The following is a 55,353-nucleotide window of genomic DNA, read 5'->3' as shown; positions in this document are numbered from 1 at the left end:
AATCTCGGATGCCGAAGAGCGTCTGAAAGGAAAAGGCCGATTACTGATCCGTAAATCCGGCACTGAACCTCTGATCCGCGTCATGGCGGAGTGTGAAGATGATCAGCTGTTGGCCCAAGTCGTTGACAGTATCGTTGCTGAGGTCGCGGCGGTTGCAGGCTAGCGACCGGCAAGCATTCTGCGCAGGCTGAACCACTGGCTGATCGCTAGCCCGGTCAGGATCATCGCCAGAGCAAAGTAAAACCGTATCGGCAATGCCTCGGACAGAATCCACGCGCCAAATACCATCGACCATATCGGAACCTGGTAGTTGACCAGCGTCAGAAAAACAGACCCGGCGCTGCGAATAATCGAGACGCGCAACAACGTGGCAAAGGCGGTCGGAACAAGGCCCAATGCGATTATGGCGAGGCTAGGCCGTGCGCCATGCCAATTTGGCACCCCTTCGGTTACCAGCATGATGGGCAACAAGATCGCCGCGCCGACCAGCAGAGTGAGCGCAGCCAGAACAACCGGATCGACCGGAGGGCATCTGCGCGTGAATATAGAAGCGCAGGAATAGCACAGTGCAGCACCAATACAGGCCAGCTGTGCCAGTGGTTCCGCACCTTGACCAAGCTGTGCAAGGCCAGGGCCAATCAGCACCAGTGCGCCTGCAAATCCAAGTGATACGCCAACAAAACGCCGCGCGTTGAGGGGCTCATCCGAAAAGAAATGTGCCAGTGGCAACACCATCAACGGGATGGCCGCCATCGAAAGGCCCGCAAAGGCGGACGGAACATATTGCTGGCCCCAGCTGAGCAGCAAAAAAGGTAGGGCCGTCGACAGAATGCCGATCACGATGATTGAGGGCCAAAGGCCCCGCGTGGTTGTTGGCAATTTGCGACCCGTCGCCCCCATCAGCAGTATAAGGGTCAGCGCGCCCAGAGTCGTGCGCGCTGTTGCTACTGTGACGGGCCCGTACCCTTCGAGCGCGATGGCCACGACCATAAATGTGCCGCCCCAGATGAAGCCAAGTACAGCGACCATAAGCCAGTTTTTATTGGTGATTTCAGAGGGTTCTCTCATGGTATTGCCTGCTTCGTCACAATTAGCTGCGAGTGTGGTATTGTAGGGGTATTGGAAAAAGAATTTGGAGACAAATTATGGACTACAAAGAAGTGAATGCTGTTTGCCAGCCCGGAGACGATGTGGCTTCACGAGATTGGTATGCTTGGAACAACAAGATGCCTCCGGGGCCCGCTAGGTTGATTGTGACGGGCATTGTCACGGTTGGTAATCCAGGGGTCGAGCCCATGTTGGTTATCGCCAATCCGCAGGGGATCAATCCCAGCCATTTGCTGCTCAACATCTTCCTCTGTCAGAAGCCCGGGAAATGGCCCTCGGTGGTTGTCGACAAGCCGGTGCGGTTCGAGCAGCATTCGAACCCGATGTATACCCATGTGGATATTGTTGGCGGGCCGTCGATAGAAATTTTTGACGCCCATTAAATGAATGACGCCGCCCCGGGGGGCGGCGTCACGATAGGATCAGTTCTTTTCCTGATCGACCAGTTTACCGGCCGAAATCCAGGGCATCATGTCCCGCAGCTTTTTGCCGACCACTTCGATCTGGTGCTCGTCATTGGAACGGCGCGAGGCTTTGATGGTGGGTTGACCCACAGCATTTTCCAGCATGAAGTCGCGTACGAACTTGCCGCTCTGGATGTCCGACAGGGTCTCTTTCATTGCCTTCTTGGTCTGCTCATAAGGCAGGATGCGCGGACCAGTGACGTACTGACCGTATTCAGCAGTGTTCGAGATCGAGTAATCCATGTTGGCGATTCCGCCTTCATAGATCAGGTCCACGATCAGCTTGGTTTCGTGCAGACACTCGAAATAGGCCATTTCGGGTGCATAACCAGCCTCGACCAGAGTTTCAAAGCCGCAGCGGATCAGCTCGACGATACCACCACACAGAACCGCCTGTTCACCGAACAGGTCGGTTTCGCATTCTTCGCGGAAGTTGGTCTCGATGATGCCCGAACGGCCGCCACCGATGGCCGAGCAATAGGACAGACCGATTTCCAGCGCTTTGCCGGTTGCGTCAGTGTCAACAGCCACAAGGCAGGGAACGCCGCCACCTTTGGTGTATTCACCACGGACGGTGTGGCCGGGGCCTTTGGGGGCCATCATGATGACGTCTACGCCTGCTTTCGGTTCGATCAGGCCAAAGTGAACATTCAGGCCGTGGGCGAACGCAATCGCAGCACCCGGCTTGATGTTGTCATGCACGTATTTCTTGTAAGTTTCGGCCTGCAATTCATCGGGCATGGTGAACATGATGACATCACACCAGGCTGCCGCTTCTGCAATGCCCATGACCGCCAGGCCTTCGGCTTCGGCTTTCCTAGCCGAAGGCGAGCCTTCGCGCAGGGCAACGACCAGATTCTTCGCGCCCGAGTCGCGCAGGTTCAGCGCGTGTGCATGACCCTGGCTGCCATAACCCAGGATGGCCACTTTTTTGTCTTTGATCAGGTTGATGTCGCAATCGCGATCGTAATAGACGCGCATGATGCTGGTCCTTTCTGTTTCGATTGCTGTGGGTTTTAAGGCGATTTTCCAAGGATAGCGATACTGTTATCCTTGAATTATCAAGGATAACTCGAGTATCTATTCTTGAAGTGTAGTAAAAAAGAAAAAATCATGCTTGATGATGTTGACCGCAGGCTTCTGCGTCATTTCCAGGCCGACCCGACGCTGACAACCGCTGAGCTGGCCGAGCTTTGTCGCATCAGCACAAGTGTCTGCTGGCGGCGTATCGAAAAAATGCAAGAGGGCGGGATTATTCAAGCCCAAGAGGCGATCATTGACTGGGCCGCATTGGGATATGCGGTCGAGGTTTCATTGCGGGTGACGCTGGATAAGACCCAACCGCGTGCATTCGACGAGTTCATGGGTGTCGCGCGTGAGGTTCCCGAGGTGATCGAGATTCAGACCTTTTTGGGCCGTGTGGATGTGCGCTTATCTGTGCTTGCCAAGGATATGGCACATTACCAGCAGCTGTATCGTGACCGTATCCTGACTTTACCGCATATCGCAGATATCGAGGCATTGATGCATATCGCGCGGGTAAAAAGCGATGAGGTGCTGCCGCTATGACCGAATTGGATGAGCTCGACCGCAAAATTCTGCGCGCTCTGATCCAGGATGCAACGCAAAGCGCAGGTGCCTTGGGGCGTAAATTCGGCCTGTCTCAGCCCGCGATGTGGCGCCGTATCCGGAGGCTTGAAACGACGGGGATCATAAAGGGGCGCCACCTGCGTTTGAATGCAGAAGCGTTGGGGTTTGGGGTGACAGTTTTTCTGGGGGTCAAGTTGGCGCGGAAAGGTCAGGTCAGCCTTGAAGATTTCGAACGCGCCGTCAGTGCGATCCCCGAGGTTCAAACCGTTGAACATGTGTTGGGCCTCTATGATTACCGTTTGCGCGTCGTGGCACGGGATCTCTCGGACTTTGAACGTGTTCTGCGCCGCCGGATAATGACTTTGCCCGGGGCCGGAGATGTCGAAGCCAATGTATTGCTGAGCGAAGAGAGGCTACCCGGGCCTATCGGCTAGGCCCGTTTCAGTACCTAGTGCGGATGTAATATCCGGGATGATGTGTCATGCGCGCAAAGGTAATTGGCTGCCCGTCTTTCCATGTCGTGCGCTCTAATTGGATCATGGACGTCCCCGAGGTTGTCCCCATGAATTCAGCCAGCCGTCCATCTGCCGAAATCGCGCAAAAGGCGACTTCAGCATCGGTGAAGGGGGCGGCGTGCAACAGCCACTCATGCGGGCCTTTGGTGTCGAGGTCAGCATGTTCCACTTCTGGAACTGCGTCGATATTGATCCAGCGCTCTTCCAGTTGAAACGGCCGGTTGTCTGCATAGTGCATGCAGACAATATGCAAAACACGCGCTTCTTGCGAGACGCTTAACTGAGAGGCAAGCCATCCGGGGCTGGAGACGATATTACGCTCGACCAGCGCATAACGATAGGTGGAGTTCTGCCCCTCGACATCCAGTCGGGTCAGGGAAAACTCCAGTTTTGCGTGTTTGCTGGGTTCTTTTTTGACCCGCGTTCCGCTTTTACGTTTTCTTTCAACGAAGCCCTGATCTGCCAGTTCCCGCAAAGCACGATTTACCGTGGCACGGGCACAATTAAATTCTTCTGCCAACTGGGTTTCTGTCGGCAGCACCGACCCCTGTGGCCAAACTCTGGTTTCTATTCGTCGTTTTACTTCGTCACGTACAAACTGAAAACTGATCCGCTTATGCGCAGTCACGAGTGAAAATACCTTTCTTCTCCAAAGTGTATGTATCTGGTCAGAAACACGTAGGGGTGTAAAGGGTTGCTGACACTGTTTGGCGTCATTAGTTGTCGATAGGGCCTTTGAGGCGTTAAAATTTTCTTAGGAAACCGGGTTCCGTTGGGTCAATTTTCAGTAATAACTGAGAGGCAGTGAGCGAAGTTGCGAACACCCGCTCGTTTCGTGGAATTTGAAAGGAATACCAATGCCCCCGCTTTTGGACAAAATTGACCCCAATGGGTTAGAGGAGTTTTCGGTCGTCTTCACCGATCGCTCGCTTAATCACATGTCGGTTCAGTTTCAGCATGTGATGCGCGACATCTCTGAGATGCTGAAAGGCGTTTACAACGCTGACGGTGTGGCCGTTATCCCGGGCGGTGGTACCTATGCAATGGAAGCAGTCGCGCGCCAGTTTGCCCGCAATGCCAATGTTCTGGTGGTCAGGAATGGCTGGTTTTCCTATCGGTGGAGCCAGATCATCGAGTCCGGTGGGTTGACGGCGTCGGCAACAGTTCTGAAGGCGCGCCAGACCGGCAACTCGGCAACGTCCCCATTTGCGCCCGCTCCGATCGAGGAAGTCATCGAAACGATCCGCGATGGGCGCCCGGATGTTGTCTTTGCGCCGCATGTCGAAACGGCGGCCGGGGTCATTCTGCCCGACGACTATATTTCGGCGATGGCAGCCGCAGCCCACGAGGTTGGGGCGCTGATGGTTCTGGATTGCATCGCTTCGGGCTGCGCATGGGTGGACATGAAGGCGACGGGTGTGGATGTCCTGATCTCGGCCCCTCAGAAAGGGTGGAGCGCATCGCCTTGCGCGGGTCTTGTCATGCTGTCTGAACAGGCTGAGGCAAGGCTGGAGGAGACGACTTCGGACAGTTTTGCCGTCGACCTGAAGAAATGGCGTCAGATCATGCAAGCCTATGAAAATGGCGGTCACGCCTATCACGCCACGATGCCAACAGATGCGCTGAAAGCCTTCCGCGACACGATGGCTGAGACTCGAGACTATGGCTTTGACAAACTGCGTGACGCCCAGTGGGCATTGGGGGACGGTGTACGGGCAATGCTGAAGGAGAAGGGCATTGTTTCTGTCGCTGCCGATGGGTTTGGTGCGCCGGGTGTGGTGGTCAGCTATACCTCGGATCCCAATATCCAGAACGGTAGCAAATTCGCCGCCTTGGGCATGCAGATCGCTGCTGGTGTGCCCTTGCAATGTGATGAGCCAGACGGGTTCAGCACCTTCCGTCTGGGCCTGTTCGGTCTGGACAAGCTGTACGATGTTGACGGCACAATCGCGCGTCTAAAGCGCGTGCTGGACCAAGTTTTGTGACCATCGGGCTTTAACGGACGCCGAGACCCATCTGCATCAGCGTCTTGCGCACGGTCGGCAGCGAATACAGCGCGTTCAACCCCATTGCACGTATGTCCCGTAAAGGCCGCGCCTCAATCATCGAGGCGCGGTTCAGCAAGTCGATACCCTTGACCCGGGCCTCGATCTCGGTATGACGCGCTTTGTGATAGGCATCCAACATCTGCGCGTCACCCAGGCCCTCGGGACGGGCCTGTGCCAAATCCAGCAGGCATCGCAGATCACCCAAGGACATGTTCAGCCCCTGCGCACCGATAGGGGGCACGACATGGGCGGCTTCGGCCATCAGGGCCACGCGTTCGCCCGAAAGGCGCTCTGCCGATTGGCTGATGATCGGCCAGATTGTTCGGCGTGAAGCCAGTTTCAACGGACCGAACAACCCGCAGGACCGTTCGGTCATCAGCGCTTCAAAGCTTTCCGGATCGGTGTTCAACAGCTCTACCGCGCGCGGGCCACGCTCCATCCATACAATCGCGGACGAGGGCTGACCCTGCCAGTCGGGCAGGGGAACTAGCGTGAACGGGCCGCCGGACCTGTGAATCTCGGTCGAGACGTTCTGATGCGGGATCGAGTGTGTAACCGCGAAGGCCAACGCCTTTTGCCCATAGCGCGTGGTGTGCACGTTGATCCCGGCGGCCTCTCGCATGGGCGAGTTGCGACCATCTGCGGCGATCACCAGTTTACAGCGGATGCGCGTCCCGTCGCTCAGGCCAACGCGGGCTTCGGCTGTACGGGTGAACAAGCTGACCGTGCCCGTTCCGGGGCGAAAATCGACATTGGGCAGTTCAGCGAGACGGGCCACCATTTCGCGCCGCAAGAGCCAGTTTGGCAGGTTCCAACCAAAGGGCTGGTCCGAGATATCCGCGGCATTGAAGTCGCGCACCACGCGCGGCTCGGGCACATCTCCGCCTGCATCCACAATCCGCATGATCTGAAGAGGGGCGGCATGCGCGTCGAGTTTTTCCCACAGCCCGCATTGTTCCAAAAGACCGTGGGCTGGTTGCAAAAACGCGGTGGTCCGTAAATCCGATCCGTCCACGTCCCGCTGGGTCACAGGTGGGGTAGGATCAACACAGACCACATTGAATCCAGCCGCGCCAAGGGCCGCCGCTGCGGTCAAACCGGCAATTCCGCCGCCGGAAATCAGGATGTCACACTGGTCGTTCATAGCGCCCTCTTTGGTTCTGAGCCGACCCTAGAGCGGTTCCGCTGCCTGCGCCAAGTGACATCCTGTCTCGCAGGTCAGCCGCGCGAGATCAGGATGAGGATCAGGAATATCACGGGCACCATCACGACGGCGGGGATATACAAGCCCGGCAAGCCAAACAGCATCACTGAACAGCCCCACATGCTGAAGATGGCGGCAGCGGTGTAATACCAGTCGTCCCCATCTGCATCGGCCGCATCGCGCGCCATCCAACCAAACAGGGGAACAGCAAATAGCAGGCGCTGCCAGATGGGTGAGCGCGGGGGCATTTCGATTGCGGACATCTGGGTCTCCGTTCTGTTCGTCGCAGTTGGGATATAGGGGCGGTGCCCGGGTCGCAGTACGTGCAGATCGTCGCAGTGTGACAGCCTATCGCAGGCGGGCCAGAAAGGCGGTCAGGTCGTCTGTATGATGGTGGATGTGATCGGCCATGTGCGGTTCGGGCGCGACATGAACTGTGCGCATCCCCATCTCATGCGGGGCCGCCAGATTGCGCGGATCGTCTTCGAACATGGCCGCTTTTTCTGCCTCGATTCCGTCTTGCGCAAAAATGGCCTGGAATGCGGCCTTTTCGGGTTTAGGACGGTATCCCGCATGCTCGACTCCATAGATGGCATCGAACAAACCACTGAGGCCACGCGCCGCAAGGACGCGTTCGGCATAGGGCGCGCTGCCATTGGTATAAACAATGCGGCGACCGGGCAGGGCACGAATATGTGCCGCCAGATCCACGTCCGGGTCCATATGGCTCATATCCACCTGATGCACGGCATGCAGGTAAGGGTCGGGATCCAGATCATGTTCGGCCATCAGCCCGGCCAGCGTGGTGCCATATTCGCGCCAGTAATGGGATCGCAGCCGGTCGGCTTCGGCCCGGTCGACGCCGATGGCCTGAACCACATAATCCGTCATCAGCACCTCGATCTGATCGAACAGGCGCATATGCGGCGGGTACAGGGTGTTGTCCAGATCGAACACCCATTGGGAGACATGGCTGAAGGCAGGTTTGACCATGCCTGCCGTTTAAGCCGCGCAGCGCAGGTTTTCAATGCAGTACTTGATTGTGCGCACTGCAGACGGATAGACATGTCCGAACGAGGAGAAAAACAAAAGATGCCCCAATCCAAGCAGTCCAACAGCGACGCCTACAGCCTTATTCTCGAAGCGATTGATGTGGGCATCTACAAGCCCGGTGACAGGCTGGTCGAAAGCGAGCTGGCCGAAAGGTTCGGTGTTTCGCGCACGCCAATCCGCGAGGCATTGCAGCGGTTAGAGACCCAATCCTTGCTTGAACGCGACGGGCGTTCGCTGATTGTGGCCTCATTGGACCACAATCAGATGGCAGAGCTATATGTCGTTCGCCGTGAACTTGAAGGTCTCGCTGCAAGTTTGGCCGCCAAGCACGCGACCGAGGAAGAGATCAAGGTGCTGCAGGAAATGGTTGCCGAAGATGATGCGCTGGTGGACAATCCAAACGCCCTGTCTCGGGCGAACCGGCGGTTTCACGAACAGATCCATCTGGCCTCGCACAACCGCTATTTGGTGCAACAGCTGAACCTTGTGCACCGTACAATGGCCTTGATGGCAACGACATCGCTTGCGGTTTCCGGGCGCGGTGAGATCGCGCAAAGTGAACACAAAGGCATCGTCGAGGCGATTGCCGCCCGTGACGAGCAAGCCGCGGAACGTGCGTTGAAAGAGCATATCTCGGTCGCTTTCATGACGCGTCTCAAGCAGGATGCGGTTCGTCGCGAAAGCTGACGGTCACATGTCGAAGGTTTCTTCACTGGCTTGACCGTGTTGGGTTTTGTCCCAGAAGAACGGGTTGATAGCCAATTCCCAAAGGGCTTTGTAAGCTGCCAGCACACCCAAGGGGAAATACAACGGCATTGTCGGCACCCACGGCATCAGAAACCGTCTTTCACGGGCGGCGACAGCCAGTATCCCGATGGTCACATTCGTGATCTCTGCAAATACGAACAGAGCTATCAGTATGGTCATGACCTTGCCCGGAATGACGGGATCCAGCGGGCTGGCCAATCCGAATGTGGTAAGCCAGAACAGCCACAAAACCGGGGCCAGCAGGAATTGTCCGACGGTGCCCAGAAAAAACGCCTGAAGCCCAAGGAAGCGCAGCACACCCAGCTCTTTCAGCAGATGGATCGGCGAGCGCATGTGGACAAGATATGTGACCATAAAGCCCTTGAGCCATCGTGAACGCTGTTTGACCCAAGGCCAGGCCCGAAAGTTTGCTTCTTCGAAAGTGGCGGTATCAACCATCTCGGTCCGATAACCCGCGCGGCTGAGGCGGACGCCCAGATCCGCGTCTTCGGTTACATTATGGGCATCCCAACCGCCCAGTTCCAACAGCTTTTCGCGACGAAAGAAAAATGTTGTACCACCAAGTGGAACCACCAGTCCCAACCGGGCAATGCCAGGCAGAATGACCCGAAACCAACTGTTATACTCGATGGTAAAGCAGCGAGACCGCCAGTTGGTGCGCGGGTTGTAATAGTCCAGAACGCCTTGCAAGCAGACGACGTCTTCACTGGCTTGGGTGAAATGTCCGACGATGCGTTCGATTTGATCGGGAAGAGGGGCGTCCTCGGCATCCCAAACGCCTAGAATGTCACCACGACAGAAATCCAGCGCATAGTTCATCGCGCGCGGTTTTGTCGTCAGCCCGCTTAATGCCGGTACTTCGATCGTGCGGATCCAACAGGGCAGCTCGATTTTGGCCAGGGTTGCACGGGTTACCATATCCGTTTCTTCCAAAACCAGAATGACGTCCAAAAGAGCTTTGGGATATGTCAGACGTCGCAATCGGCGGATCAGAGCGCCAGCAATCTCTCGCTCTTTGTACAAAGGGACCATGATGGAAACGCGAGGCAGTCGAAGAGGAAGCGTGGTGGCGGTCTGACTGTGGCGTTTTCCTTTGTAACACAGAAACGAGAGCAATCCCGCGAGTCGCAATGTCAGGAATAATACAAGCGACGTAACGGCCAAAACGACCAGAGCCAGCAGCCCCGGAATGGGTTGCGCCAGGTACAGTGTGGCGAGGCCAAGCACTATGGCAATCGGCCCAATACGCGAGCGCCGAGTCCAGGATCGGCAACTCTGAGCTATTGCCACACGGGTTTCAGCCTTTTCAGCAAGGCTTTCCGAGAAAATTCTAGCGATCGCGTCGTCGATCCGGTCCGCATCGGCAAGCACGGGTATGATCGTTTGCTTTTCCTTTGCCAACTGCTTGCGAACTGCGTCGAACTGATCGGGATTGGCGGTAGCGACCAGCAGAATGGGACCGATGCGCATCCAGGGAATGATGTTGTGATCCAGCCAAAAGCTGGCGGGGCGGGTTTTGCAAAGGTCCGGATTTGGTGGATGCAGATCCAGGTCCGCGATCTGCAATCCTGTTTGTTCAGACAGCGCCGTCAGAACCTCGGACCGATCTACCCAGCCTTCGCCGACCAGGATTTCGCCCAGTGCAACATTTTGTCTGGATTGCAGGTGCAGGGCTTTTTGCAACTGATGGTTCGAAAGCAGCCCGCGGTCGATCAGGCAAGCCCCCAAAGGCTTGCGCACCGTTGCAGAAATCGGCGCGGCCGATGCGAAATGCTGCAGGTTCAGTTCAACCATTCAATCAACCCAGACGTGGTAATCTGCGTCAGGGTGGAGCGATTAAGGTTAACAGGCCGTTAAGGCTGTATGATTATGCCTGTGCCTTCCGGGCGGCCATCGCATGCGAGAACCGCTCGAACAGGTAGAAGCTGTCTTGTGGACCTGGAGATGCCTCTGGGTGGTACTGTACCGAATAGACCGGTCGATCCGTCATGCGAATTCCGCAGTTTGAACCATCAAACAACGAACGATGAGTCTCAACGACACCGTCGGGAAGGGTTTGAGCGTCTACCGCAAACCCATGGTTCATCGACGTTATTTCCACCTTCCCAGTCTCGAGATCTTTTACCGGGTGGTTCGCCCCGTGGTGGCCGTGATTCATCTTGACAGTCTGACCACCAAGGGCCAGCGCAAGCATCTGATGACCAAGGCAAATCCCGAATACGGGTAGGTCGGTGGTGTCCAATACCTCTTTGATCATCGGTACTGCGTATTCACCCGTAGCCGCAGGATCACCGGGGCCATTGGACAGGAATACGCCGTCGGGACTATGGGCCAGAACCTCAGCCGCGGTTGCCGTTGCGGGCAGCACAGTGACATCGCACCCGGTCGAGGCAAGGCATCTCAGGATATTGCGCTTTGCCCCGAAATCCAGTGCTACAACCTTATGTACTGGGGCCTCTTGCCGTTTATAGCCATCTGGCCAGGCCCAACGCATCTCATCCCAGCGATAGCTTTGCGCACAAGTCACTTCCTTGGCCAAATCCATACCTTCAAGCCCGGCAAAGCCACGCGCAGCCGATACCAGAGCTTCGATGTCGAAATTGCCCTCAGGATCATGGGCCAATGCCACATGAGGTGCGCCTTGCTGGCGAATTGCGCGGGTTAACCGGCGGGTATCGACACCGCCAATGGCAATACGCCCACGCTGGGCAAGCCATGATTTCAGCTCTTCAGCAGACCGCCAGCTGGACGGTTCGGTTGGGTCCCATTTGACGACCATTCCGGCCGCGACAGGATCACCGGTTTCGTCATCCTCGGGGTTCACGCCAACATTTCCGATATGAGGGAAAGTGAAGGTCACGATCTGCCCGGCATAAGAAGGATCGGTCATGATCTCTTGATAGCCGGTCATTGCGGTGTTGAAACACAGCTCGGCCACGGTCTGGCCTGTGGCGCCGAAACCGACCCCGTAGAACAGTGTTCCATCGGCCAAAGCCAGACATGCGGTGGGCTTGGACGGGGCGTTCTGGGCCATAGCGCGACTCTCCTGCAGGGTAAATCGGCGCATACCTAAGGGGGTTATGCGCTTGGGTCAAGTGTGTTCAATTTTTGGGCTATTGAGCAATATCAATGACTTAGATGTTGAGGCCCCCGGTTGTATCACGCTTTTTGTTTCGATATGGTCGGGGTTCCTTTTGTCATGGGGATGGACAAACTAAATGGATATGCGATCACGGGTGAATTCCGCCCTGAAGCAAGCAATGAAAGACAAGAACGCCGAGCGTCTGTCGACCCTACGTCTGATCAATGCAGCAATCAAGGACCGGGATATCGCGTCTCGTGCTGCGGTCAACGAGGAAGCCAAGGGTTGCGGTGATGCCGAAGTTCTTGAAATTCTAGGGAAAATGTCCAAGCAGCGTAAGGAAAGTGCGCGTGCTTACGAAGAGGGTGGACGCCTCGATCTGGCGGAGCGTGAACTGCGCGAGATAGAAGTCATAGAAGAATTCCTGCCCGAGCAACTGGACGACGATGAGGTGACGAAAGCCATCCAATCAGCGATTACGGCTACTGGTGCCGGGTCGATCCGGGATATGGGCAAGGTCATGGGCGAGCTCAAGACACGCTATACTGGCCAGATGGATTTTGGGAAAGTTGGGCCCATGGTCAAAGATCAGCTTTGTGCGGCTGCCAGCGGCTGACTGCCGTGACATGCTGAGAGTTTACTGCGCGACTGGTTCGCGCAGTTTTTCTTTGAGGTCATCGTAAAGCGCAATCCGCTCTTCCTCGGACAGGAATGCGCCGATTTCGACTTCGCGACCTTCCCCCTTGAGGGTGACGTAGTTCGGAACCGGGCCGCCGCTCTGATGGATCTCAGGGCGGGCCCAATAGCGATTACAGGCCCATTCCTGCTGCCCCCGTCGCGGGTCATGATGTATCAGATGCGCCTGTGTTCCGGTCAGCGTCAGGACTTCGAATATGCTACGGGCCCGATAGTTCGACCGTATCGCCAGCCAAAGACCCGTTACCGTCAGCAGCAGGAACGGCAGCAACCCCCAAAGCAGGGCCGAGCCGAGCACGGCCAAAAGCGGGAGCAGCCCGAATAGAAAGACCCCAAACACAACTCGCACCGCCCAATGGCGCGGCAGTGAGTTATGCGGCCACAGGTGCAATTCAAGTTCTGAAGTGGTGGTTTGATTCCATCTGTAGGGCATGGCCGGAAGATAGCCCAAAGCGCGTCCGAGTCGACGCTGAAAATTCAGATGACGTGCCCGACGCGGGCCCACGATAGGGCATCGTCCAGCCGATCATCCCCCCAAAAGACTTCGTTCCCCACAACCAGGCTTGGGGCGCCAAAAATGCCCAGCTTGATTGCGCGTAGTGTTTCAGCCTCAAGTGCGGCGACAATGTCGGGGCTGCGCGCGCGGGACAGGATCAGTCGGGGATCCTGCTGACTGCGGTGTAGCGCTTCGGACAGGGCGGTTTCGCTACCGGCCTCTACACCTTCTTCGAACCAGATCCGATATAGAATTTGCGTAAAGTTCTTGCCCCAGCCTTCTTCCATTCCCAACAGCGCTACTTGATTTGCCAAGGCAAGGTCAGAAATGGGGTAGGGCGCAGGAAGCTGGGCGTGCATATGGTACTTAGCCGCCCGACGCTCAATGTCGCGCCACATATAGGCGGATTTGACGGGTTTCCCTGCAAAGGGGATGTTCTTCTGCTGCGACATCACTGTGCGTACATTGAACGGCCGCCATGTGACGGACGCATCGTGTTCAGAACACCAATCGTCCAGGCGCATGATCGTCAGAAAGCTGTAGGTGCTTCCGATAGAGTACCAGAAATCAAGATCGGGCATATGAACCCTCGGGGTTGCCGATTGTTTTGCCTTTACCAGAGTACCCTATTTTGACCGATCTGGCGAATTTCCGGTGGCACGCCACTTAGAAATGAAAAACCCCGCCAAGTTGGCGGGGTTTTCTGTTGGTTCAGAGGGATCAGTGCGCGTGGCCCTTGTCCCAGTCTTCTTGCTTGGGCAGCTGCTCGAACGTGTGTTCGGGCGGCGGCGAGGGCAGGGTCCATTCCAGCGTATCCGCGTATTCGTTCCACGGGTTGTTTCGGGTCTCACGTGCGCCACGGAACAAGGCGTAGAACACGATACCAAAGAACAGCAGGAACGAGGCGAAGGATACAAAGGCGCCAATCGACGAGACATAGTTCCACTGCGCGAACGCTTCGGGATAATCGATGTAGCGACGTGGCATGCCCTGACGGCCCAGGAAGTGCTGCGGGAAGAAGGTCAGGTTGGCGCCGATGAAGAACAGCCAGAAGTGAACCTTGCCCCAGAACTCTGAATACTGACGGCCTGTCATCTTGGAGAAGTAGAAGTAGATTCCGGCAAAGATCGCAAACACAGCGCCCAGCGACATCACATAGTGGAAGTGTGCAACCACATAATATGTGTCGTGATAGGCGCGGTCGATACCAGCCTGCGACAGAACCACACCAGTCACACCGCCAACGGTGAACAGGAACAGGAAGCCGAAGGCAAACAGCATCGGTGTCTTGAACTCGATCGAGCCGCCCCACATGGTTGCGATCCACGAGAAGACCTTAACGCCGGTAGGAACCGCGATGACCATCGTTGCCAGCATGAAGTAGGCTTGCTGCTGGACCGACATGCCAACTGTGTACATGTGGTGTGCCCACACGACAAAGCCCAATACACCGATCGCAATAAGTGCCCAAACCATCGGCAGGTAACCGAAGACTGGCTTGCGCGAGAAGGTCGCAATGATGTGGCTGATAAGGCCAAATCCAGGTAGGATCACGATGTACACTTCTGGGTGGCCAAAGAACCACAGGATGTGCTGATACAGGATCGGATCACCACCACCGGCCGGATCAAAGAAGGTGAAACCAAAGTTGCGGTCCATTAGCAACATGGTGATCGCGCCCGCCAAAACCGGCAGCGACAGAAGAATCAGCCACGAGGTGATGAAGATCGACCAGCTGAACAGCGGCACCTTGAACAGGGTCATGCCCGGGGCACGCATGTTCAGGAAGGTGGTGATCATGTTGATCGCGCCGAGGATCGAGGAGGCGCCCGATACGTGCACGGCAAAGATCGCAAGGTCCATGGACATGCCGCCCTCGCTCGTCGACAGCGGCGGGTACAAAACCCAGCCGACGCCCGAACCAAGCTGGTCATTACCACCGGGGCTCAGCAGCGAGGCCACGCCCAGCGAAGTACCGGCGACATAGAGCCAGAAGGACAAGTTGTTCATCCGCGGGAACGCCATGTCCGGTGCGCCAATCTGCAACGGCATGAAATAGTTGCCAAATCCGCCGAATAGGGCAGGGATGACCACGAAGAACATCATCAGAACACCGTGATAGGTGATCATCACGTTCCACAAATGCCCGTTCGGAGTACAGAGCTCGGCACCGCTGCCGAACAAGCGGAACCCTTCCATGCACATGTGCTGTACCCCGGGCTCCATCAATTCGATCCGCATGATAACAGTCATCAGAACCGAGATTAGACCGGCCAGGGCCGAGACGATCAGGTACAGAATCCCGATGTCCTTGTGGTTGGTCGACATGAACCAGCGGGTAAAGAACCCGCGCTGGTCTTCATGGTCGTGACCATGAATGGCTGCGTCTGCCATTAGGTGCCTCCTGTTGCAACTACACCGCGCTGTCGGACCTCTCCAACGCGCGGGATTCCTGCTGGTTTTAGATTGCGTGGGGGCGACCTTCAATGGTCGAGTTTGATCTGGATCAAGATTAATTGTCGCGGGTGCCGGTTGCAGGGCTTCGAAAAAGAGCACAACTTTCGGCAAATGGAGGAGACCGGATGGTTCTGAACTACGTGACGACCGAAAAGGCTCAGGCGGCCACCGGGCTACGCATGATCGTTGTCGGAGGTGTGCCAAGCCCCTGGAGCGAAGCCGCAAAGAGTATTTTTCACGTAAAACGTCTGCCTTGGCTGCCAGTTTATCTGGACCATCAGGACCGGGCGCAGACCATCTGGGCGCAAACGGACAGCGCACCGGTTGTGTTCTGGAAAGATGAGGCACCGCTTTCCGAAACGGCCGATATTGTCGCCTTGGCACAACGAATCGCGCCTGAACCAGATTTGTTGCCAGCATCAATGGCGCCCGACATTCTCGCCTTCATTGACTTACTGGCGGCCCCCAATGGATTGGGCTGGCAAAGGCGGCTTCAGAAAATCCATGCTGGTATGCGAGGCCAAGAAGGTGGGTTCCATCCCAAGATTGCCGACTATCTTGGCAAGAAATACGGTTATGATACAGAAGCAGGTGAAATGGCTGCCGGTCGCGCTGATGGAATATTGAAACGCGTCAGTAGCAAGCTCGCAGAAAGTGGTGATTTTCTGTTTGGCAACACGCTCACTGCAGCAGATATCTATTGCGCTGCCTTCATGGCTTTGTTCGCACCGTTGCCGGAAGAGTTGTGTGCTATGCGGCTGAGTACCCGAAGGGTTTTCGAGCATATATCCGATCCTGTACGGGATACTCTTTCGACAGGTTTGCTGTTGCATCGGGACAGGGTATACCGCGATTTTCTGGAAACACCTTTGTCGCTCTGATCGCATGTGCATTGCGTCTTGACCGCCAAGGTGCGGCACCGCACAAACACCTCATGAAAAACGTCCAAACGGAGGCCGAGTATGTCTGCCTATGATCCCGATAACATTTTCGCCAAGATCCTGCGTGGTGAAATCCCTGCAAACCGGGTCTATGAAGACGACGACACACTGGCCTTCATGGACATCATGCCGCGCACGGACGGGCATCTGCTGGTGATCCCGAAAACGCCTTGTCGCAACGTGCTGGATGCCAGCCCAGAACAGCTTGCTTCTGTGATCTCAACGGTTCAGAAGATGGCGCAGGCGGTGAAAGCGGCGTTTGGTGCGGATGGTGTCACCATCCAACAGTTCAACGAGGCTGCAGGTGGGCAAGAAGTGTTTCATCTGCATTTCCACGTTCTGCCGCGGAACGAAGGCGTTTCGATGCGACCGCCGGGCAATATGGGTGATTTTGACCTGATCGCTAAAAACGCCGGTAAAATCAAAGACGCGCTGGCCTGATCACCCGCTACAGGATCAGTGCGATCCAAGGCATTTGCTATGGTCGCCAAACGCGTTCAGCACTTCACATACATGGTCGTGGGTGCCGTCACAGGCGGCTGTGATGCGTTCCAGTTCGGCCTCAAGGCTGCGCAGCAATGTTATCCGGTTGCGCAGTTCAGTCAGCTGACGATCCGCGATTTCATGAACATGGTCCAGATCCGCCCCCTGCGCCCCTTCCAAAGAAAGCAACGCCTCGACATCCGGCAAAGGCAGGCCCAGATCACGCGAGTGGCGGATAAATTGGAGGCGTTTCAGAGCAGTCTCGTCATATCTGCGCTGATTGCCCGCCGTCCGATACGGTTTGGCCAACAAGCCTTTTTCCTCATAGAAACGGATCGTGGGCACCTTGACCCCGGTTTGCCGCGACAAATCTCCGATTGAGTACATTTTGTGCTTTTTGCCTCTTGAACCTCTAGTGACTAGAGGAATTACATAAGATGGCAGTTCAAAACAAGGATCTGATCTGCCATGTCACATAACCACACCCACTCTCACATTGATCCGAATGCCGGTGACCAGAGGGTGGTCGGAGCGATCGGCGTCAATATGGTATTGACGCTTGCACAAATAGTGGGGGGCATTTTGTCTGGCTCACTGGCCTTGATCGCAGATGCCTTGCATAATTTTTCAGATGCCATCGCGCTGATCATCGCGTTTTTCGCTCGTAAGATTGCGCGACGCCCGGCAGATCCACGGATGAGCTTTGGTTATGGTCGGGCAGAGGTTGTGGCCGCTCTTGTTAACTACACCACTCTTGTCGTTCTTGCCGTTTATCTGATGTACGAAGGTGTCATGCGGTTTATCGAGCCCGAACCGGTGAATGGCTGGATCGTCGTCTGGATCGCAGCGCTGGCCCTGATCGTCGATCTGATCACGGCTGCCCTGACCTATTCGATGGCAAAGGACAGTATGAATATCAGGGCGGCCTTTCTGCACAATGTGGCAGATGCATTGGGCTCGTTGGCAGTGATCGTCGCCGGAACCTTGGTCATCGTGTTCAACTGGACATGGGTGGATCCCGCCGTAACTATTCTGATCTCGGTCTACATCCTTTGGCATGTGAAATCTGAAATTGGCGAAACCATTCACGTCTTGATGTTGGGTGCACCATCCGACCTTGACCCAGAAGAGGTCGCTTCGATGATCGAGGCCACCGAGGGCGTTGTTTCGGTCCATCACGTTCATCTGTGGAGTATGCAGGAGCATGAACCTGCCCTGACTGCACATGTGGTTGCGACCAGCCACGCAGACGAAGATGCCAGGTGGCTTTCCGCAACCATCAAGAATGCGCTGCAGGATCAGTTCGGGATCGGCCATGCAACGCTTGAAATTGAAAGTGGGGAAGAGGTTTGTGGCCATCCGGCCCGGTTTGGACATGACAAACACGAGCACTAAAAAAGAAATTGCCGTTCCGATTTGGGGTCGGAACGGCAGACTCGTAACCAAAACACTTACCTGTTTTCCCAGGGGATACCTGCGATCACCGGCTTAACACACCACTCACTCTAGAACGGTAAATCCATACTAGGCGTTAATGGGACCCAAGTATTCATATTTGTGAAATTTAACTAGATTCCGTCGGAAACCAGACGGACCAATCGGGAATTGTTTCCAAATTATGAAGTAGAGCGGATCTGACGGCTGGATTGTAGTCGGTGCCGGGCTGTTTTTCGATTCGTGATCCGAGTTAATCCGCCCCCGCGGGTCCAAAAACCTCAGCGAAGGTTTTTCTAAGCGCGTTGTCCACATCATCCATCGCGACCGGAAGACCCAGATCGACCAGAGAAGTCACGCCATGGTTCGAGATGCCGCAGGGTACGATCCCAGAGAAATGGCTCAAATCCGGTTCGACATTGATCGAGATGCCGTGAAAGCTGACCCATTTACGCAATCGCAGGCCGATCGCCGCGACTTTGTCCTCGGCTTTTTCGCCTGCTGGCGTCAGCGGCTTGTCATCCCGTTGCACCCAGACACCAACACGGCCGTCGCGGATTTGCCCGGTCACGTTGAACTCGGCCAAAGCTGCGATCACCCAATTCTCAAGCTGCTTTACAAACTTGCGCACATCCCTGCCGCGTTTGTTCAGGTCCAGCATGACATAAGCAATGCGCTGCCCCGGACCATGATAGGTGTATTCACCACCGCGTTTTGACGTATAGACTGGAAATCTGTCCGGGTCTTTCAGGTCTTCGACCTTGGCTGAAGTGCCCGCTGTGTACAGGGCAGGGTGCTCAAGTAGCCAGATACACTCATCCGCCTCACCCGCCGCGATATCGGCCACGCGCGCCTCCATAAAGGCGATGGCCTCATCATAGTCGGTCAATCCGTCAGTAATCTTCCATTCCATGTCGGCTCCTTAGCGGCTGGATGCATGGATGGAAAGACCTAGGCTGCTTCGGTCAAACAGCGCTGCAGGACCTGTGTATAGCTGTCCGCTCCCTGCGCCCCAGTCAGCAAGTACTTTCTGCCAAACACCATTGCGGGAACGCCGGAAATACCACGACTGGTCCAGTATTGCTGTTTCTCTCGAACCAGCGCGGCATGAGCACCTGATTCAAGCATCGTGCGCGCAGCATTCCGATCCAGACCGGCAGTTTCCGCGGCCTCAAGCAGAACTTCAATATTCGAAACGTCCTTTTGCTTGGTGAAATAAGCCTCGAACAAGGCCAGTTTCAGTGGATGCTGGCGACCCTGAGCCTCGGCCCAGTCAAGAAGCTGATGTGCAGCAAATGTGTTTACGATGCGACTTTCTTCATCAAAGGCGAAGGTAAAGCCCAAGTCAGCCCCGATTTGCGTCAATCGATCTCGCATCGCTTGGCTTTGTTCCGTCGAGGAGCCGTATTTCTCGGCAATGTGCTCACGCAGGTTCTGACCCTCGGGCGCCATGTTTGGGTTCAATTCGAACGGATGCCAGCGCAGCTTTGCCAGGATATTTTGCTGTTTGAGCGCCAGATCCAACTGCCGGAATCCAACAATGCACCAGGGGCAAACCACATCCGAGACTATGTCGATCTGAACGATGGGGCGAGGGTCGGGCGAGGTCATGGCGGGGCTCCTGACGGGGTCATTTGGACGACAACCTGTTAAAGATAAGAGCGCCGAATGGGAATTCAAACCAACGTGATTTTTGCCTCTTCACATCTTGATCATCAAGGTCTATACGCCCCACTACCAAGTCACTAACAGTGCGGTCGTGGCGGAATTGGTAGACGCGCAGCGTTGAGGTCGCTGTGGGGTAACACCCGTGGAAGTTCGAGTCTTCTCGACCGCACCAAGTGATTGGATTTCATTCTTTTTAGGCCGAAATTCGCGACGCTCTGGGTGCCTTCAATCAACGATGCGAAAGCCGCCCACAAGTAGACAGCTGACAAGGACAGGTAGCTGGATAACTGTCCGATCTTAGAATTCAGGTTGTGGAACTATTCGGCGTCGACTTACCGGGCAGGGACCTGCAATTCAATTCGCCGGAATATCAGCGTGATGAAGCCTGCAATGATCAGATAGATCAGTGCCAACAGCAGCAGCGGTTCATAGACCACGAAGGTGTCCGCCCGAATTCTGGACGACACGGCGTAGATCTCGACCACTGTGATCGTCGCCACCAGCGGGGTTGCTTTCAGCTGCAGGATCGTCTCACCGCCTAGTGTCGGCAGCACGCTGCGAATGGCCTGAGGCAGCCAGATCCGGCGGAACATGGTGAACCGAGGCATGCCAAAGGATTGCGCCGCTTCGAGCTGACCCTTCTTAACGCTGGCAAAGGCGCCGCGCATGATTTCGCCCTCGTAGCCCGCGTAAGACAGGGTCAGGGCCAGAACCGCATAGGGCCAAGCCTGTCGCAGATAGGGCCACAGCTCGCTGCCGCGTATCCATGGAATCTGAGGGAAAAGCGATCCAAGCCCATAGTACAACAGCCAGATTTGCAGAAGAATTGGGGTGCCGCGAATGACGGTGCAGAACACTTTTGCCGGTGCCGAAAGGTACCAGGGACCAATCGCCTGAGCGAGACCCAGTGGAACGGCGAGCAAGAACCCAAGCACACAGGTGACGGCCAACAGCCAAATGGTTCTCCACAGACCTTCAAGCGCCAGCGGGGCATAGGTTGGAATCCAGTCCCAGCGCAACGAGACGGCGCACCAGATAACGAAGGCGGCAAATAGCGCCATCAGTACAATCCGATGCGGCTGCATGAGTGCTCGCCAGTTCATTATCGGCTTCCTCCCTTCAACGAAGGCTGCCCACGACGGGCCCATTTCTCGATACGCGCGAACACGACACCGGAACAAAGCGTGACGATCAAGTACAAGGCACCTGCAGCAAGGAAGAAGGTGAAATAGGCGCGCGTACTGGCGGCAGCCTGACGGGTCTCCAGCGTCAATTCGCTAAAGCCGACAATGGCCAGCAGGGCCGTATCTTTAGTTGCAATGAGCCACAGATTGGCCAATCCAGGCGTGGCAAAAGACATCATCGCGGGAATTGTCACCCGCCGCATCAGCAGCAGCGAGGGCATGCCATAGGCGCGGGCGGCTTCGATCTGTCCGGTGGGAACCGCTTTGATTGCGCCCCTGAGAACCTCGGTCGCATAGGCGCCCTGAACGATGCCCAAAACCCAGATGCCGGCAACGACGCCGCTGATTTCGACGCGGTCATACCCCATTGCCTGCGCGGCCTGATTGATCAGGTCGGTCCCGACGTAATACAGGATCAAGATCAGCACCAGTTCAGGCACGGCGCGCATTACAGTCGTATATATGCCGAGCAGGTCACGTGTGACCGGCCCGCCATATAGTTTTCCATAGGCCCCGAAAAGCCCGATGATCAACCCGAACCCGAACGCTCCAAAAGCGATCTGCAACGAGTTAGCGAGGCCACGCAGAAGGTTGCCGCCCCATCCCGGAGGACTAAGGGCAAGCAACTCCATGCTTTGGGCCAAACCCAGGCTTTCGAGGATAGCTTCCACGGCGAACCTTACTCGCTATAGATGCTGGCTGTGAAATAGCGCGAGGTGATTTCGTCATGCGTGCCGTCGGCAAGAATTGCCGCGATACCCGCATTCAGCTTTTCACGCAGCGCGTCATCGCCCTTGCGGACACCCGCGCCGACGCCGCGACCCAGGATCGAGACGTCATTTTCGACCGGGCCTTTGATTTCACAGCAGGCACCGGTCTCAGATGAGACGAAATCCGCCATGGCGATACTGTCGGCCTGGGTCGCGTCGATACGACCGGCGAACAGATCCTGATTTGCCTCGTCCTGGGTCTGATACACCCGGATTTCTGCGGCATCTTTGAAATGCTCATTGGCATAGGCCTGATGGATCGTGGACGCCTGAATGCCGATGATCTTACCGGCCAGAGATTCTGGTGTCGGTTCAATGTCCATCGACTTGTCGGCGACGATAACGGCCGGAGTGTTGTAGTAAGGGTCGCTGAAATCGATCGTTTTCATGCGCTCTTCGGTGATCGACATCGACGCCATCAGGGCATCAATCTGCTGACCGGTCAGCGAGGGGATGATACCGTCCCACGCAACCGGAGTGATCACACACTCAAGCTCGGCGGCGGCACAGACCGCATCAATAACCTCGACCTCCCAGCCGACCCATTTGCCAGAGGCATCCAGCGATGCGAAAGGCGGATAAGGCTCGGCTGCGATCCCGATCTTGACTTCATCTGCGCCAGCCGTTCCAGCCGAAAGCACAGCAGCAGCCAAAGCGGCCACGATTAGCTTTTTGTTTTTCATTGATATTCTCCCTGTTTGATATTTTGTTTGTTCAGCCGACTGATTTTAGGAATTGTTGCAGCCTTGCGGATTTCGGATTGTCGAAAAGTTCGTCGGGTGGCCCCTGTTCCTCGATCTTTCCTTCGAAAAGATACACAACATGGGTCGCAACCTCGCGCGCAAACTTCATCTCATGCGTGACCAGCAACATGGTTCGGCCCTCGGCCGCCAGATCGCGAATTACGGTCAGTACTTCACCAACAAGTTCTGGATCTAACGCGCTGGTTGGCTCGTCAAACAACATTACGCTGGGATCAACGGCAAGAGCACGCGCAATCGCAGCGCGCTGTTGCTGACCGCCTGACAGAAAGGAGGGGAAGGTATCCGCCTTGTCGCCAAGCCCGACGCGCTCCAGCAACTGGTGCGCGCGCTTGATCGCCTCGTCCCGCGGCACTTTCAGCACGTGAACGGGCACCTCGATGACATTTTCCAGCAGCGTCCGGTGGGTCCAAAGGTTGAAGGCCTGAAACACCATTGCCAGTCGGGTGCGGATGCGTTCCAGCTGACGCCGGTCCTTAGGCGTGCCATCCGGGCGCATCTCAATCGGCTCGCCGTTTACGACGATTTCTCCGGAACTGGGCGTTTCAAGGAAATTGATACAGCGAAGGAACGTGGATTTCCCCGAACCACTGCCTCCGATGATGGCGACGACATCACCCTGATGGGCAGTAAGTGAAACGCCTTTGAGAACTTCGAGCGAGCCAAAAGACTTGTGCAAGTCAGTGACCCGAATGGCTTCATCCGGCGTGGTTTCTGGGTCAGCGTTCATTTTGCAGTTTCATCCCTCTCAACCGTTTTTTTACTTGCAGCTTTAGCAAATCCCTACAATTATGCAACTGTATAATTATAATTTCTGGAAAGATAGATGTCGGATCACGCAACAAAATTCAAGCGAGAACCCGCGGAGCAGCGCAAAGAGGCGTTGATCCAGGCCACGCTGTCTTTGATCGCCGAGCAAGGTTTGCAAGGTGCGACCGTTCGGGCGATTGCCGAGCGGGCCAGTGTAACTCAGGGTCTGATCCGGCACTATTTTTCTTCGAAAGAAGATTTAATTACAGCAGCTTATGACTTTCATATGCGGCGGCTGACGGATATGACGTCGGCCCCTGCAGACGGAGATTATAGCACAGCCAGATTGCGGCTGGCGACGTTTGTAACGACCGGGCTGACCCATCCGGTGGTCGATCCGGGGTCAGTGTCCCTATGGGCGGGCTTTTTGAACAAAGTTCTGGCGGACGACAAAATGCAAGCGATCCACGAACAGACATATCGGGATTTTCGTGACCGCTTGGAATCACTCATTGCAGATGCGCTGAACGAGGTAGGCATACCAGCCAGCCCGACGGAACTGCGCAGGTTGGCTATCGCATGCAACGCCGTGGTCGACGGCTTGTGGATGGAGGGCGGCGCCCTGCCATACGCCTTTGAGCCGGATGAGCTGCCCGAGATTGGGCTTGCTTCGGTTGGGGCAATTATCGGTGTTGAATTGACGGATCTTGAGCAGAGGCAGACATGAAGAAAACAGCGATTACCGAACGCCTTGCCGGCCTGGGTGGCGCCAAATGGGAAGTTTATCTCAAGGCCAAGGAACTTGTCGAGCAGGGGCAGGATATCATCGAATTGACCATTGGCGAGCCGGATGTGCCAACGCCTACCGAACTGGTGGAAAGCGCTGTGGACGCTTTGCGCGCCGGGCGTACCAACTACTCCAATGGGCGTGGTGAGGCTGGACTGCGCTCTGCACTGGCCGACCGTTATTCGGCCAGATCCGGGCGCACGATCACGGATAATCAAGTGTTGTGTTTTCCAGGCACCCAGACCTCGCTTTTTACCGTCCTGATGGGCGTGGCCGAGGCGGGTTGCGAGGTGCTGGTGGGCGATCCGATGTATGCAACCTATCAAGGTGTGGTACGCGCAAGCGGTGCGGATATTGTGCCGGTTCCATTGCGGCCGGAAAACGGTTTTCGTATTTCTGCGGATGATATCGCGGACAGGATTACCGCGAAGACCACTGCGCTTTTGTTAACCACACCGCATAATCCTACCGGGTCGATCCTGACACGCGAAGACATAGACGCAATCGGCAAGCTGGCTATCGAGCATGATCTATGGATCATTTCTGATGAGGTTTATGAAGAACTGATCTTTGACGGATCTGTGTTTACCTCACCCCTGTCGCGGTCCGAGTTGGCGGATCGGGTAATCGTCGTCTCGTCGATATCAAAATCCCATGCCGCCCCCGGATTCCGCAGCGGTTGGTGCATTGGCCCCGAGGAGTTTACCGCGCGCCTTTTGTCGCTGTCGGAAACCATGCTGTTTGGAAATCAGCCCTTCATCGCCGACATGACCGAGACGGCTATTCGCAACGGATCATCCGTGGCCGAAGGCATGGCACAACGGTACGCCCGCCGCGCCCGGATGCTGAACGACAGGCTGCCGAACGAGACACATCTGCGTGTGCATCTTCCACAGGCAGGTATGTTTGCGATGATTGATGTCTCGGCCACCGGGATGAATGGAAACGAGTACGCCTTTCATCTGCTCGAACATGGCAAAGTCGCGGTGATGCCGGGGCCGTCTTTCGGTGACACGGTTGATAACTGGGTCCGTATCGCGCTGACGGTGGACGACGCGATCTTTACCGAAGCCTGTGACCGGATCGTTGCCCACGCGACCCAACTGCAACTGGAAAACGCATGACAAGCATTGGTGAGGCGCTGGTTGATCAACTGGTCAGGCGCGATGTGGATACCGTGTTTGGCATCCCCGGCGTGCATACGGTCGAACTGTACCGCGGGCTGGCCGCATCGGGCATTCGCCATGTCACCCCACGACACGAGCAGGGGGCAGGATTCATGGCTGATGGTTATGCCAGAGTATCCGGCAAGCCCGGCGTGGCCTTTGTGATTACCGGCCCCGGTCTGACCAATACACTCACGGCGATGGGGCAGGCTCGGGCAGACAGCGTTCCGATGCTGGTTGTGTCTGGGGTCAACACGTTGTCCAGTCTTGGCAAAGGGCTTGGTCACTTGCATGAGTTACCGGATCAACGAGCGATGGCGCGAACAGTCGCTCTGTCATCGGACCGAGTTGAAAAGTCAGTTGAACTAACAGCCGCGTTGGACCGCGCCTTCGCCCTGTTTCAATCCGGTCGCCCAGGGCCAACACATATCGAAATCCCGCTAGACGTTGCGGGAGACGAGTTTGCTGGTTCGACCGATGCTGCGAAAGGTCCCGTCGATAAGTCTCTTGATCTGGCGCTTCTTGACCGTGCTGCCAAGCTACTGGGGTCGGCAAAAGCGCCGGTCATTCTGGTCGGCGGCGGTGCGCGCAGCGCGGGCAGGCCGATCCGGCAGCTGGCCGAAGCGCTGGATGCGCCGGTTGTTCAAACCGTGAATGCGCGCGGGTTGATGTACGATCACCCGTTGAGTGTACCAGCAAGCCCAAGCCTGAATTCAGTGCGTGCTTTGATCGAACAGGCCGACGTGGTTCTGGCTTTGGGGACTGAGCTGGGCCAGACGGACTACGATATGTACGCCACCGGCACGATGGCTGAAATGCCATCCCTGATCCGTGTGGACCTATGCCCCGATCAGCTGAAGCGCCACGCGGCGGACATTGCCATTGTTGGTGATGCGGCGATGGCAGCGGCCGAGCTTGTGGATCGGTTTGCCGCATCGCCCAAGTCGGCAAACGGTGCCGCGCGCGCAGCTACTTCGCGGCAGAACGCGGTCGAAGAAATCGGGCCGGAAATGCAGGCGTTACTGGCTGTGCTGAACGCCATGCGCGATGCAGTCCCTAACGCGATCATGGTGGGCGATTCTGCTTATCCGATCTATGCAGGAAACCTGTACTACGATCATGATCGGCCCGGCGGGTGGTTCAACGCCGCGACCGGGTTCGGAGCGCTTGGATATGGCATACCCGCCGCGATCGGCGCTGCATTGGCGGACCCTGACGCTCCGGTCATTTGTATCGCAGGCGACGGCGGGGCGCAGTTCAGCCTTCCTGAGCTGATGTGCGCCGTTGATGAAAAACTGCCGATCACCTTCGTGATCTGGAACAACCACGGTTATCAGGAAATCGCCACATCAATGCAGGCGGTCGGTGTGACTGTGCTGGGATGCGATCCGACCCCACCGGATTTTGAAAGCGTCGCCCGGTCGTGCGGCATGCCGTTCTGGCGCACTGGCCCCGACCCGTTGGACGTGGCCCAAGCTTTGTCGTCTGCGCAATCCCAAGATGGCCCGCGGCTTGTTGAAATCCGCGCGCCCAATCAATCACACTCTTGATGAAAAGTGAGACCGAAAATGACTGACCCGACCTATGAATTCTCGCGCGCGATCACTCGTCGCCCAGCAGCGACCATCACCGATGGTCTGCGTGCCGAAGATATCGGTGCGCCGGACCTAGACCGAATGCTTGCATCTCATGCGCATTATGTCGAAACCCTCAAGAAAACCGGAGCAGAGGTTATCGAACTGGCTCCCCTTGAGACGTATCCGGATGCCGTCTTTGTCGAAGATACCACACTGTGTCTTCCTCAGGGTGCGGTGATGATGCGCCCCGGTGCACCCAGCCGCATGGGTGAGGTGGCCGAGATGGAGCCGACAATCCGCGGCGTTTATGACGAGGTTCGGCAGATCGCTGGGCCCGGCCATATTGAAGGCGGGGACATTCTGGTAACGGGTCGCGAAATTCTGGTTGGCCGGTCAGATCGGACCGATGCGGCGGGTGTCACAGAGCTGACCGAAATCGTTTCCGACTGGGGCCACACCGTACGCGAGGTTTTTACACCACCGGGCGTGCTGCACTTCAAAACGGATTGTTCGTTGCTGGATGGGGAAACCATCCTGTCCACGAAACGGCTGGACGCATCCGGCTGCTTCGAAGGATATCGGGTTCTGCATGTGGCAGAAGGCGAAGAAGCCGCTGCAAACTCGATCCGGTTCAACCAATTTGTCCTGGCTCCGGCCGGCTTCCCGCGTACCACCGAGATGTTGCGCCAGAACGGTTATGATGTGGTCGAAATCGACAATGTGGAATGCGCCAAACTGGATGGCGGAATGTCATGTCTGTCGCTGAGATTCTGACCTGATTCACGACGATTCAGAACCGACTAACCTTGAACCAGCCAAATGCGTCCTGCTGCAGCCAAAGAAAGAGTAGGCGCATTTTGGCGTGAATAAGGTTAGCCGCCTCAACCACTTGGATATTCATTCGAAATAGTATGATCCCTACCCAGTGGGTGTAGCTTTGCACCAGTTTCGCGCAGTATTTCTTTTGCACCCAAATCCCATCTCGCCCGTGCTTGCCGGGTTGTGTATGACTTGGGCAAAGAAGTTATGGCAGGAAATACATGTCTCAGGCGCTCACCGTATTCACGACGATGAAGAACGAAGGCCCCTATATGCTGGAATGGGTCGCATTCCACAAAACACTGGGAGTCGATCACTTTGTGATCTTCACCAATAGCTGTGAAGACGGCACGGATGCCATTGCCCGCAGGCTGCAGGAATTGGGTCTTGCCACACATGTCCCGAACGAGGTCAAAGAAGGGGGAAACCCGCAGCATCAGATGCTACGGCGCGCGCGGCGTCAGCCCAAAGTGAAAGAGGCCGACTGGCTGATGTGTCTGGATGTTGATGAATTCTGGAACATCCGCTGCGGTGACAACAGCTTTGCGGCGCTGATCGCAGAAACAGAACAGCGGGCCGGAAAGCCGGTGGATGCGATCTCATTCGCGTGGAAATTGTTTGGTAGTTCAGGGAATATCAGCTTTGAAGACAAACCTGTGACCGAGTCCTTTTCGATGGGGGATCAGGAATTCCCGTATCATTCCGGCCGGGCCTATGGTCTGAAAACCCTGTTTCGTAACAACGGAAAATTTACGCGGTTCGGCCCGCACCGCCCGAAAGGGGTCGAAGAAGGGAAAGAAAGCGAAATCGCTTGGTCCGATGCAGGTGGCAGGCTGTTTCCGTCCGAGAAGGTCGGGTGGCGCGCATGGCGGAAATTTGATCATTCTCTGGGGCGGATTCATCACTATTCCGTCCGGTCTTTGGATGGGTTTCTGGTCAAAAGGGATCGGGGCCGGACCAATCATATCCGCGTAGACCAAGGGCAAGCCTATTGGCAGGACATGAATGCCAACAAAGAAACAGATCACTCGATACTGCCAGCAGCGCATCGCGCGGCCCCATTGCTGGCCGAACTGAAAGCCGATGAAGAACTCGGCCGCCTGCACGCGCAGGCATGTGACTGGCATCGCGCCAAGATATCAGAGATCAAGTTGCGGCCTGACTGGGTGGATTTCCGCCTCTGGCTTGCGGAAAATCTGGTCTGATCACCATGGCAGAAGACCTTTCAAAAGAGCAGCTCAAGCCTGATCACCCCGATCGTAAGACGGGGTATGAACGGATTCTGACAGACCCTGCGCCCCCTTGGTTTGTCGAGCTGTATCCAGGTGGGGACGGGACCGGGTTTCTGCAAAAGCTGAACAGACACTCGGTTTTGTTTCACCAAAGGTCTGCGTCCCGGCTTGTGGTCAGCTTTGACAACATTGCCAATGCCAACGACCTGTCTTTTTCCCGCGAACCCTGGGGCTGGAAGTTCTTCCGTGACGAAGGCTGGTCCCATATGGGGATATTTGCGCGGACCAAAGCCTGGTACCGCGATCCCGAGATCATCTCGTATTTTCAGACCCAAGCGGATCAGGGTTTTTTTGCACAGTTTGATCAGGTTGTGTTTGCGGGCGCTTCGATGGGCGGATTTGGAGCGCTGACATTCTCGACCCTTGTTCCCGGCGCCAATGTCATCGCTTTCAATCCGCAGACAACGCTGGATGAACGGCTGGTCCCGTGGGAGACCCGGTATCGGTTCGGGCAGGTGCAAGACTGGGATCTTCCCTTTAGCGATGCCGCGCAAACTGTTGAGAATGTGGGGAAAGCCTACGTTTTCTATGATCCCTTTTTTGATCTCGATCGCCAGCAGGTATCGCGATTGACGGGCGATAACGTTTTGCTGCTTAAGACATGGTTTTCAAACCATTTCGCGGCCCCGATGCTGCGCAAATTGGATATACTGAAGCCGGTTATGCTCGAGGCGATGGACGGCACACTGGAACCCCAGGCCTATTACCGGATGATGCGGGCACGGCGGCGACTGCCTTTGTATATGCGCGGGATCGAGGCGATTGGCGGCGAACGTCACCCACAGCTTGTTACGCAAGCAAGGCAGAGGTTCCGGCGGCTGCGGCGCGCAGCCTTGGCCGAAGCAGCCTCATGAAGCCCGAAAAGGGGGTCTTTATCGGCCAGCGCAAAGACCGGATGGGTGCCCGGTTGCTGATGATGCTGACCTGCATCCGGTTGGCCGAGGATTTTGACACCAGCTATCGGGTCAACTGGTTTCCCAAAGGTGCGGATGCGCCAGAGCTGGACCAGCCGCAAGAATTGTTCTCACAAGAGTGGATGGATGAGCATTTCCTGAGCACCGAATCCTTTGATGCTCTAGGCGAGGATGCCTTGCCGATATGGTCGTTTCAGGGCGATGCGATACCGGACCGGCTGATATCCCATCTGAATTCCGGCCGCTCTGTTGTCGTCGAGGAAGGCTTTGAGGTTCTGGCCTTTCTATGGGAAGATGTCGAGCAGATCCGCCCCCGGTACCGAGAGTTCATCCATCAGATCGGGTTCACGGATGAAATCCGGAACATTATGGAAAAGGCAGATGCCAAACTAAGTGGCAAGGGGGTGTCGGCCTATCACATTCGCCGTGGCGACATCCTGAATGGCCTGCCGTGGAAGCATACGACCTGGCCGGCAAAGATCGAACCGGAAGAACTGTATGCGGCACATCTTGAAAAAAACGCAGGGTGTGCCGCGATCATGTTTTCAGATCAGCCCGAGCTTGTGGCCCGATTCCAAGTGCAGTTTCCGCACCTTATGCAAATGTCAGATATCGCGGATCTTTCCAGTCTGACCCGCGCACAACGAGACTTTCTGGAGCTCTATACCATGTCGCGCGCGGATCAGTTGATAGCGCCGTACGTTTCCGCCTTTTCCATGGCAGCGGCGCGAATTTCAGGGCAGCAGGGAAAAGTTTTTCGCGATGTTTTGAACGAAGATGAAGTCAAACGCGCCAACGAACAAGTGATCGCACGCCTGCACCGCGGTCCAGAAGAATTTCTGAATCTCTCAGAAGCCGCTCATATCTATGCCAAGGCTTCGTTTTATCTTCATGGTTTGGGCGCGGGAGATCGGGCCGAAGAGGCATTGGAACTGGTGCAGCCGTTGATGGATGCAGGTTCGGATAATGCATTCCTTCCACTTCTTCAGGCGTTGAATTACTTTTATCTGAATCGTTGGGCCGAAGCGTTAGAGATGACTGAAGCAGCCTTCGAAAACCCGCATATCTGGCCCGAAGATTTTGCTGTCGTAACTGCACTTCAAGCCGCGATATTTGGAGGGCAGAAGAAACGCTGGAAGGCTGCGCAGGTGTTCAGCAGGGCGTTTTGGACAAAACCAATGCGCCCGGATGTCATCATATTTGGCTCTCGCCTTTTGTATCGTGAACAGATTGCGCAGCGCGCAATGCCGCCAATGGATTGGGTGATGCAGAAGGCTGTTCGGAGGCCTTGGTTCAACTACAATGCGCACGTTGCGCAGAGGAAGGTACTGGGTCGCCCGCCCTGTAATTTCGACCTGATCCTATTGGATTGGGCTAGTCTGTCCGTAGATCAAAGGGCGCGCCGTCTAACCTCCAACCGATCCCGCTTGCAGACTTTGGCTGACGGGCTAGAAAGCTCAACTCAGTTGCCCGAGGATGTTCGCATTTCCCGCGAAGACCCGCGCTTTGAAGGGGTGCAATCTTTGCTGCGTTTGCATTTGGGGGATACATCTTTGGCGCAGTCTTTGGATATTGCGCGGAAAGTGGCCAAGCGCCTTCCGGATAACCCGTTATACTTAAAGCGACTGGCCGAACTGTATGAGAAAGATGGAGATTTTGCAAACGGAAGGCTGGCCATGGCAGATGCGTTGGCCTGTGATCCGGGCAACCCATTTCTGGTCTTTGCGATGGGGCAATACCTTGAAAGGAACGGGGCCGAAGAACAGGGGCAAAACCAAATTATTCAGGCTGCGGAACTGGATGACAATACAGCGGCGATTCAAGGCGAGGCCGGCAGGATATATCTGCAACGAGGTGAAAAGCAGAATGCGCGCGTTCATCTTTCCAAGGCCCACGCGCTGTGCCCAACCCTTAAACGATATTCCAATCAGCTGAAACGTGCAGGTGGAAAATTGACGGATTTCTCTTGGTGACCGGCTTGAATACCGGTAGTTTGCGGTCAAAATCTTAAACAAATCTCCGATACCACCGGGGCAATGAAAACAAGCAGGGCAGTCAGGTATGGCCGAACAGGATCCTCGATATATCAGCGTTACCCCTATGAAGAACGAAGGACCATTCGTTCTTGAATGGATCGCCCATAATCGTGCCATTGGTGTGGACCAGATTGTGGTCATGACCAATGACTGTACCGATGGTACAGATGCCTTGCTGCAGCGATTGCATGACCTTGGCATTGTCACGCATGTCGACAACAACTCGAGACGTCAGACCAGCCCGCAAAAACGCGCCTATAACGCCTTTCTGAAAATGGAAGTGGCCCGTCCACAGGATTGGGTGATCGTTATCGACGCGGATGAACATATTAACGTCAGAACCGGCGACCATACATTGCGTGCGCTGACGGGTGCCATGCCGGATGCAAAAACGATTTCAATGACTTGGCGTCTATTCGGAAACGCCGGAATTGTTCGGTACGAGGACCGTTTCCTGTCGGATCAGTTTCGCCAAGCTGCACCTGAGCGTATTTTTCGACCGCCGCAAGCTTGGGGCTTTAAGACCATGTTCCAACGCGGCGTATGGGATGCGCTCGGTGTCCATCGACCGAAAAGGCCGACCGTTGAAACGATGGAAGAATGCCATTGGTACAACGGATCCGGGCAACCGATGCCCGAAAGGTATTTTACTGCCAGTTGGCGATCGGCGCGGGACTCCGTTGGGTACGAGCATGTTCAGATCAATCACTATGCTCTGAAATCCTGTGAAAGCTATCTGGTCAAGAAAATGCGTGGTCGGGCCCATCATCTGGGGGAAAGCCTTGGGATGGAATATTGGAACATGATGAACCAAAACGCCGAAACTGAGACCTCGATCGACTCAATCCTCGATCGGAAACGGGCTTTGTATTACGAAATGCTCTCAGACGCTGAGACGGCACGCCTGCACCATATGACCTGCGATTTGCATCGCCAGCAGGTTGCCCAGTTGCGCGAACAACCTGAGATGCAAGACCTCATGCGTCAGATGACCGCCGGGTTCTCAGCCAAGGCCGAGACCTGAGGTCGCTTGGCGAATAGGAACGTTTCATGCTTTGGCTACACATAGGAATGCCCAAGACTGGGTCGACCGCGTTACAGGGGTTTGTTCGCAAAAACGGTCAAGTGATGGCTGGGGCCGGATTACACTATATGGAAACGGGCCGCAGGCGAACCGAGGGGCAGGGGCGTCTGGCCAGCAGTCATAACCTGATTGCCTTCCACATGAACCAAACCGATCAGCCGGTCACCGCCCTGCGCGAAGCGATGGCAAGGGAATATGCTGAGCATGAGGATAAGGCATGCTTGGTATCGTCTGAGATGTTGTATTCAGTCGATCTGCACAAACTGGCCGAGATTTTCGCCGAGATCCCCGCGCGTGAGATGAGGATTGCTTTCTACTGCCGCAGATATTCTGACTTTTTCGAAGCCGACTATAAACAAAGGGCAAAGAACGGCAGGCTTGCCGGGGGCGGCTCTGAATATATTCGTACCCAGCTGGACGAGATACGTGCGCATCCTGAGCGTTTCAGCTTTGCCAGTGCTGCGGCTCGGATAAGGTCAGCTTTTCCGGGCGTCTCGTTGGTGCCTATGCTGTATGAGCGCTCTGAAATGGCTAATGGCAACATTATCGATGATTTTCTGAATCGCATCGGCGTCCAACTGCCCTTGGACAGCAAGTCCGAAACATCGTCCAATCCTTCGCATTCAAGAGCCGCGTGTGAGGCGTTTGGTGTGGTCACTAGGGCTATGGGACGCAAGAAAAGTCGCCAGTTGCGACGTCGGGCTGTCGATGATCCCGTGATGATGCGTAAGAATGATGTGCTTGAACCGGAAGAACGCACCTGGCTGGACTCGTTTATGGCAAATGAAGATGTGAGTTTTCATCAAGAGTTCTTTCCCGACCGGACGCAGCTTTTTGCCCCTGTCAGGTTGAGCATGCATGATCAGTCGTTTCGCCGGGACACAGCCGCGGAATATCAGGCGCTGCGCCAGGCATCCGAGATCGTGTTTCGCATGGCGCTAGAGGGTTAAGCCCTTATTCGACGGTAATTTCCCGGCGCTGCCGGCCAGTGGTTTTGTCAAAGATCAGGATGCGATTGTCATCAGTCACAACCGCAAACCAGTTGTTTCCAATGGTGACCGCCTGCGCTTTTGCGCCATCGGGCAACTCAACCTGATCGGGCAGGGTGGGGGTCCGGTCCGATAGCCGGATGACAATCAGTGCGAATGTCACTAGAACCCCGCCAATCATCACCGCGGTCAGCAGCATGACCATTCTCCGCAGCAGGCGAAGCTGCGGCGTTTCCTGCGGTTCTTGGGGTTCGGAAGGGACAGTCATGGGCACTCGCCAGATTGAGTTTCAAATCGCGGCCGATCCGCCGCCCCGCCTTGATAAGGCGCTTTCCCGCGATGTGCCAGCCGAGGAAAGCCTGTCGCGGACCCGATTGGGGAAGTTAATCGAAGAGGGGGCCGTGATGATCAACGGAACCACCACCCGCGACCCCAAGGCCAAGGTGGCCGAAGGCGCAGTGGTGGCGATCACCGTGGCCGAGGCCGAAGACAGCCATATCGGCCCCGAAGACATCCCGCTGGAGGTCGTGTTCGAGGATGCCGACCTGATCGTGATCAATAAACCGGCGGGTATGGTTGTGCATCCTGCGCCGGGTTCTCCGAACGGGACATTGGTTAATGCGTTGTTGCATCACTGCGGTGATGACCTGTCCGGGGTGGGCGGGGTCAAACGCCCCGGCATTGTGCACCGTATCGACAAGGAAACCAGCGGGTTGCTGGTGGTGGCCAAATCCGACGCGGCCCATCACGGGCTTGCCGCGCAGTTCGAGGCGCATAGTGTCGAACGCTATTATCGCACTATCTGTTACGGTGTCCCGGATGCCAATGATCCCCGGTTGCGCGGCGTCAAAGGTGTCAGCTTTGAGCCCGGAAACATCATGCGGGTCACGACTCAGCTGGCCCGTCACAAAACAGACCGGCAACGGCAGGCCGTGCTGTTTCACGGTGGGCGCCACGCTGTCACGCGAGCCCGTCTGGTCGAAACGTTTGGGGCCCCGCAAGGGCTGGCTCTGATCGAATGCTGGCTGGAAACAGGCCGCACGCATCAGATTCGGGTTCACATGACCCATGCCGGTCATGGTCTGGTCGGTGATCCGGTTTATGGGGGCAAGCGGAAACTCGCAGCCAAAGCCTTTAGCGCGGCTGCCGCAGAGGCCGTACGAGACTTTCCTCGTCAGGCGCTTCATGCTGCGGTTTTGGGTTTTGAGCACCCGATATCGGGTGAAAACCTTCGCTTCGAGGCTGTGTTGCCGGATGATATGGAAAATCTGATTGAACAGCTGCGCACACCGCTGACATAATAAGCAAAGTTACGTGAATAACGTTTTCTTAGGTTTCCTTTATCAAACGTTAATTTCAAACTGTTAACGGTACCTCTTGAACGGATCGGGACGACCTCCCATATCCATGTTAACGACTTAAACATTTGTCGGAGGGACAAGAAACATGGCCAATTACGCAAATCTCCCCGCGCCGACGCCGGAAGGCGGGCTGAACCGCTATATGCAGGAAATTCGGAAGTTTCCCCTGCTGGAACCAGAAGAAGAATACATGCTGGCCAAAAGCTGGGTTGAGAAGCAAGATACTGAAGCTGCACATAAAATGGTGACCTCCCATCTACGGTTGGCGGCCAAGATCGCTATGGGTTATCGCGGTTATGGGCTGCCACAGGCCGAAGTGATCTCCGAGGCCAATGTCGGTCTTATGCAGGCCGTGAAACGGTTTGACCCGGAAAAAGGGTTCCGGCTGGCGACCTATGCCATGTGGTGGATTCGCGCCTCGATTCAGGAATACATTCTGCGGTCATGGTCTTTGGTCAAACTGGGTACAACCTCGGCGCAGAAAAAGCTGTTTTTCAACTTGCGCAAAGCTAAGGCACGCATCGGTGCGCTTGAAGAGGGCGACCTGCGTCCGGAAAACGTGGCCCGGATCGCAAATGACCTTGGTGTGACCGAAGCAGAAGTGATCAGCATGAACCGCCGGATGTCCGGTGGCGACGCCTCTCTGAATGCGACCGTCGGGTCCGAGGGTGAAGGCACCATGCAATGGCAGGACTGGCTTGAGGACGAGGATGCCGATCAGGCGGGCGACTATGAGGCCCGCGATGAGCTCGACGCCCGCCGCGAGCTGTTGGTGGCTGCTCTTGAAGTTTTGAATGACCGGGAAAAAGACATTCTGACCCAACGCCGCCTGATGGATCAGGCCGTCACACTGGAAGAGCTGAGTACGCAGTACAATGTCAGTCGCGAACGCATTCGCCAGATTGAAGTCCGCGCTTTTGAGAAACTTCAGAAGAAGATGCGAGAGCTTGCCCGAGAAAAGGGGATGCTGGCCACAGCCTGACCTCTTCGTTAATTGAACGGGCCCGGTGCGACATTGGTCGTGCCGGGTTTTCTATTTGTGTTAGCGCTAATGACACTCGGACTGAGGGCGATTACAACAGACCGGATCAAAGCCATAGGGGGTGTCAATGATGCAGAATCCGGTGAATTGGGGCGTATTGGGAGCTGCGAAATTCGCGCGGCAATATATGGCCCCTGCAATCCACGCAGCTGAGGGCGCGCGTCTGGCGGGCCTTGCGACGTCCGATCCCGCCAAAGCCGAACCGTTTCAGGCCTTTTGCCCGGATTTGACGGTTTATCACAGTTATGATGCGTTGCTGAACGACCCACAGATTGAGGCCGTTTACATCCCGCTGCCCAACCATTTGCATGTCGAATGGAGCCTTAAGGCACTGGACGCCGGTAAACATGTGCTGTGTGAAAAGCCCATGGCTATGACCGTGTCCGAATTTGCCCCATTGATCAACAAACGGGATGAGACCGGATTGTTGGCGGCCGAGGCTTATATGATCGTCCAACACCCTCAATGGAAGTTTGTACGCAAGCTGATCGCCGACAAGGCGATCGGGAATTTGGCCCATGTGACAGGTGCGTTCAGCTTTGACAGCCGGGCGGATACGGCAAACATTCGCAACCGGGCTGAGACCGGCGGAGGTGGGCTGCGTGATATTGGCGTCTATGTGATTGGCAGCGCGCGCTTTGTCACCGGGCAGGAGCCGGTTCAGGTCGAATCCGCCATCCGGTGGGAGGATGGGGTCGACGCTTTTACCGAGATTCGCGCTCAGTTCCCGGATTTCACCTATTCCAGCTATGTCTCGATCCGAATGCATCCGCATCAAGAGATGGTGTTTCATGGCGAGCGCGGCATGATCCGGCTGACTGCGCCGTTCAATCCGCGTGTGTTCGGAGAGGCGCGTGTCGAATTGCACCGCCCCGGCCTGGAAATACAGGTCACACGTTTCCCCGCGGACGATCACTATAAGCTGCAGGTCGAAGCTTTTTGTCGGTCGGTCCGTGAGGGTGCCGAATATCCGTGCCCGCTTGAGTTTTCACGCGGCACGCAGGAAGTGATTGACCGTGTGCTGGAGAATGCAGTGGCGCTGCCATGACTTGCCACGCTTCTTGAACCGCTGCAAAATCGGCTAACACCTTTACAGGAGGCATCCCGATGGCAGGTGGCTGGGCGCGCGACGGCGCAGTAAGCGAACAGATCGAGGCATCCATTTCGGATGAGCTGGCCCGAATGCAGGTCCAGAAACGGCCCGTAGGCGAAAGCCTGACCCATTGTGCCGAATGCGAAGAACCAATCCCCGAAAAGCGCCGCACAGCACTGCCTGGCGTGAAACTGTGCCTCGAGTGCCAGCAAGAACGTGACGGGGCGCATAAAATGCGCGGCGGTATCAACCGGCGCGGGTCGAAGGACAGTCAGTTGAGGTGAGTTTATTATGTTTGCTTTGAGCCCAAAGTAGAGGATGCCGCACAGCGCATCAAAGTCAGCTTTCCATCGGCATTGGTCAAAGCAAGCCGTGATTTCTGACCATACTTGGGAGACAATGGCCGACGTTTGTGATCTGTGGTGAAAACCGGCGCTAGCATGGATTTTGCCCTTGCGGTAGTTCCAACAATTGTACTGTATGGCATTAGAATTTTGGAGACCCTAAATGCTCAAAAGTCGATTTGAGAAAACAAAGGGCATGGCCGGCATTTTGCTGTTGTGTACACTACTGGCCGCTTGCGGCACGCCCGAGAGCCGGGCCGAAGTATGGGCATGGATTGATCGCAGAGATGGATATAGCAGCTCTGTCAATGCAATGATGAGTGCCCTAAGCGATGCAACACTAGTAACTCAAGACCCCAATTCTTTAGTTCAACAACACGGGACGCAGATAGAATATCATGCGTCTAACGGTAAATCGTATCTATGGTACCCGGGAAATCGCACAATCGTAGTAGGCCAATGGCGAGCCCAAGACTTCAACTCTGCAGGCGTTCAGCTCTGCTACAGATACGGCTCTAACGCATTCAACCCAGTTACAAAAAAGTCTGGTGGCTCATGGGAGTGCTCTAAACGCAGTTTTAGAGATTCTGATTTTCTTGAAGGTAACCCGTTCAAATTGAAGGCTGGCCCGGTACCTTTTGTCATACCTGATCGTCGCCGGTACTACCCCGAACATTTGGTAAAATGGCTGGGTGGAGACCCCACGAAGATTGCCTATAGAGACAGGACGCCTTATGCTAACCAGTTGCTACGTCGAATCGAACTTGAGACGCAATAACCTCAGACTAAGAGATGTCAAAGCAGACGTTGGTTGAAGGAAAATCAAGGTCGGCAATGTCCCCAAAGCTGACATCACCGCCTCCAAGACAGGCCGCATTAGCCCTCCATCGCTTCCAATTCATCAATAAAGCCCGAGATCATCGACAGGCCTTTGTCCCAGAACTTGGGATCGCTGGCATCCAGACCGAACGGGGCCAGTAGCTCTTTGTGGTGTTTTGACCCACCGGCGCGCAGCATGTCGAAATACTTGTCCTCGAACCCATCCGCGCCGCTTTCGTAGACGGAATAGAGCGCGTTCACGAGGCCATCACCAAAGGCATAGGCGTAGACGTAGAAGGGCGAGTGCACGAAATGTGGGATATAGGCCCAGAACGTCTCATACCCTTCCATGAATTCAAATGCGGGGCCGAGGCTTTCGGCCTGAACGCTCATCCACAGGGCGTTGATGTCGTCCGGGGTCAACTCGCCCTCGCGGCGGGCGGCGTGCAATTTGCATTCGAAGTCATAGAACGCGATTTGGCGCACGACCGTGTTGATCATGTCCTCGACCTTGCCAGCCAGCAGAATCTTGCGCTGCTCAGGGGTTTCGGCCTTGTCCAGCATTTTGCGGAAGGTCAGCATTTCACCAAAAACCGAAGCGGTTTCGGCCAGCGTCAGCGGGGTGGAAGACAGCATCTCACCTTGATCGGCGGCCAAAACCTGATGAACGCCATGGCCCAGCTCATGCGCCAGGGTCATCACATCGCGCGGCTTGCCCAGATAGTTCAGCATCACATAGGGGTGGACGTCAGTTACGGTGGGATGCGCAAAGGCGCCCGGCGCCTTGCCCGGTTTCACCGCGGCATCAATCCAACCCTTCGAGAAGAACGGCGCGGCGATCTCACCCATACGCGGATCAAAGGCCTCATAGGCATCCATCACGGTTTTCTCGGCGTCATCCCAGCCGACAATCTGCGTGTCTTCCATCGGCAGGGGTGCGTTGCGATCCCAGACCTGCATCACGTCCAGACCCAGCCATTTGCGTTTCAGCTCGTAATAGCGGTGGCTCAGCTTGGGGTAGGCGGCCACGACCGCCTCGCGCAGGGCCTCGACGACCTCGGGTTCGACGTCATTCGACAGATGGCGACCAGTCTGCGCGGTCGGCATATTACGCCAGCGGTCGACGATTTCCTTTTCCTTGGCCTGCGTGTTGTGAACGCGCGCGAAGGTCTTGACGTTGTCCTGAAACACGCGGGCCAATTCGCGAGAAGCCGCTTCGCGTTTGCTGCGGTCCTGCTCGGTCAGTAGGTTGAGTGTGCCTTCGATGTTCAACTCTTCTCCGTCAACATCAAAGGTCAAGCCCGCGATGGTCTCGTCGAACAGGCGTTCCCAGGCATCGCCAACAACACCCAGATCGTGCAGGAATTTTTCAAGCTCGTCAGATAGCTGATAGGGTTTCATTGCGCGGATGCGGCGGAATACGGGCTCGTAACGGGCCAGATCGGTGTTGGCGTCGAAATGCGCTTTTAGCGCGTCGTCGTCGAGGCGATTGATTTCCAGCGTGAAGAACACCAGCGGCGTGGTAAAGACAGTGATCTTTTCCTGCATGTCCGAGAGGAACTTGGCGCGCTCGGCATCGGTCGTCAGCTGATAATAGCGCAGCCCGGCAAAGGACATGATGCGCCCGGCGATCGAGTTGATCTTTTCGTTCCGCAACACGCAGGTCAGCAAGCCCAGGGCATCAAGATCCGCCAAATTGCCTTCGTAATCTGCGGCAAAGGCGGCGCATTCGGTTTCCAACCAGTCCAGGTCACGCGCAAGCTCGGCAGCGTCTTCCGAAGCATAGAGATCCGTCAGATCCCATTCCGGCAGGTTGCCAAGATTATCGGCCCCGCCGACCGCGTTTGCGTCACGTAGTGGAAAAGGAAGGTCGCGCATGGATCACCTCGAAAATCTGCTTTGGCAAACATCTAGGCGCGACCGACGAGGATCACAAGCGGACAGTCAAAGGGAAAGCGCCGGTTCCAGGGGGTGATCCGTCTATGCAGCTTTGAAATGCGCGGCGATTTGGTCAAATGCAGGGTCGCGCACCTCTGGCGGTTCCATCAGGACTTCGTGTTCACCGTCTGGAATTTCGATCAACGTGCTGTTGGGCCAGTTTGCCATGCGTGCGCGGATGGCCTTGCGGTCCACAATCTGCTCGTGGGAGCCAAGATATGTCAGGCATGGCATGGCTGGGGCAGTCTGCACCATCAACCAGTCGCATTCATCTAATGCCTCGCGCAGCCAGATCGTCGACGGTGCACCAAGGGACAGTTCGGGATACTTGGCCAGATGATCCTGCATCATTTTGTACATGGCAGGATCGCGCGTCAGGCTATTGCCTTCGAAAGGCTGTGTCAGAACATAGCTGTCCAGTGAAGTGGTCGGGGGGGTCTTTTCGCCAAACCCCAGTCGTGGGGCCCAATTTGCGGTCAACCGGCTGATGGGTTTCATAAGGGGCGTAAAGAAAATCCCCCACATCGGACCGGTAAAAACACAGGTAGCAAAACAATCGTTTTCCAAAACTGCCCGCAATCCAATGGCACCGCCCATAGAGTGGCCGATAACATGCCAGGGCCTGGGCAGATCAAGCTTTGTGGCCAGCTCTAGCGACACATCTACGTCTTGCTGATAGTCAGTGAATTTATCGACATGGCCAACCCGCGGATCGTCAAGCAACCGGTCTGCCAATCCCTGACCCCGCCAGTCGATCACCAGCACGGCAAAGCCACGCTTGACGAATTCACTCGCCGCATCACCGTATTTTTCGATGTATTCAGTGCGACCGGGAAACAGCATGACAGTCCCGTTCGCTGTACCTTCGGGGCGCCAATGCGCCACGCGAATTCGGGTACCGTCGGCGGTGTTCAACCAATGAGCAACACCGCCAGCGGGGCCGCCAGCCACGTCTTCGAACAAAGGGGCCGACGGGTATTCCATCAGGCCAGGGCCGAGGCGAGTTTCATTGCCGCGCCCATGTCGCCGTCAATGCTCAGTTTTCCGGCCATGAAGGCGCTTGTCGGGTCCAGATCACCATTGAGAATTTGCTCGAACGTGTCCGCATCAGCGTTCAAAGTCACGTCCGTTTCTTCATCGCTGATGCGCGCGCCGCTTGCATCAACTACGATCGCGCCCAAATCCGCGATGGCAAATTTAGCCGATGCGTCGAAATCGCCGCCCGACAGTTTCTCATTCAGCACTGCTGCGGCTTTTTCCAATGAATCGCTCATGATCTTCCTCATTTTGTTAGTACGCCGTGAATGGACATCCTCGGTCGCAACGCTACACTGACACTTGTTATGAGCAATGCAATCAACAATCTCAAAGGTACCGTTGCGGCACTTTTTGTCCTAGTCATGTTTTCCTCCACTTGCCTTGCGCAGCAGGAGGATTCCCGCGACGAGGCCGAGTTGTTGCAGAACCTTGCACAGGCCACACCGGACCAGGCGACTGGAATCGACCGCCAGTTACGGGCGCTCTGGTCGCAATCTGGTTCGGCCTCCGCCGATCTGCTGCTGGAGCGTGGGCGCGAAGCACTGGATGATGGTGACACCTATGCCGCGATTGAGCATTTGACGGCCCTGACAGACCACGCGCCTGATTTCGCCGAAGGCTGGCACGCGCGGGCCTCTGCGTTTTTTGGGATCGAAAGGTTCGGGATGGCTGCCGCAGATCTGGAACATGCCCTGACGCTGAACCCGAACAACTATGAGGCCATCTACGGGCTTGGATTGATATTTGAGATTCTGGGTCAGCCCGAAAAGGCATTTGCGGCCTATTCCCATGCCTTGGCTATACATCCCCATTACGAAGAAGTAACCAATGCAGTGAATCGACTGAAAGCCCAGATCGAGGGCTCGGCCCTCTGAAAACCGGGGGCAGGGGGCAAAGGTGAGCGGGTCATCCCGAATCGTGGCCGTACTTGGCCCAACCAATACAGGCAAAACCCATTACGCAATCGAACGTATGCTGGGGTACCGCACGGGGGTGATCGGCCTGCCGCTGCGCCTGCTTGCGCGCGAGGTATACGACAAAATCGTCGCCATTCGCGGGCCGTCGGTGGTGGCGCTGATCACCGGGGAAGAACGTATCGTACCGCCGCGCGCGAAATATTGGGTCAGTACGGTCGAGGCGATGCCCGAAGGCATGGGTGCCGATTTTGTGGCTATCGACGAAATCCAACTCTGCGCCGACCCGGAACGCGGCCACGTCTTCACCGACAGGTTGCTGCGCGCGCGCGGCACCAATGAAACCCTGTTTCTGGGATCCGATACCATGCGCGGTCCCATCGCGGCACTTGTGCCCGAAGCACAATTCGTCCGGCGAGAGCGGATGTCGCAACTGGTCTATGCCGGTTCCAAGAAAATCAGCCGCATGCCACCGCGCAGCGCCATCGTCGGGTTTTCGGTCGACAACGTCTATGCCATCGCCGAGCTGCTACGCCGTCAAAAGGGTGGGGCAGCTGTGGTCATGGGGGCGCTTAGCCCGCGTACACGGAATGCACAGGTTGAGCTCTATCAGAATGGTGAGGTCGACTATTTGGTTGCCACCGATGCCATCGGGATGGGGTTGAACCTGGATGTGAACCATGTTGCGTTCTCGTCCCTGACCAAATTCGATGGCCGGCGGATGCGGCCCCTGGCCCCGAATGAGCTTGCCCAAATTGCTGGCCGCGCAGGGCGCGGAATGTCCGATGGAACCTTCGGCGTGACCGGTGAGGCGCCGCCTCTGGACGATGGTGTCGCGCAGGCCATTATGGACAGCCGCTTTGCGCCGATGAAAAAACTGAATTGGCGGAATGCCGCCTTGCAGTTTGGTTCGATTGACGCTCTGATCCACACGCTCGAGATTAGCCCGGATAGCGAACACCTGATCAAAGCCCGTCCGGCAGATGATCTGAATGTGCTTAAATCCTTGTCGCAAGTTGCCGAAATTACGGCCCGTGCCAGTGATCCGCAATCCGTTCGTTTGTTATGGGATGTGTGCCGAATCCCCGATTTTCGCGGCATCAGCCATGCCGAACATGCCAGCCTGCTCGAAGTGATTTTTGGCCACCTGCATGAAGGTGGTTCGATCCCGGATGACTTTATGGCGCGGCAAATCCGCCGGATCGACCGAACGGATGGCGATATAGATGCACTGTCAAAAAGGTTGGCATATATTCGCACCTGGACTTACGTTGCGCAACGAAATGGTTGGGTGCGTGACGAATCCCATTGGCGTGATGAGACGCGCATTGTAGAAGACAGGCTGTCAGACGCTCTGCATGACCGTTTGACTCAGAGATTTGTGGACCGGCGCACATCCGTTTTGTTGCGCCGGCTCAAACAGAAGGAGGCCCTTTTGGCCGAAGTAAATGACAAGGGTGAAGTGACCGTCGAAGGTGAATTCGTCGGTCGTCTGGAAGGGTTCCGGTTCAGTCCGGACAAAAGCGCGCAAGGAGCCGAGGCGAAAGCCTTGAAATCGGCGTCCTTGCAAGCCCTCGCGCCGCAATTCCATCTGCGTGCCGATCGCTTCTATAATGCACCCGATACCGAAATTGATTTTACCGATCAGGGTGGCCTGATGTGGGGTGAATATGCCGTTGGCAAGCTGGTTGCCGGGGCAGAGCCTCTCAAGCCGCTGGTCGAGGTTTTTGTGGACGAGGCCGCCGGCCCCGATGTTGAACAGAAAGTTCAGCGTCGCCTGCAGCATTTCATCGACCGCAAAGTGGCCGCACTGTTCGAGCCGTTGCTGAACCTGTCGCGCGATGAAGAACTCAATGGGCTGGCCAGGGGCTTTGCCTTCCGCATGGTTGAGGCGCTAGGCGTATTGCCGCGCGCAGGTGTCGCGCAAGACGTCAAGGATCTGGATCAGGACGCCCGTGGCGCGCTGCGCAAACACGGTATCCGCTTTGGTCAGTTCACTATTTTCATGCCGCTGCTGCTGAAACCGGCCCCAACGCGTCTGCGTCTTGTTCTGTGGGCATTGGCAAATGGCCTGCAGGAATTTCCCGACGCGCCGCCTCCGGGTCTTGTTACTGTGCCCATCGCCAAAGGCGCACCTGACGGTTATGACACTATGTGTGGTTATCGCGATGCGGGCGAACGCTCGATCCGGATCGACATGCTGGAACGTCTGGCCGACATGCTGCGCGCTGAAGACAGCCGTGGTGGGTTCGAGGCCAAGCCTGACATGCTGTCGATCACCGGTATGACGCTGGAACAATTCGCCGACCTGATGCAGGGGTTGGGCTATAAGGCTGAACGCGCCGAGCGTGAAAAGGTTAAGCCTGCACCGGCAGAGCTACCTGCCGCAGAGGCCACGGAAGCAGCTGCCTCCGAGGAAGTACCCGCACCAGAGGGAACCCCCGAAGAGGTCGCCGCACCCACCGAGGCGTCAGCCGAGGCCACCGAAAGCACCGAGGCAGCAGCCGAGGCCACCGCGCCGACAGCAGCAACAGATGAACCCGAGGTTGAGGTCTTCTATACCTTCACCTGGGGCCGTCAGCGTCAGGCCAACCAAGGCCCACGCCGTGAACAGCGGCAGGGGCAGGGCAAAGGTAAGCCGCGCGGTAAGCCTCAGGATGGCCGGGGCAAGCCGCAGGGCAAGAAAGGTGGCAAGCCGCAGGGTGCCAAGACCTTCTCGTCTCGTCCGCCCAGGAAAGAAAAGCCCATTGATCCCGATAACCCGTTCGCGGCCGCGCTTATGGGTTTGAAGGAAGGCAACTAAAGCCTGATGACCGAGGCTCGGCTTCGGATCGATAAATGGCTGTGGCAGGCGCGGTTCTTCAAGACCCGAAGCCTGTCCGCCAAGCAGGTCAGTGGCGGCAATGTCCGCGTCAACGGAAACCGGATCCTGAAACCGGCGCAGCCTGTGGCCCCCGGTGATGTTCTGACCTTCCCTCAGGCGCGCGTTGTGCGCGTTGTGCGTATCGAAAAACTGGGTGATCGGCGCGGACCAGCATCCGAGGCGCAGACATTATATACCGATTTGACCGAAAAGCAGGACACGCAGCCGCGAAATCCGGGCTTTGAGGGAAAAGGTCGTCCCACCAAGAAGGATCGGCGTCTACTTGATCTTTCTCGCAATCAAGATAGCTGAACATATCTTGAAGCTGACGCCATACTGATTTAGCTAGACGCCCAAACCGCAAACGGGAAATTCACCATGACCTATGTTGTCACTGAAAACTGCATCGCCTGCAAATACACCGACTGTGTCGAAGTGTGTCCGGTGGATTGTTTCTATGAAGGTGAGAATACACTGGTCATCCATCCCGATGAATGCATCGATTGCGGAGTATGTGAACCTGAATGTCCCGCTGATGCGATCCGTCCGGATACTGAGCCGGGCATGGATCAATGGGTCGAGTTTAATCGCAAGTTCTCCGAGCAGTGGCCGGTGATCGTGACCAAGAAAGACCCGCTGCCTGATGCAGAAGAGCGTGATGGCGAAGAGGGTAAGATGGAGAAATACTTCTCTGAGGCCCCCGGCGAAGGCGGCTAAGCGATTCGCGCTCTGAACTTGTCAGTTCAGCAGTGGGATGGCGCCTTATCTATCTGTTTCTTAACACCTTTCTTTCAAGTGGAAAGGGGCAGCCTTTCGAGTGTCTCAATTTTGTGATATACTCGGAAATTGAACGTTGATTGAGATGGGGATGACTCCGTAAGTATGCTCGCTTTGGAGTTCTGATTAGTTGAAAACACAGCAACCTGACCGGGCCGTACTGGCACGGGGTGGGTCGTTTTGTTGTCTGTCCCGCGCTCTCGTAACCAAGGAAGAACCTGTATGTCTAAGTCGAAGAAGCTTGAGTTTCGCCCCAACGACTATGTTGTTTACCCGGCCCATGGTGTCGGTCAGATCATTTCGATCGAAGAACAGGAAGTTGCGGGATACTCGCTCGAGCTGTTCGTCATTTCCTTTGAGAAAGACAAAATGACCCTGCGCGTGCCGACCAACAAGGCGACCGAGTCCGGTTTGCGCTCGCTCAGCTCGCCAGATGTCATCAGCCAGGCCATGAAGACACTGAAGGGCAAGGCCAAGGTCAAGCGTGCCATGTGGTCCCGCCGGGCACAGGAATATGAACAAAAGATCAACTCGGGTGATCTGATCTCGATTGCCGAAGTTGTCCGCGATCTGCACCGCACCGATGATCAGCGCGAACAGAGCTATTCCGAACGTCAGCTTTATGAAGCCGCGCTTGAGCGTCTGACCCGCGAAGTCGCGGCAGTATCCGGCGCAGGCGAAGTGTCTGCGGCCAGGCAGGTGGATGAGGTTCTGACCTCGCGCGCGGCAGCGGCGGCCTGAACCTGCTAAAATCAAAGTTTTAAGGCCATCCCTGCAAGGAGGTGGCCTTTTTATATTGCAGTCACCTATTGAAATCGGGGCCACTAAACCTGCGTAGCTACGGCCATAAGAAACCCTATCTCGGCCAGTTGTTGAGTGGCGCCCAGTATGTCACCGGTCTGACCCTCGATCTTGGCCTTGGCTAGCATCGTCATTGCCACCGCAGACAAAGCGGCAATCAGCGCAGGGAAAACCACCTGCAACCCGATCATTGGCAGAGTGAGCAGCAGCGCCATGGCCCCGCCGAGTATCACCGCGGTCGATCCGGGTGCGCCCACTGAATGGCTAAGGCCCGTTTGGCGGGCATTTGGAAGGACGGACATAACAACAGGCATCATAGCCCGCGAAACGATGCATGCGGCCAATATGGTGGCAAAACCCGCATTCGAAAGGATCGCAGCAATCAACGACACGCGCAGCAGTTGCGAAGAAATCAGGGCAAGGACGCCATAGGTGCCGATGTGGCTGTCCTTCATAATCTCTAGCCGCCGTTCAGGCGTGAAACCGCCCCACAGCCCGTCAGCGGTATCTGCAAGCCCATCCTCGTGTATCGCGCCGGTGGTGATGGTCAGGACAAGAACGACAAGTATGGCACACGCTATCGACGGCAGCCCCATAGCCGTCGCCATCCATCCCACGGCACCGGCCAACATGCCGACAACAAGCCCCGCCAATGGAAAGGCCCAAACGGCGCTGGCCTGACGCGAGAACACTCTGTCAGGCAGCCGCGGCACGGGCAAACGCGTCAACAGGACCAAAGCCAGCGGAATATCCCAGGCAGAAATGAGCTTGGTGTCGTTTTTTAGCACTCCTGCGCCTTTCAGGGTCTTGTCGGTTTGATCGCTTCGGTTAAACACGCAGGACCACTCTGATGCAACGAGGCTTTGGATGCTGCCCGAAATTAACAATCTGAATTCTTTCCGCGAAGCTGTCCGGCAAGCCTCCGGGCCCGATGATGCCGCTGCGCAAGGGGCGACTGACCGTAATGGGCAGCTGACCAAACCTCCGGGCGCGCTTGGTCGGTTGGAAGACCTGGCAATCTGGTATGCAGGCTGGCGCGGGGATGCCCGCCCGCAGATCACCTCGCCGCAGGTTATCGTGTTTGCCGGAAACCACGGTGTCACAGCACAGGGTGTTTCGGCCTTTCCGCCGGAAGTGACCGTGCAGATGGTGTTGAACTTTGAACATGGCGGGGCGGCCATCAACCAGCTGGCCAAGGCGGCTGGTGCTACGATGGATGTCCACGCGCTGGAGCTTGAACGACCGACCGCGGATTTCACATCAGGTCCAGCTATGTCAGAGGACGACCTATTGCAGGCGCTGCGCACCGGGTGGACTGCGGTCAGACCAGACGCCGATCTTCTTGTTGTTGGTGAAATGGGTATCGGCAACACAACCCCCGCAGCGGCGATTGCTTGCGCCTTGTTCGGAGGTCAGGCGGGCGATTGGACTGGTCGCGGAACAGGTGTCGATGATGCGGGATTAGCAAACAAAACCCGTGTGGTGGCCGAAGGTGTTACGCTACATGGCGGTTCGGGCGATGGGCTAGAGATTCTGCGCCGTCTGGGCGGACGCGAGATCGCCGCTATGGCCGGAGCCATTGCCGCCGCACGCGCGCTGCACATTCCGGTTATTCTGGATGGCTTTATCTGCTCAGCGGCCGCCGCGTGTCTGTCTGACCTTTCAGAGAGCGCGCTGGATCACTCGATCGCCGGGCACCAGAGCGCGGAAGGTGCGCATGGCGCTGTGTTGGCCAAGCTCGGTAAAGAGCCTTTGCTGAAGCTGGGGCTGCGACTGGGTGAGGGCTCTGGCGGGGCGCTGGCGATCAATATCCTCAAAAGCGCTGTTGCCTGTCATTCCGGCATGGCGACCTTTGCCGAAGCTGGCGTCTCGGACAGTTGATCCGCGCGGCCTGACCGTCAGTTGAAGGTCAGGCCGATTTTTTGTCGTTTTCTTCCGCCAATTCCAGCAGTTCGGTCTCAAGGTCTTTTTCCAGCTGCTGCGCACGCTCGATGTATTTTTTGTTCTCGGCGGTGGGCAGCCCGGGAATCCAGAGCTCTGCCAGTTCACGAACCGACATGCGATCATGGTGGTAGAAAGTCTGTTCGGCCTGCGCTGCCTCGTATTCGCTGAGACCCACATTCTCGAGCACATATCGCCCGGCCCGCAATGAGCCATCGAATGTCTCGCGCACAATGTCGTTCGCGCCGGCTTGATACAGCTCGTACACATGGGTCCGATCCCGTGCCCGCGCGACGATGTGTAGGTCTGGGCGCTGGCGGCGCGCATAGCCGACAAGACGCGTCACCTTCTTGCGATCATCCATCGCAGCCACCAGAACAGATGCTTTTTCAAGGCCGGCCGCGCGCAACAGTTCCGGACGGGTCGGATCCCCTAGGAACCCTTTTACGCCAAAGCGACGCATCAGCTGGATGGTTTCGATGTTATGGTCAAGAACGATGGTTTTGAACCCGCTTGCCTGCACCAGACGATTGACGATCTGACCAAATCGCCCGATCCCGGCGATGATGACCGGGCCTTTCTCGTCGATCTCATCCGGTTCGGGTGCCGGTGTGCCATCCCCCATCCGGCGCGAGAGAAGATCATAAATGATGAACAAAAGCGGCGTGATCAGCATGGTCAGCGCAATGATCATCAGAAGTTTTTGTGACAGATCCCCTGGAATCACATTCTGCTGGGTCGAAAACGCCAGCAGGACAAAGCCGAACTCACCCGCTTGCGCCAGCCCCAGTGTAAACAGCCAGTGATCGCGTCCGCGCAGTTTAAAGGCGCGGCCAACCAGGAACAGAATGATCCCCTTGACCAGAATGACCAATAGGGCCAGCCCGATCAGGTCGAAGGGGTCGTCGAAGAAATAGGCGACATCGATGCCCGCGCCAACGGTGATGAAAAACAGACCAAGGAAAAGGCCTTTGAACGGCTCTAGGTCGCTCTCCATTTCATGCCGGAACTCGGAACTGGCCAGCACCACACCTGCAAGAAACGCGCCCAGAGCGGGTGACAGGCCAACCAGCGTCATCAGGAAGGAAATGCCAACCACAATCATCAACGCCAGCGCCGTATACATCTCGCGGAGGCGGGTCGCATGAATAAAGCGGAACAAGGGCCTGGTCAGGTACACTCCGGCGAGAATGACGAAACCGATCGCGGCAATGGTGACAAGCGTTACCGCCCACCCTGGCAACCCCTCGACCAATGACAAGCTATGATGCGCCGCGCCGTGGTGCCCCGTGGATATGCGGTTGATAGATCCGTCATTTGCAATCTGGGGAATAGCAGGCAGAGCCAGCAGTGGAAGCAGTGCCAGGATTGGTATGACCGCGATGTCCTGAGTCAGCAGTACTGAAAAGGTCGCCCGTCCTCCGTTCGTTTTCATCAAGCCCTTTTCTGACAGGGTCTGCAAAACAATCGCAGTTGATGACAGGGAAAGCGTCAGTCCCACTGCCAGGGCAACGGACCATGGATGATTTGCATACATGGCGACGCTGGCGATCACTGCGGTCGATAAAAGCACCTGGAGGCCTCCAAGCCCCAAAAGCCTGTCCCGCATATCCCAAAGAGCGCGCGGTTCCAGTTCAAGTCCGATCAGGAACAGCATCATGACTACGCCGAATTCGGCCACATGCTGCAGGTTTTCTGTTTCCGCACCCACCAATCCGAACAACGGCCCTATGACAAGGCCCGCGGCCAGATATCCCAGTACAGAGCCCAGTCCCAGACGCGCCGAAAGCGGCACGGCGATCACAGCCGCAGCCAGATAGATCGTCGCCTGGTAAAGGAAGTTGTCCATGATCGTCCTTTCAATGCGCTCAGGTGGGCAGGGGGGCGTCGCGTTTGAGCTGATCCATAACGATTTGGCTTTGTATCCGAGCCACTGCAGGATGTGGAAGGATTACCTGATGAAGCAAGCGATTAAGCGCGGATAGATCGTCGCAATAGACATGTAGTAAATAATCGGCCTCACCTGTCATTGTCCATGCGCTGGTGATTTCGGCGCGTGTTTCGACCATACGGGCAAAGCCTTCAGATTGCTCGGGGCCGTGCGTACTCAGATGAACCTGAACAAAACCCTGCACCTGCAACCCTAACTTTAGAGGATCGAGGCGTGCGACATAGCTGGTGATATACCCTTCAGCTTCCAGCCGTTGGCGCCGGCGACCAGCCTGACTGGGCGACAGGTTCAACATCTCTCCAAGTTGGTGTGCTGTTAGGTGGGCGTTTTTCTGCAGCGCTGACAGCAGGCGCGTATCAGTGGAATCAAGCATGTGCGGAAAAACTCCGTGATTGGCCAATCTTATGCGCAATTTACGCGCGCCCCTTTAAGTTATTGGAAAACTATGCGCGAAAAAAGTGCCGATTAAGACGTATTTTGAAATCAGCAAATAAATTCCTGTATTAACGGAGACGCGCCATGGGTCCTTTCCCTCACAACGCCCCGAAATCTATCATATCGGATGAAAACCCCGCCGGAACCGATGGGTTCGAGTTTGTCGAGTTCGCACATCCCGAGCCGCAAGAGCTGCGCGATCTGTTCGCAAAGATGGGTTTCGCACTGGTAGGTCACCACAAGGACAAGCCTGCGATTGAGTTGTGGCAACAGGGTGATGTGACTTACATCCTGAATGCAGATCCCAACAGCTATTCTGCCCGGTTCGTGGGCGAGCATGGCCCTTGTGCTCCGGCGATGGGATGGCGCGTCGTGGATGCGCAGAAAGCCTATGAGCACGCTGTAGCGAAAGGGGCTGAACCTTATGACGCGGCAGACAAGACACTGAATGTGCCTGCAATCAAGGGGATTGGCGGATCGTTGATCTATTTCATTGATCAATATTACGAAACATCGCCCTATAATCAGGAGTTCACATGGACCGAACAGTCCAAGCTTCGGGGGGATGGGTTCTATTATCTCGATCACCTGACCCACAATGTTTACAAGGGCAATATGGACAAGTGGTTCAAGTTCTATGGTGATTTGTTCAACTTCAGTGAAATCCGTTTTTTTGACATTCAGGGCAAATTCACCGGTCTTTTTAGCCGCGCGCTGACGTCTCCATGCGGGCGTATCCGTATTCCGATCAACGAAGATCGCGGCGAAACCGGGCAGATCGTTTCCTACTTGAAGAAATACAAGGGCGAGGGCATCCAGCATATCGCTGTGGGCAGCGAGGATATCTATGCCTCGACCGATGCGATTGCCGAAAAGGGGCTGAAGTTCATGCCCGGCCCGAACGAAGCCTATTATGAGTTGTCTAAAACCCGCGTGGTCGATCATGAAGAGCCGTTGGACCGGATGATGAAGCACGGTATTCTGATTGATGGAGAGGGCGTTCTGGACGGTGGTGAGACCCGGATTCTGCTGCAAATCTTCTCGAAAACGGTCATCGGACCGATTTTCTTCGAGTTCATTCAGCGCAAAGGCGACGATGGGTTTGGCGAGGGTAACTTTAAGGCGCTGTTCGAATCCATCGAGCGAGAGCAGATTGAAAGTGGAGAAATTTCAGCAGCTTGATGCAAGAAGGTAATCCTGCGTGGTCACCCGCGCAGGCCGCCTCTTAACCACGTGGCATCTTGAGAACCACGTTTCGCCCGCGTTTCTGATAGCGCAATTCATTGTCGCTGATAGCAATGACATTGCCGCCGTCAAGCCTGTCCCCGATCTTAAGCTTTTTGTACCTGCCGCTGGGCAGCCGAACCAATGCGCGGCGATTGGATGGGCTGCCGTAAACCCCGATCAGGTTCAGTTTCCGCAGGTTGATTGCATTGTCGATTGTGGCCTGCCGTGCAACCGAAGCCGAGGATGGGATTTTGGGCGCTGTGGTTTTGGGCTGGAACGTTCCGACCTCATTGTTGAGCTGTTCAATTCCAGCTGCCGAACCCAAAGTCGCAGTACCTGCACTGGCCTGCCGGGTCAGTCCGGCCGGTCGGAGTTTGGGGCGCGGCACCCTCATTTCCGCAAGGGGCTCAGTCGATTCCGGCGGCGGCGGGGCACGCAAAAGGGATTCCGGGCGCGGTTTCGGGCGAATTCCCGACAATTCTTTCAATGTACGCCCTTGAAGCCGCTGCCGTTCAAAATTTTCGGCCAGGTTCTCGGGCCTTGGTTTCGGTCGCAATGTCGCCAGCCTGTTGTCGACCACTTCCTCAACAGGTGCCTTTTCCAGCCGGACTAAAGCCGATGGAGGGGGAGTTTTAGAAGGTGTTCCCAAATAGACAACCACCCCGTCCGGGTTCAAGACGCCTTCTTTGGTTGGTATTACCAGCCCGCGCTCATCAAGGCTGAACCTGGCCCCGGCAGCGGTTGAAAGTGGTTCGAAATCAAATGGCAGGTCGGTGTCGTATGTGTGTACTGGCGGCAATGCGATTGCATCACGCGACAGATTTGAGTCGTCTTTGGAGGCCAGATACAGCTCAATTTGCGGATCCTGCGTCGGCGCTATCAAAAGGCCCGGTGACGTGATTTCGATCTCCGGCTGTGTCGGAACTAACTGAGGTTCAGGCTCAAGCTCGATTTCGTCTACCAACGCGGGCGCAACGCTCAGCGCCTCAAGAATTGCCTGGTCGGTTGCAGACAGCTCTGGCTCTGATTCAGAGGTCGGTGCCATTTCTGGCTCTGCGGTCTCGGGCACTGTGACTTCGGCCTGTGCTGCGGGTGTCTCTGCAGGCTCGACAGGTCCAGAACTCGGTTCGAGTTGGGATATTGTTTCGTCCAGCAGGGCCAGTTCTGAATCGGCAGGGGCAGGGCTGTCTTCTCCGAAAAGACTCCATATGCCACCGGCCACCAACATCAAAGCCACCGCCGCTACAATTCGCACTGATGGCAGAGAGGTCCAGTTAGGTGCGGCCACTTTTTGGACAGGCCAAAAGCTGGTCGGAGCGGTAGAATCGGCGATCGCGTGAACAACCGGACTATCCTGCGCGGGGTCTGTAGCGATCACTTTGGGCGCGTTTGTCGTCGCAGGCGCGTCCCCAAGCGGGAAAAACGGTTCGGTCGGAAAGTCATCTGTTTCATATGCAGCGCTGAACGCGACCGGAACGAATCCGTATCCCAGCACAAACCCCCGAGCTTCCTCCAGTGTATCGCGTGGAACGACGGCGACGCATGTGGTCGCCCCGTCATCTGCCGTGACATATACCAGCTCTGTCAGGTCATAAGGGGTGGCATCGGATACAGCGTGTTGCACAGCCTGTTCGGTGTCTTCGAAGGATGATCCGGCGGTATCGACTTTGATGAATTTGACCTGATCCCTTGGGATGACGACCTTGCAGCTCAGGTCATTTTCAAGCGCAAACCCCTTGTCCCGAAGCACTTTCAACTGCTCTTCCAAGTTGGAGGCATCCAACGACACCTCACCTATGGCGAACCAGTCGCCATCGGAATTGTGGTGCAAAGAAATTCCGGTTGTAGAAATGGACAGCGCAAAAGCGGGTTTCATAATCCGGAGGAACCATAATTGTCAGTTGCAATGCAAACGATGCCTCGTCCGCAGACCGACATTAAAGCAGGATCTCGCCGAGGGAAAGAAAAAGCCTGCGTCTCCTCTTGCCCCGTGACCCGGTGCAGCCCCATGTTGAAATCAGGATAATTGGAGGGAAGATATTGAAGAAAATCGCTTTTCTGGCCGCTGTGCTGGCCATGACGTCGGTAGGGATGGCAACTGCGGAAGAACGTCGCATCATTGTTGATGCGGTAGGCATGGTGCATGCGGCCCCGGATATGGCCACCATTACCCTGGGTGTAACAAACGAAGATGCACAGGCATCAAATGCGATGCAGGCGACTTCGGACGCGGTGACCAAAATTCTGACTCGACTGGATGAGATGGGGATCGAAACCCGTGATGTGCAGACACGTGATCTGTCTTTGTCGCCGGTATGGTCTGGGCGGAACAGTTCTAGCGGAGAGCGGCCAGAGATTTCCGGCTTTGTCGCATCCAACAGCGTCGTGGTGCGTGTTCGCGATCTGTCGCAGCTGGGTACCATCATGGATGCGGTCATTGACGACGGGGCCAACAATTTCGGCGGGTTGAGTTTCGGAATTCAGGACCCTGCACCGCTTGAGGCACAGGCGCGGGCCAAAGCTGTTGGTGAGGCGCGGGCAAAGGCCAACCAACTGGCACAGGCGGCCGAAGTCACGCTGGGTCCGGTTCAGATGATCCGCGAACAGGCCGGAGGGTTCAATCCCATGCCGCAAATGCGTGCAATGAACATGGCTGCTGAGGGCGGCGTTCCGG

The 55,353-nt window shown here is 56.2% G+C and carries 57 protein-coding genes and 1 tRNA gene (2 of these 58 cut by a window edge); 32 read left to right on the top strand and 26 right to left on the bottom strand.

Annotated elements, in window-relative coordinates:
- Positions 1-163: the end of a phosphoglucosamine mutase gene (glmM, locus tag AC2FJW_RS02545; protein ID WP_281972291.1), read on the top strand. It extends 1,181 nt beyond the left edge of the window; the window shows 163 of its 1,344 coding nt (coding positions 1,182-1,344); the start codon falls outside the window, past its left edge; it ends in the stop codon at positions 161-163.
- Here the strand turns inward: glmM and AC2FJW_RS02540 are convergent.
- Positions 160-1,068, bottom strand: a complete 909-nt coding sequence (locus AC2FJW_RS02540; protein ID WP_496749129.1) for a DMT family transporter — start codon at positions 1,066-1,068, stop codon at positions 160-162. The two genes, glmM and AC2FJW_RS02540, sit on opposite strands and share 4 nt — an antisense overlap.
- A 77-nt stretch (positions 1,069-1,145) precedes the next feature.
- Here AC2FJW_RS02540 and AC2FJW_RS02535 point away from each other — a divergent pair, with 77 nt between their 5' ends.
- A complete protein-coding gene (locus tag AC2FJW_RS02535) occupies positions 1,146-1,490 on the top strand; it encodes a hypothetical protein (RefSeq protein ID WP_142634506.1) in 345 nt (114 codons plus the stop codon).
- A gap of 39 nt (positions 1,491-1,529) precedes the next feature.
- Here the strand turns inward: AC2FJW_RS02535 and ilvC are convergent, their stop codons facing one another.
- The gene (ilvC, locus tag AC2FJW_RS02530; protein WP_142634504.1) at positions 1,530-2,552 is read right to left on the bottom strand and encodes a ketol-acid reductoisomerase; all 1,023 of its coding nucleotides are present in this window, start codon (positions 2,550-2,552) and stop codon (positions 1,530-1,532) included.
- A gap of 132 nt (positions 2,553-2,684) precedes the next feature.
- Between ilvC and AC2FJW_RS02525 the strand changes: the two genes are divergently transcribed.
- Together AC2FJW_RS02525 and AC2FJW_RS02520 are read left to right on the top strand one after the other, a co-directional pair.
- Positions 2,685-3,140 (top strand): Lrp/AsnC family transcriptional regulator, encoded by a 456-nt coding sequence (locus tag AC2FJW_RS02525; protein ID WP_496749128.1) that lies wholly within the window; start codon positions 2,685-2,687, stop codon positions 3,138-3,140.
- Positions 3,137-3,595 (top strand): Lrp/AsnC family transcriptional regulator, encoded by a 459-nt coding sequence (locus tag AC2FJW_RS02520; RefSeq protein WP_496700067.1) that lies wholly within the window; start codon positions 3,137-3,139, stop codon positions 3,593-3,595. The genes AC2FJW_RS02525 and AC2FJW_RS02520 overlap by 4 nt, the downstream gene beginning before the upstream one ends.
- A gap of 7 nt (positions 3,596-3,602) precedes the next feature.
- Here AC2FJW_RS02520 and hutC read toward each other — a convergent pair whose 3' ends face one another.
- On the bottom strand, positions 3,603-4,304 hold the full coding sequence (gene hutC / locus AC2FJW_RS02515; protein ID WP_142634498.1) for a histidine utilization transcriptional repressor HutC: 702 nt from the start codon (positions 4,302-4,304) through the stop codon (positions 3,603-3,605).
- Between the two features lie 229 nt (positions 4,305-4,533).
- On the opposite strand from hutC, the gene AC2FJW_RS02510 reads away from it, so the two are divergent.
- Positions 4,534-5,661 (top strand): aminotransferase class V-fold PLP-dependent enzyme, encoded by a 1,128-nt coding sequence (locus tag AC2FJW_RS02510; protein WP_496690748.1) that lies wholly within the window; start codon positions 4,534-4,536, stop codon positions 5,659-5,661.
- Positions 5,662-5,671: 10 nt separating this feature from the next.
- Here AC2FJW_RS02510 and AC2FJW_RS02505 read toward each other — a convergent pair whose 3' ends face one another.
- The 3 genes from AC2FJW_RS02505 to AC2FJW_RS02495 all read right to left on the bottom strand — a co-directional run bounded on the left by AC2FJW_RS02505 (position 5,672) and on the right by AC2FJW_RS02495 (position 7,921).
- The gene (locus AC2FJW_RS02505; protein WP_271946428.1) at positions 5,672-6,868 is read right to left on the bottom strand and encodes a UbiH/UbiF family hydroxylase; all 1,197 of its coding nucleotides are present in this window, start codon (positions 6,866-6,868) and stop codon (positions 5,672-5,674) included.
- A gap of 74 nt (positions 6,869-6,942) precedes the next feature.
- Positions 6,943-7,191 (bottom strand): hypothetical protein, encoded by a 249-nt coding sequence (locus tag AC2FJW_RS02500; protein ID WP_271946430.1) that lies wholly within the window; start codon positions 7,189-7,191, stop codon positions 6,943-6,945.
- A gap of 85 nt (positions 7,192-7,276) precedes the next feature.
- Complete coding sequence (locus AC2FJW_RS02495; protein WP_496749127.1) at positions 7,277-7,921, bottom strand: pyrimidine 5'-nucleotidase; 645 nt, start codon at positions 7,919-7,921, stop codon at positions 7,277-7,279.
- A gap of 99 nt (positions 7,922-8,020) precedes the next feature.
- On the opposite strand from AC2FJW_RS02495, the gene AC2FJW_RS02490 reads away from it, so the two are divergent.
- Complete coding sequence (locus tag AC2FJW_RS02490) at positions 8,021-8,668, top strand: GntR family transcriptional regulator (protein WP_142634488.1); 648 nt, start codon at positions 8,021-8,023, stop codon at positions 8,666-8,668.
- A 3-nt stretch (positions 8,669-8,671) separates the two neighbouring features.
- Here AC2FJW_RS02490 and AC2FJW_RS02485 read toward each other — a convergent pair whose 3' ends face one another.
- A complete protein-coding gene (locus AC2FJW_RS02485) occupies positions 8,672-10,543 on the bottom strand; it encodes a glycosyltransferase (protein ID WP_496749126.1) in 1,872 nt (623 codons plus the stop codon).
- A gap of 73 nt (positions 10,544-10,616) precedes the next feature.
- Entirely contained in the window at positions 10,617-11,783 is a 1,167-nt protein-coding gene (gene carA, locus AC2FJW_RS02480) for a glutamine-hydrolyzing carbamoyl-phosphate synthase small subunit (RefSeq protein ID WP_496695060.1), read from the bottom strand.
- Between the two features lie 184 nt (positions 11,784-11,967).
- On the opposite strand from carA, the gene AC2FJW_RS02475 reads away from it, so the two are divergent.
- A complete protein-coding gene (locus tag AC2FJW_RS02475; protein ID WP_142634482.1) occupies positions 11,968-12,447 on the top strand; it encodes a GatB/YqeY domain-containing protein in 480 nt (159 codons plus the stop codon).
- Between the two features lie 21 nt (positions 12,448-12,468).
- Here AC2FJW_RS02475 and AC2FJW_RS02470 read toward each other — a convergent pair whose 3' ends face one another.
- The 3 genes from AC2FJW_RS02470 to ctaD form a co-directional block, all read right to left on the bottom strand.
- Complete coding sequence (locus AC2FJW_RS02470; RefSeq protein WP_496749125.1) at positions 12,469-12,960, bottom strand: DUF2244 domain-containing protein; 492 nt, start codon at positions 12,958-12,960, stop codon at positions 12,469-12,471.
- A gap of 44 nt (positions 12,961-13,004) precedes the next feature.
- Entirely contained in the window at positions 13,005-13,604 is a 600-nt protein-coding gene (locus tag AC2FJW_RS02465; RefSeq protein ID WP_142634478.1) for a 2-hydroxychromene-2-carboxylate isomerase, read from the bottom strand.
- Positions 13,605-13,743: 139 nt separating this feature from the next.
- Complete coding sequence (ctaD, locus tag AC2FJW_RS02460; RefSeq protein ID WP_142634476.1) at positions 13,744-15,417, bottom strand: cytochrome c oxidase subunit I; 1,674 nt, start codon at positions 15,415-15,417, stop codon at positions 13,744-13,746.
- Positions 15,418-15,605: 188 nt separating this feature from the next.
- On the opposite strand from ctaD, the gene AC2FJW_RS02455 reads away from it, so the two are divergent.
- Entirely contained in the window at positions 15,606-16,361 is a 756-nt protein-coding gene (locus AC2FJW_RS02455; protein WP_496749124.1) for a glutathione S-transferase family protein, read from the top strand.
- 81 nt (positions 16,362-16,442) lie between these two features.
- Positions 16,443-16,862 carry an HIT family protein gene (locus AC2FJW_RS02450; protein WP_496749123.1) on the top strand — a complete coding sequence of 140 codons (420 nt, stop codon included), beginning with the start codon at positions 16,443-16,445 and terminating at the stop codon, positions 16,860-16,862.
- A gap of 15 nt (positions 16,863-16,877) precedes the next feature.
- Here the strand turns inward: AC2FJW_RS02450 and AC2FJW_RS02445 are convergent, their stop codons facing one another.
- Positions 16,878-17,291: a MerR family transcriptional regulator gene (locus AC2FJW_RS02445; RefSeq protein ID WP_281972282.1), complete on the bottom strand. Its 414-nt coding sequence runs from the start codon at positions 17,289-17,291 to the stop codon at positions 16,878-16,880.
- A gap of 81 nt (positions 17,292-17,372) precedes the next feature.
- On the opposite strand from AC2FJW_RS02445, the gene AC2FJW_RS02440 reads away from it, so the two are divergent.
- A complete protein-coding gene (locus AC2FJW_RS02440) occupies positions 17,373-18,299 on the top strand; it encodes a cation diffusion facilitator family transporter (protein WP_496749122.1) in 927 nt (308 codons plus the stop codon).
- A 292-nt stretch (positions 18,300-18,591) separates the two neighbouring features.
- On the opposite strand, the gene lipB is transcribed toward AC2FJW_RS02440, so the two are convergent.
- Both lipB and AC2FJW_RS02430 read right to left on the bottom strand, forming a co-directional pair.
- Positions 18,592-19,251 carry a lipoyl(octanoyl) transferase LipB gene (lipB, locus tag AC2FJW_RS02435; protein WP_496749121.1) on the bottom strand — a complete coding sequence of 220 codons (660 nt, stop codon included), beginning with the start codon at positions 19,249-19,251 and terminating at the stop codon, positions 18,592-18,594.
- A 38-nt stretch (positions 19,252-19,289) separates the two neighbouring features.
- Positions 19,290-19,949, bottom strand: a complete 660-nt coding sequence (locus tag AC2FJW_RS02430; protein ID WP_496749120.1) for a DsbA family oxidoreductase — start codon at positions 19,947-19,949, stop codon at positions 19,290-19,292.
- A gap of 142 nt (positions 19,950-20,091) precedes the next feature.
- On the opposite strand from AC2FJW_RS02430, the gene AC2FJW_RS02425 reads away from it, so the two are divergent.
- Positions 20,092-20,178 (top strand) — tRNA-Leu (locus tag AC2FJW_RS02425).
- Between the two features lie 160 nt (positions 20,179-20,338).
- Here the strand turns inward: AC2FJW_RS02425 and AC2FJW_RS02420 are convergent.
- From AC2FJW_RS02420 to AC2FJW_RS02405, 4 genes are read right to left on the bottom strand one after another with little or no spacing between them, the layout of a single operon-like run.
- Positions 20,339-21,109, bottom strand: a complete 771-nt coding sequence (locus AC2FJW_RS02420) for an ABC transporter permease (RefSeq protein WP_496749119.1) — start codon at positions 21,107-21,109, stop codon at positions 20,339-20,341.
- Entirely contained in the window at positions 21,109-21,822 is a 714-nt protein-coding gene (locus AC2FJW_RS02415; RefSeq protein ID WP_496691035.1) for an ABC transporter permease, read from the bottom strand. The genes AC2FJW_RS02420 and AC2FJW_RS02415 overlap by 1 nt, the downstream gene beginning before the upstream one ends.
- A 47-nt stretch (positions 21,823-21,869) precedes the next feature.
- A complete protein-coding gene (locus AC2FJW_RS02410) occupies positions 21,870-22,643 on the bottom strand; it encodes a transporter substrate-binding domain-containing protein (RefSeq protein WP_496749118.1) in 774 nt (257 codons plus the stop codon).
- Positions 22,644-22,674: 31 nt separating this feature from the next.
- Positions 22,675-23,451 (bottom strand): ABC transporter ATP-binding protein, encoded by a 777-nt coding sequence (locus AC2FJW_RS02405; protein ID WP_142634458.1) that lies wholly within the window; start codon positions 23,449-23,451, stop codon positions 22,675-22,677.
- Between the two features lie 96 nt (positions 23,452-23,547).
- On the opposite strand from AC2FJW_RS02405, the gene AC2FJW_RS02400 reads away from it, so the two are divergent.
- From AC2FJW_RS02400 to AC2FJW_RS02360, 9 genes are all read left to right on the top strand, one after another.
- On the top strand, positions 23,548-24,198 hold the full coding sequence (locus AC2FJW_RS02400; RefSeq protein WP_496695076.1) for a TetR/AcrR family transcriptional regulator: 651 nt from the start codon (positions 23,548-23,550) through the stop codon (positions 24,196-24,198).
- Positions 24,195-25,382 carry a pyridoxal phosphate-dependent aminotransferase gene (locus AC2FJW_RS02395; protein ID WP_496695078.1) on the top strand — a complete coding sequence of 396 codons (1,188 nt, stop codon included), beginning with the start codon at positions 24,195-24,197 and terminating at the stop codon, positions 25,380-25,382. The genes AC2FJW_RS02400 and AC2FJW_RS02395 overlap by 4 nt, the downstream gene beginning before the upstream one ends.
- Positions 25,379-26,974 carry a 5-guanidino-2-oxopentanoate decarboxylase gene (locus AC2FJW_RS02390; RefSeq protein ID WP_496749117.1) on the top strand — a complete coding sequence of 532 codons (1,596 nt, stop codon included), beginning with the start codon at positions 25,379-25,381 and terminating at the stop codon, positions 26,972-26,974. Before AC2FJW_RS02395 ends, AC2FJW_RS02390 begins: the two co-directional genes overlap by 4 nt.
- An 18-nt stretch (positions 26,975-26,992) precedes the next feature.
- Positions 26,993-27,775: a dimethylarginine dimethylaminohydrolase family protein gene (locus AC2FJW_RS02385; RefSeq protein ID WP_496749116.1), complete on the top strand. Its 783-nt coding sequence runs from the start codon at positions 26,993-26,995 to the stop codon at positions 27,773-27,775.
- 266 nt (positions 27,776-28,041) lie between these two features.
- On the top strand, positions 28,042-29,025 hold the full coding sequence (locus AC2FJW_RS02380) for a glycosyltransferase family 2 protein (protein WP_142634447.1): 984 nt from the start codon (positions 28,042-28,044) through the stop codon (positions 29,023-29,025).
- Between the two features lie 5 nt (positions 29,026-29,030).
- The gene (locus AC2FJW_RS02375) at positions 29,031-29,966 is read left to right on the top strand and encodes a hypothetical protein (protein WP_496749115.1); all 936 of its coding nucleotides are present in this window, start codon (positions 29,031-29,033) and stop codon (positions 29,964-29,966) included.
- Positions 29,963-31,999, top strand: a complete 2,037-nt coding sequence (locus tag AC2FJW_RS02370) for a hypothetical protein (RefSeq protein ID WP_496749114.1) — start codon at positions 29,963-29,965, stop codon at positions 31,997-31,999. The genes AC2FJW_RS02375 and AC2FJW_RS02370 overlap by 4 nt, the downstream gene beginning before the upstream one ends.
- Positions 32,000-32,087: 88 nt before the next feature.
- The gene (locus AC2FJW_RS02365; RefSeq protein WP_496749113.1) at positions 32,088-33,086 is read left to right on the top strand and encodes a glycosyltransferase family 2 protein; all 999 of its coding nucleotides are present in this window, start codon (positions 32,088-32,090) and stop codon (positions 33,084-33,086) included.
- A gap of 47 nt (positions 33,087-33,133) precedes the next feature.
- Positions 33,134-34,096 (top strand): hypothetical protein, encoded by a 963-nt coding sequence (locus AC2FJW_RS02360; RefSeq protein WP_496749112.1) that lies wholly within the window; start codon positions 33,134-33,136, stop codon positions 34,094-34,096.
- Between the two features lie 4 nt (positions 34,097-34,100).
- On the opposite strand, the gene AC2FJW_RS02355 is transcribed toward AC2FJW_RS02360, so the two are convergent.
- Entirely contained in the window at positions 34,101-34,403 is a 303-nt protein-coding gene (locus tag AC2FJW_RS02355) for a DUF6476 family protein (protein WP_496749111.1), read from the bottom strand.
- Between AC2FJW_RS02355 and AC2FJW_RS02350 the strand changes: the two genes are divergently transcribed.
- From AC2FJW_RS02350 to AC2FJW_RS02335, 4 genes are all read left to right on the top strand, one after another.
- Positions 34,402-35,436, top strand: a complete 1,035-nt coding sequence (locus tag AC2FJW_RS02350) for an RluA family pseudouridine synthase (protein ID WP_496749110.1) — start codon at positions 34,402-34,404, stop codon at positions 35,434-35,436. The two genes, AC2FJW_RS02355 and AC2FJW_RS02350, sit on opposite strands and share 2 nt — an antisense overlap.
- A gap of 145 nt (positions 35,437-35,581) precedes the next feature.
- Complete coding sequence (gene rpoH / locus AC2FJW_RS02345) at positions 35,582-36,478, top strand: RNA polymerase sigma factor RpoH (RefSeq protein ID WP_496749109.1); 897 nt, start codon at positions 35,582-35,584, stop codon at positions 36,476-36,478.
- 130 nt (positions 36,479-36,608) lie between these two features.
- On the top strand, positions 36,609-37,586 hold the full coding sequence (locus AC2FJW_RS02340; RefSeq protein ID WP_496749176.1) for a Gfo/Idh/MocA family protein: 978 nt from the start codon (positions 36,609-36,611) through the stop codon (positions 37,584-37,586).
- A gap of 59 nt (positions 37,587-37,645) precedes the next feature.
- Complete coding sequence (locus AC2FJW_RS02335; protein WP_142634430.1) at positions 37,646-37,915, top strand: DksA/TraR family C4-type zinc finger protein; 270 nt, start codon at positions 37,646-37,648, stop codon at positions 37,913-37,915.
- Positions 37,916-38,851: 936 nt separating this feature from the next.
- Here the strand turns inward: AC2FJW_RS02335 and AC2FJW_RS02330 are convergent.
- The 3 genes from AC2FJW_RS02330 to AC2FJW_RS02320 all read right to left on the bottom strand — a co-directional run bounded on the left by AC2FJW_RS02330 (position 38,852) and on the right by AC2FJW_RS02320 (position 42,006).
- Complete coding sequence (locus AC2FJW_RS02330) at positions 38,852-40,672, bottom strand: M3 family oligoendopeptidase (RefSeq protein WP_496713514.1); 1,821 nt, start codon at positions 40,670-40,672, stop codon at positions 38,852-38,854.
- A 102-nt stretch (positions 40,673-40,774) separates the two neighbouring features.
- Positions 40,775-41,716, bottom strand: coding sequence for an alpha/beta hydrolase (locus tag AC2FJW_RS02325; RefSeq protein WP_496749108.1), 942 nt, complete (start codon positions 41,714-41,716; stop codon positions 40,775-40,777).
- Entirely contained in the window at positions 41,716-42,006 is a 291-nt protein-coding gene (locus AC2FJW_RS02320) for an SCP2 sterol-binding domain-containing protein (RefSeq protein WP_142634424.1), read from the bottom strand. Before AC2FJW_RS02320 ends, AC2FJW_RS02325 begins: the two co-directional genes overlap by 1 nt.
- Positions 42,007-42,075: 69 nt before the next feature.
- On the opposite strand from AC2FJW_RS02320, the gene AC2FJW_RS02315 reads away from it, so the two are divergent.
- From AC2FJW_RS02315 to AC2FJW_RS02295, 5 genes are all read left to right on the top strand, one after another.
- Entirely contained in the window at positions 42,076-42,645 is a 570-nt protein-coding gene (locus tag AC2FJW_RS02315; protein ID WP_496749107.1) for a tetratricopeptide repeat protein, read from the top strand.
- A gap of 22 nt (positions 42,646-42,667) precedes the next feature.
- Positions 42,668-45,487 (top strand): helicase-related protein, encoded by a 2,820-nt coding sequence (locus AC2FJW_RS02310; RefSeq protein WP_496749106.1) that lies wholly within the window; start codon positions 42,668-42,670, stop codon positions 45,485-45,487.
- Positions 45,488-45,493: 6 nt separating this feature from the next.
- Entirely contained in the window at positions 45,494-45,859 is a 366-nt protein-coding gene (locus AC2FJW_RS02305; protein WP_496749105.1) for an RNA-binding S4 domain-containing protein, read from the top strand.
- 66 nt (positions 45,860-45,925) lie between these two features.
- Entirely contained in the window at positions 45,926-46,264 is a 339-nt protein-coding gene (fdxA, locus tag AC2FJW_RS02300) for a ferredoxin FdxA (protein ID WP_085821728.1), read from the top strand.
- Positions 46,265-46,546: 282 nt separating this feature from the next.
- On the top strand, positions 46,547-47,065 hold the full coding sequence (locus AC2FJW_RS02295; protein ID WP_142634416.1) for a CarD family transcriptional regulator: 519 nt from the start codon (positions 46,547-46,549) through the stop codon (positions 47,063-47,065).
- Positions 47,066-47,148: 83 nt separating this feature from the next.
- On the opposite strand, the gene cobS is transcribed toward AC2FJW_RS02295, so the two are convergent.
- Entirely contained in the window at positions 47,149-47,913 is a 765-nt protein-coding gene (gene cobS / locus AC2FJW_RS02290) for an adenosylcobinamide-GDP ribazoletransferase (protein WP_496749104.1), read from the bottom strand.
- Between the two features lie 79 nt (positions 47,914-47,992).
- Between cobS and cobT the strand changes: the two genes are divergently transcribed.
- Complete coding sequence (gene cobT / locus AC2FJW_RS02285; protein ID WP_271946518.1) at positions 47,993-49,006, top strand: nicotinate-nucleotide--dimethylbenzimidazole phosphoribosyltransferase; 1,014 nt, start codon at positions 47,993-47,995, stop codon at positions 49,004-49,006.
- 28 nt (positions 49,007-49,034) lie between these two features.
- Here the strand turns inward: cobT and AC2FJW_RS02280 are convergent, their stop codons facing one another.
- The gene (locus AC2FJW_RS02280) at positions 49,035-50,915 is read right to left on the bottom strand and encodes a monovalent cation:proton antiporter-2 (CPA2) family protein (RefSeq protein ID WP_142634410.1); all 1,881 of its coding nucleotides are present in this window, start codon (positions 50,913-50,915) and stop codon (positions 49,035-49,037) included.
- A 19-nt stretch (positions 50,916-50,934) separates the two neighbouring features.
- A complete protein-coding gene (locus AC2FJW_RS02275; RefSeq protein ID WP_142634408.1) occupies positions 50,935-51,390 on the bottom strand; it encodes an Lrp/AsnC family transcriptional regulator in 456 nt (151 codons plus the stop codon).
- A gap of 146 nt (positions 51,391-51,536) precedes the next feature.
- Here AC2FJW_RS02275 and hppD point away from each other — a divergent pair, with 146 nt between their 5' ends.
- Positions 51,537-52,634, top strand: coding sequence for a 4-hydroxyphenylpyruvate dioxygenase (hppD, locus tag AC2FJW_RS02270; RefSeq protein WP_496749103.1), 1,098 nt, complete (start codon positions 51,537-51,539; stop codon positions 52,632-52,634).
- A 43-nt stretch (positions 52,635-52,677) separates the two neighbouring features.
- On the opposite strand, the gene AC2FJW_RS02265 is transcribed toward hppD, so the two are convergent.
- Positions 52,678-54,555, bottom strand: a complete 1,878-nt coding sequence (locus AC2FJW_RS02265; RefSeq protein ID WP_496749102.1) for a hypothetical protein — start codon at positions 54,553-54,555, stop codon at positions 52,678-52,680.
- Between the two features lie 164 nt (positions 54,556-54,719).
- On the opposite strand from AC2FJW_RS02265, the gene AC2FJW_RS02260 reads away from it, so the two are divergent.
- Positions 54,720-55,353 carry the 5' portion of an SIMPL domain-containing protein gene (locus tag AC2FJW_RS02260; protein WP_496749101.1) on the top strand. Its footprint extends 62 nt past the window's final position, so only the first 634 of its 696 coding nucleotides appear in the window; the start codon lies at positions 54,720-54,722; the stop codon falls past the right edge of the window.

The sequence above is a fragment of the Ruegeria sp. CDSA020 genome (genome assembly GCF_059612345.1).
The sequence above is the reverse complement of the archived record's forward strand: the minus strand, read 5'-3'. Positions and strand labels throughout refer to the sequence as shown.

Coding starts and splice junctions, on each gene's coding strand:
- AC2FJW_RS02540 (WP_496749129.1), bottom strand. CDS start 1,068: ATGAGAGAACCCTCTGAAATCACCAATAAAAACTGGCTTATGGTCGCT.
- AC2FJW_RS02535 (WP_142634506.1), top strand. CDS start 1,146: ATGGACTACAAAGAAGTGAATGCTGTTTGCCAGCCCGGAGACGATGTG.
- ilvC (WP_142634504.1), bottom strand. CDS start 2,552: ATGCGCGTCTATTACGATCGCGATTGCGACATCAACCTGATCAAAGAC.
- AC2FJW_RS02525 (WP_496749128.1), top strand. CDS start 2,685: ATGCTTGATGATGTTGACCGCAGGCTTCTGCGTCATTTCCAGGCCGAC.
- AC2FJW_RS02520 (WP_496700067.1), top strand. CDS start 3,137: ATGACCGAATTGGATGAGCTCGACCGCAAAATTCTGCGCGCTCTGATC.
- AC2FJW_RS02510 (WP_496690748.1), top strand. CDS start 4,534: ATGCCCCCGCTTTTGGACAAAATTGACCCCAATGGGTTAGAGGAGTTT.
- AC2FJW_RS02505 (WP_271946428.1), bottom strand. CDS start 6,868: ATGAACGACCAGTGTGACATCCTGATTTCCGGCGGCGGAATTGCCGGT.
- AC2FJW_RS02500 (WP_271946430.1), bottom strand. CDS start 7,191: ATGTCCGCAATCGAAATGCCCCCGCGCTCACCCATCTGGCAGCGCCTG.
- AC2FJW_RS02495 (WP_496749127.1), bottom strand. CDS start 7,921: ATGGTCAAACCTGCCTTCAGCCATGTCTCCCAATGGGTGTTCGATCTG.
- AC2FJW_RS02490 (WP_142634488.1), top strand. CDS start 8,021: ATGCCCCAATCCAAGCAGTCCAACAGCGACGCCTACAGCCTTATTCTC.
- AC2FJW_RS02485 (WP_496749126.1), bottom strand. CDS start 10,543: ATGGTTGAACTGAACCTGCAGCATTTCGCATCGGCCGCGCCGATTTCT.
- carA (WP_496695060.1), bottom strand. CDS start 11,783: ATGGCCCAGAACGCCCCGTCCAAGCCCACCGCATGTCTGGCTTTGGCC.
- AC2FJW_RS02475 (WP_142634482.1), top strand. CDS start 11,968: ATGGATATGCGATCACGGGTGAATTCCGCCCTGAAGCAAGCAATGAAA.
- AC2FJW_RS02470 (WP_496749125.1), bottom strand. CDS start 12,960: ATGCCCTACAGATGGAATCAAACCACCACTTCAGAACTTGAATTGCAC.
- AC2FJW_RS02465 (WP_142634478.1), bottom strand. CDS start 13,604: ATGCCCGATCTTGATTTCTGGTACTCTATCGGAAGCACCTACAGCTTT.
- ctaD (WP_142634476.1), bottom strand. CDS start 15,417: ATGGCAGACGCAGCCATTCATGGTCACGACCATGAAGACCAGCGCGGG.
- AC2FJW_RS02455 (WP_496749124.1), top strand. CDS start 15,606: ATGGTTCTGAACTACGTGACGACCGAAAAGGCTCAGGCGGCCACCGGG.
- AC2FJW_RS02450 (WP_496749123.1), top strand. CDS start 16,443: ATGTCTGCCTATGATCCCGATAACATTTTCGCCAAGATCCTGCGTGGT.
- AC2FJW_RS02445 (WP_281972282.1), bottom strand. CDS start 17,291: ATGTACTCAATCGGAGATTTGTCGCGGCAAACCGGGGTCAAGGTGCCC.
- AC2FJW_RS02440 (WP_496749122.1), top strand. CDS start 17,373: ATGTCACATAACCACACCCACTCTCACATTGATCCGAATGCCGGTGAC.
- lipB (WP_496749121.1), bottom strand. CDS start 19,251: ATGGAATGGAAGATTACTGACGGATTGACCGACTATGATGAGGCCATC.
- AC2FJW_RS02430 (WP_496749120.1), bottom strand. CDS start 19,949: ATGACCTCGCCCGACCCTCGCCCCATCGTTCAGATCGACATAGTCTCG.
- AC2FJW_RS02420 (WP_496749119.1), bottom strand. CDS start 21,109: ATGAACTGGCGAGCACTCATGCAGCCGCATCGGATTGTACTGATGGCG.
- AC2FJW_RS02415 (WP_496691035.1), bottom strand. CDS start 21,822: ATGGAGTTGCTTGCCCTTAGTCCTCCGGGATGGGGCGGCAACCTTCTG.
- AC2FJW_RS02410 (WP_496749118.1), bottom strand. CDS start 22,643: ATGAAAAACAAAAAGCTAATCGTGGCCGCTTTGGCTGCTGCTGTGCTT.
- AC2FJW_RS02405 (WP_142634458.1), bottom strand. CDS start 23,451: ATGAACGCTGACCCAGAAACCACGCCGGATGAAGCCATTCGGGTCACT.
- AC2FJW_RS02400 (WP_496695076.1), top strand. CDS start 23,548: ATGTCGGATCACGCAACAAAATTCAAGCGAGAACCCGCGGAGCAGCGC.
- AC2FJW_RS02395 (WP_496695078.1), top strand. CDS start 24,195: ATGAAGAAAACAGCGATTACCGAACGCCTTGCCGGCCTGGGTGGCGCC.
- AC2FJW_RS02390 (WP_496749117.1), top strand. CDS start 25,379: ATGACAAGCATTGGTGAGGCGCTGGTTGATCAACTGGTCAGGCGCGAT.
- AC2FJW_RS02385 (WP_496749116.1), top strand. CDS start 26,993: ATGACTGACCCGACCTATGAATTCTCGCGCGCGATCACTCGTCGCCCA.
- AC2FJW_RS02380 (WP_142634447.1), top strand. CDS start 28,042: ATGTCTCAGGCGCTCACCGTATTCACGACGATGAAGAACGAAGGCCCC.
- AC2FJW_RS02375 (WP_496749115.1), top strand. CDS start 29,031: ATGGCAGAAGACCTTTCAAAAGAGCAGCTCAAGCCTGATCACCCCGAT.
- AC2FJW_RS02370 (WP_496749114.1), top strand. CDS start 29,963: ATGAAGCCCGAAAAGGGGGTCTTTATCGGCCAGCGCAAAGACCGGATG.
- AC2FJW_RS02365 (WP_496749113.1), top strand. CDS start 32,088: ATGGCCGAACAGGATCCTCGATATATCAGCGTTACCCCTATGAAGAAC.
- AC2FJW_RS02360 (WP_496749112.1), top strand. CDS start 33,134: ATGCCCAAGACTGGGTCGACCGCGTTACAGGGGTTTGTTCGCAAAAAC.
- AC2FJW_RS02350 (WP_496749110.1), top strand. CDS start 34,402: ATGGGCACTCGCCAGATTGAGTTTCAAATCGCGGCCGATCCGCCGCCC.
- AC2FJW_RS02355 (WP_496749111.1), bottom strand. CDS start 34,403: ATGACTGTCCCTTCCGAACCCCAAGAACCGCAGGAAACGCCGCAGCTT.
- rpoH (WP_496749109.1), top strand. CDS start 35,582: ATGGCCAATTACGCAAATCTCCCCGCGCCGACGCCGGAAGGCGGGCTG.
- AC2FJW_RS02340 (WP_496749176.1), top strand. CDS start 36,609: ATGCAGAATCCGGTGAATTGGGGCGTATTGGGAGCTGCGAAATTCGCG.
- AC2FJW_RS02335 (WP_142634430.1), top strand. CDS start 37,646: ATGGCAGGTGGCTGGGCGCGCGACGGCGCAGTAAGCGAACAGATCGAG.
- AC2FJW_RS02330 (WP_496713514.1), bottom strand. CDS start 40,672: ATGCGCGACCTTCCTTTTCCACTACGTGACGCAAACGCGGTCGGCGGG.
- AC2FJW_RS02325 (WP_496749108.1), bottom strand. CDS start 41,716: ATGGAATACCCGTCGGCCCCTTTGTTCGAAGACGTGGCTGGCGGCCCC.
- AC2FJW_RS02320 (WP_142634424.1), bottom strand. CDS start 42,006: ATGAGCGATTCATTGGAAAAAGCCGCAGCAGTGCTGAATGAGAAACTG.
- AC2FJW_RS02315 (WP_496749107.1), top strand. CDS start 42,076: ATGAGCAATGCAATCAACAATCTCAAAGGTACCGTTGCGGCACTTTTT.
- AC2FJW_RS02305 (WP_496749105.1), top strand. CDS start 45,494: ATGACCGAGGCTCGGCTTCGGATCGATAAATGGCTGTGGCAGGCGCGG.
- fdxA (WP_085821728.1), top strand. CDS start 45,926: ATGACCTATGTTGTCACTGAAAACTGCATCGCCTGCAAATACACCGAC.
- AC2FJW_RS02295 (WP_142634416.1), top strand. CDS start 46,547: ATGTCTAAGTCGAAGAAGCTTGAGTTTCGCCCCAACGACTATGTTGTT.
- cobT (WP_271946518.1), top strand. CDS start 47,993: ATGCTGCCCGAAATTAACAATCTGAATTCTTTCCGCGAAGCTGTCCGG.
- AC2FJW_RS02280 (WP_142634410.1), bottom strand. CDS start 50,915: ATGGACAACTTCCTTTACCAGGCGACGATCTATCTGGCTGCGGCTGTG.
- AC2FJW_RS02275 (WP_142634408.1), bottom strand. CDS start 51,390: ATGCTTGATTCCACTGATACGCGCCTGCTGTCAGCGCTGCAGAAAAAC.
- hppD (WP_496749103.1), top strand. CDS start 51,537: ATGGGTCCTTTCCCTCACAACGCCCCGAAATCTATCATATCGGATGAA.
- AC2FJW_RS02265 (WP_496749102.1), bottom strand. CDS start 54,555: ATGAAACCCGCTTTTGCGCTGTCCATTTCTACAACCGGAATTTCTTTG.